Annotated in this window: 45 protein-coding genes, 1 tRNA gene and 1 pseudogene; 25 read left to right on the top strand and 22 right to left on the bottom strand. The window is 61.9% G+C overall.

Annotated elements, in window-relative coordinates; genetic code table 11:
- Positions 1-39: 39 nt before the first annotated feature.
- The 4 genes from KBY78_RS00475 to KBY78_RS00460 all read right to left on the bottom strand — a co-directional run bounded on the left by KBY78_RS00475 (position 40) and on the right by KBY78_RS00460 (position 2,083).
- A complete protein-coding gene (locus tag KBY78_RS00475; RefSeq protein ID WP_255141864.1) occupies positions 40-492 on the bottom strand; it encodes a hypothetical protein in 453 nt (150 codons plus the stop codon).
- Positions 493-504: 12 nt separating this feature from the next.
- Positions 505-747 (bottom strand): hypothetical protein, encoded by a 243-nt coding sequence (locus KBY78_RS00470; RefSeq protein WP_006170183.1) that lies wholly within the window; start codon positions 745-747, stop codon positions 505-507.
- Positions 748-866: 119 nt separating this feature from the next.
- Positions 867-1,505 carry a DUF4335 domain-containing protein gene (locus tag KBY78_RS00465; protein ID WP_255141863.1) on the bottom strand — a complete coding sequence of 213 codons (639 nt, stop codon included), beginning with the start codon at positions 1,503-1,505 and terminating at the stop codon, positions 867-869.
- Positions 1,502-2,083, bottom strand: coding sequence for a DUF3038 domain-containing protein (locus KBY78_RS00460; protein WP_006170181.1), 582 nt, complete (start codon positions 2,081-2,083; stop codon positions 1,502-1,504). The genes KBY78_RS00465 and KBY78_RS00460 overlap by 4 nt, the downstream gene beginning before the upstream one ends.
- Before the next feature lie 51 nt (positions 2,084-2,134).
- Between KBY78_RS00460 and KBY78_RS00455 the strand changes: the two genes are divergently transcribed.
- On the top strand, positions 2,135-2,692 hold the full coding sequence (locus tag KBY78_RS00455; RefSeq protein WP_255141862.1) for an adenine phosphoribosyltransferase: 558 nt from the start codon (positions 2,135-2,137) through the stop codon (positions 2,690-2,692).
- A gap of 2 nt (positions 2,693-2,694) precedes the next feature.
- Here the strand turns inward: KBY78_RS00455 and KBY78_RS00450 are convergent, their stop codons facing one another.
- The 5 genes from KBY78_RS00450 to dapB all read right to left on the bottom strand — a co-directional run bounded on the left by KBY78_RS00450 (position 2,695) and on the right by dapB (position 6,132).
- On the bottom strand, positions 2,695-2,907 hold the full coding sequence (locus tag KBY78_RS00450) for a DUF2949 domain-containing protein (RefSeq protein WP_006170179.1): 213 nt from the start codon (positions 2,905-2,907) through the stop codon (positions 2,695-2,697).
- Positions 2,908-2,955: 48 nt separating this feature from the next.
- Positions 2,956-4,188: an FAD-dependent monooxygenase gene (locus KBY78_RS00445; protein WP_255141861.1), complete on the bottom strand. Its 1,233-nt coding sequence runs from the start codon at positions 4,186-4,188 to the stop codon at positions 2,956-2,958.
- Positions 4,189-4,263: 75 nt separating this feature from the next.
- Entirely contained in the window at positions 4,264-4,548 is a 285-nt protein-coding gene (locus KBY78_RS00440; protein WP_197164511.1) for a high light inducible protein, read from the bottom strand.
- Positions 4,549-4,625: 77 nt separating this feature from the next.
- A complete protein-coding gene (locus tag KBY78_RS00435; protein WP_006170176.1) occupies positions 4,626-5,270 on the bottom strand; it encodes a hypothetical protein in 645 nt (214 codons plus the stop codon).
- Between the two features lie 4 nt (positions 5,271-5,274).
- Entirely contained in the window at positions 5,275-6,132 is an 858-nt protein-coding gene (dapB, locus tag KBY78_RS00430) for a 4-hydroxy-tetrahydrodipicolinate reductase (protein ID WP_255141860.1), read from the bottom strand.
- A 142-nt stretch (positions 6,133-6,274) separates the two neighbouring features.
- Between dapB and bchH the strand changes: the two genes are divergently transcribed.
- Positions 6,275-10,162, top strand: a complete 3,888-nt coding sequence (gene bchH, locus KBY78_RS00425; RefSeq protein ID WP_255141859.1) for a magnesium chelatase subunit H — start codon at positions 6,275-6,277, stop codon at positions 10,160-10,162.
- 4 nt (positions 10,163-10,166) lie between these two features.
- Here the strand turns inward: bchH and KBY78_RS00420 are convergent, their stop codons facing one another.
- A complete protein-coding gene (locus KBY78_RS00420; protein ID WP_255141858.1) occupies positions 10,167-11,120 on the bottom strand; it encodes a glutathione S-transferase family protein in 954 nt (317 codons plus the stop codon).
- A gap of 79 nt (positions 11,121-11,199) precedes the next feature.
- Between KBY78_RS00420 and KBY78_RS00415 the strand changes: the two genes are divergently transcribed.
- From KBY78_RS00415 to katG, 3 genes are all read left to right on the top strand, one after another.
- Entirely contained in the window at positions 11,200-11,805 is a 606-nt protein-coding gene (locus tag KBY78_RS00415) for a nitroreductase family protein (RefSeq protein WP_255141857.1), read from the top strand.
- A 39-nt stretch (positions 11,806-11,844) separates the two neighbouring features.
- Positions 11,845-12,675 (top strand): SDR family NAD(P)-dependent oxidoreductase, encoded by an 831-nt coding sequence (locus KBY78_RS00410; protein WP_255141856.1) that lies wholly within the window; start codon positions 11,845-11,847, stop codon positions 12,673-12,675.
- Positions 12,676-12,897: 222 nt separating this feature from the next.
- Complete coding sequence (gene katG, locus KBY78_RS00405) at positions 12,898-15,102, top strand: catalase/peroxidase HPI (protein WP_255141855.1); 2,205 nt, start codon at positions 12,898-12,900, stop codon at positions 15,100-15,102.
- Between the two features lie 309 nt (positions 15,103-15,411).
- Here katG and folP read toward each other — a convergent pair whose 3' ends face one another.
- Entirely contained in the window at positions 15,412-16,239 is an 828-nt protein-coding gene (folP, locus tag KBY78_RS00400) for a dihydropteroate synthase (RefSeq protein ID WP_006170168.1), read from the bottom strand.
- Position 16,240: 1 nt separating this feature from the next.
- Positions 16,241-16,513, bottom strand: coding sequence for a hypothetical protein (locus tag KBY78_RS00395; RefSeq protein WP_255141854.1), 273 nt, complete (start codon positions 16,511-16,513; stop codon positions 16,241-16,243).
- Between the two features lie 148 nt (positions 16,514-16,661).
- Here KBY78_RS00395 and KBY78_RS00390 point away from each other — a divergent pair.
- Together KBY78_RS00390 and KBY78_RS00385 are read left to right on the top strand one after the other, a co-directional pair.
- Positions 16,662-16,746 (top strand) — tRNA-Ser (locus KBY78_RS00390).
- Positions 16,747-16,932: 186 nt separating this feature from the next.
- Positions 16,933-18,171 carry a phage integrase central domain-containing protein gene (locus KBY78_RS00385; RefSeq protein ID WP_255141853.1) on the top strand — a complete coding sequence of 413 codons (1,239 nt, stop codon included), beginning with the start codon at positions 16,933-16,935 and terminating at the stop codon, positions 18,169-18,171.
- Positions 18,172-18,204: 33 nt separating this feature from the next.
- Here the strand turns inward: KBY78_RS00385 and KBY78_RS00380 are convergent, their stop codons facing one another.
- The 8 genes from KBY78_RS00380 to KBY78_RS00345 all read right to left on the bottom strand — a co-directional run bounded on the left by KBY78_RS00380 (position 18,205) and on the right by KBY78_RS00345 (position 21,609).
- A complete protein-coding gene (locus KBY78_RS00380; RefSeq protein WP_255141852.1) occupies positions 18,205-18,408 on the bottom strand; it encodes an AlpA family transcriptional regulator in 204 nt (67 codons plus the stop codon).
- Between the two features lie 32 nt (positions 18,409-18,440).
- The gene (locus KBY78_RS00375; protein ID WP_255141851.1) at positions 18,441-18,689 is read right to left on the bottom strand and encodes a hypothetical protein; all 249 of its coding nucleotides are present in this window, start codon (positions 18,687-18,689) and stop codon (positions 18,441-18,443) included.
- Entirely contained in the window at positions 18,689-19,345 is a 657-nt protein-coding gene (locus tag KBY78_RS00370) for a hypothetical protein (RefSeq protein WP_255141849.1), read from the bottom strand. The genes KBY78_RS00375 and KBY78_RS00370 overlap by 1 nt, the downstream gene beginning before the upstream one ends.
- The gene (locus tag KBY78_RS00365) at positions 19,335-19,580 is read right to left on the bottom strand and encodes a hypothetical protein (RefSeq protein ID WP_255141848.1); all 246 of its coding nucleotides are present in this window, start codon (positions 19,578-19,580) and stop codon (positions 19,335-19,337) included. Before KBY78_RS00365 ends, KBY78_RS00370 begins: the two co-directional genes overlap by 11 nt.
- A complete protein-coding gene (locus tag KBY78_RS00360; protein WP_255141847.1) occupies positions 19,573-19,752 on the bottom strand; it encodes a hypothetical protein in 180 nt (59 codons plus the stop codon). Before KBY78_RS00360 ends, KBY78_RS00365 begins: the two co-directional genes overlap by 8 nt.
- A complete protein-coding gene (locus tag KBY78_RS00355) occupies positions 19,727-19,954 on the bottom strand; it encodes a hypothetical protein (protein ID WP_255141846.1) in 228 nt (75 codons plus the stop codon). Before KBY78_RS00355 ends, KBY78_RS00360 begins: the two co-directional genes overlap by 26 nt.
- 43 nt (positions 19,955-19,997) lie before the next feature.
- Positions 19,998-20,744 carry a hypothetical protein gene (locus tag KBY78_RS00350; RefSeq protein WP_255141845.1) on the bottom strand — a complete coding sequence of 249 codons (747 nt, stop codon included), beginning with the start codon at positions 20,742-20,744 and terminating at the stop codon, positions 19,998-20,000.
- A gap of 73 nt (positions 20,745-20,817) precedes the next feature.
- The gene (locus tag KBY78_RS00345) at positions 20,818-21,609 is read right to left on the bottom strand and encodes a helix-turn-helix domain-containing protein (protein ID WP_255141844.1); all 792 of its coding nucleotides are present in this window, start codon (positions 21,607-21,609) and stop codon (positions 20,818-20,820) included.
- 170 nt (positions 21,610-21,779) lie between these two features.
- On the opposite strand from KBY78_RS00345, the gene KBY78_RS00340 reads away from it, so the two are divergent.
- The 11 genes and pseudogenes from KBY78_RS00340 (at position 21,780) to KBY78_RS00290 (ending at position 31,091) form a co-directional block, all read left to right on the top strand.
- Positions 21,780-21,989 carry a hypothetical protein gene (locus tag KBY78_RS00340; protein WP_255141843.1) on the top strand — a complete coding sequence of 70 codons (210 nt, stop codon included), beginning with the start codon at positions 21,780-21,782 and terminating at the stop codon, positions 21,987-21,989.
- A 27-nt stretch (positions 21,990-22,016) separates the two neighbouring features.
- Positions 22,017-24,167, top strand: coding sequence for a PriCT-2 domain-containing protein (locus tag KBY78_RS00335; RefSeq protein ID WP_255141842.1), 2,151 nt, complete (start codon positions 22,017-22,019; stop codon positions 24,165-24,167).
- A gap of 308 nt (positions 24,168-24,475) precedes the next feature.
- Positions 24,476-25,192 carry a hypothetical protein gene (locus tag KBY78_RS00330; protein ID WP_255141841.1) on the top strand — a complete coding sequence of 239 codons (717 nt, stop codon included), beginning with the start codon at positions 24,476-24,478 and terminating at the stop codon, positions 25,190-25,192.
- Between the two features lie 111 nt (positions 25,193-25,303).
- On the top strand, positions 25,304-25,681 hold the full coding sequence (locus tag KBY78_RS00325; RefSeq protein WP_255141840.1) for a hypothetical protein: 378 nt from the start codon (positions 25,304-25,306) through the stop codon (positions 25,679-25,681).
- Between the two features lie 10 nt (positions 25,682-25,691).
- Entirely contained in the window at positions 25,692-26,057 is a 366-nt protein-coding gene (locus KBY78_RS00320; RefSeq protein ID WP_255141839.1) for a hypothetical protein, read from the top strand.
- Positions 26,047-26,556, top strand: a complete 510-nt coding sequence (locus KBY78_RS00315; protein ID WP_255141838.1) for a hypothetical protein — start codon at positions 26,047-26,049, stop codon at positions 26,554-26,556. The genes KBY78_RS00320 and KBY78_RS00315 overlap by 11 nt, the downstream gene beginning before the upstream one ends.
- Before the next feature lie 3 nt (positions 26,557-26,559).
- On the top strand, positions 26,560-28,215 hold the full coding sequence (locus KBY78_RS00310) for a terminase (RefSeq protein ID WP_255141837.1): 1,656 nt from the start codon (positions 26,560-26,562) through the stop codon (positions 28,213-28,215).
- Between the two features lie 3 nt (positions 28,216-28,218).
- Positions 28,219-28,809: a sigma factor gene (locus KBY78_RS00305; protein ID WP_255141836.1), complete on the top strand. Its 591-nt coding sequence runs from the start codon at positions 28,219-28,221 to the stop codon at positions 28,807-28,809.
- A 69-nt stretch (positions 28,810-28,878) separates the two neighbouring features.
- Positions 28,879-29,600, top strand: a pseudogene (locus KBY78_RS00300) (transposase); the annotation flags it as partial.
- A 337-nt stretch (positions 29,601-29,937) separates the two neighbouring features.
- Entirely contained in the window at positions 29,938-30,738 is an 801-nt protein-coding gene (locus KBY78_RS00295) for a sulfite exporter TauE/SafE family protein (protein ID WP_255141835.1), read from the top strand.
- Positions 30,739-30,767: 29 nt separating this feature from the next.
- Complete coding sequence (locus KBY78_RS00290) at positions 30,768-31,091, top strand: hypothetical protein (RefSeq protein ID WP_255141834.1); 324 nt, start codon at positions 30,768-30,770, stop codon at positions 31,089-31,091.
- 133 nt (positions 31,092-31,224) lie between these two features.
- Here the strand turns inward: KBY78_RS00290 and KBY78_RS00285 are convergent, their stop codons facing one another.
- On the bottom strand, positions 31,225-32,034 hold the full coding sequence (locus KBY78_RS00285) for a DNA alkylation repair protein (protein WP_255141833.1): 810 nt from the start codon (positions 32,032-32,034) through the stop codon (positions 31,225-31,227).
- A gap of 221 nt (positions 32,035-32,255) precedes the next feature.
- Here KBY78_RS00285 and KBY78_RS00280 point away from each other — a divergent pair, with 221 nt between their 5' ends.
- The 7 genes from KBY78_RS00280 (at position 32,256) to KBY78_RS00250 (ending at position 45,205) form a co-directional block, all read left to right on the top strand.
- Positions 32,256-32,465, top strand: coding sequence for an MbtH family NRPS accessory protein (locus KBY78_RS00280; protein WP_255141832.1), 210 nt, complete (start codon positions 32,256-32,258; stop codon positions 32,463-32,465).
- 35 nt (positions 32,466-32,500) lie between these two features.
- On the top strand, positions 32,501-35,773 hold the full coding sequence (locus tag KBY78_RS00275) for an amino acid adenylation domain-containing protein (RefSeq protein ID WP_255141831.1): 3,273 nt from the start codon (positions 32,501-32,503) through the stop codon (positions 35,771-35,773).
- Position 35,774: 1 nt separating this feature from the next.
- Complete coding sequence (locus tag KBY78_RS00270; RefSeq protein ID WP_255141830.1) at positions 35,775-40,553, top strand: non-ribosomal peptide synthetase; 4,779 nt, start codon at positions 35,775-35,777, stop codon at positions 40,551-40,553.
- 95 nt (positions 40,554-40,648) lie between these two features.
- Entirely contained in the window at positions 40,649-41,947 is a 1,299-nt protein-coding gene (locus KBY78_RS00265; RefSeq protein WP_255141829.1) for a hypothetical protein, read from the top strand.
- Positions 41,948-42,343: 396 nt separating this feature from the next.
- Positions 42,344-43,768 carry a coproporphyrinogen-III oxidase family protein gene (locus KBY78_RS00260; protein ID WP_255141828.1) on the top strand — a complete coding sequence of 475 codons (1,425 nt, stop codon included), beginning with the start codon at positions 42,344-42,346 and terminating at the stop codon, positions 43,766-43,768.
- Positions 43,769-43,981: 213 nt separating this feature from the next.
- Positions 43,982-44,311, top strand: a complete 330-nt coding sequence (locus KBY78_RS00255; RefSeq protein ID WP_255141827.1) for a hypothetical protein — start codon at positions 43,982-43,984, stop codon at positions 44,309-44,311.
- 543 nt (positions 44,312-44,854) lie between these two features.
- Complete coding sequence (locus KBY78_RS00250; RefSeq protein WP_255141826.1) at positions 44,855-45,205, top strand: hypothetical protein; 351 nt, start codon at positions 44,855-44,857, stop codon at positions 45,203-45,205.
- A gap of 37 nt (positions 45,206-45,242) precedes the next feature.
- Here the strand turns inward: KBY78_RS00250 and KBY78_RS00245 are convergent.
- Positions 45,243-45,893: phytanoyl-CoA dioxygenase family protein (locus KBY78_RS00245; protein ID WP_255141825.1), on the bottom strand; the 651-nt coding region annotated here is incomplete at its 5' end.

Genomic DNA, 45,893 nt, shown 5'->3' with positions numbered 1-45,893 from the left:
GTCGCTGGCTCCCCGGCCCTGAGCACAGCGCCCCTGCGCTCAGCGCTCGGGACGATCCGGCGCACGGATACGCACCACCGACCACACCAGTCGGGCCAAACCCGCCGGCAGCGCCAGCACCCCGCCCAGCCCCGGCATCGCCAGGCCCAGCAGGCGGTACACCCCGTTGATCAGCAACAGCAGCGCCGCGATCGCCAGGCCCAGCAGCAGCAGCAGCCCAGAGGCCTGCAGCAGGCCCACCAGCAGACTGATCAGACCATTGCCGATCTGGCTGAGCCCGCGGATCAGAGCGCTGATCACCTTGCTGAGCACCAGCAGCGAATCCAACCGGCTGGGGAGCTGCATCAGCAGCAGCAGCACCCCGATTCCAGCCGCCCCGTTCAGCAGGGCCATCACGGCCTCCCGCCAGGGGGATCCACTCCGCCGCTGGCGCGAGAACACCTTGCGGGGCAACTGGCTCTTGCGGCCCGGATCCGGCAGGTGCGTCTTCATGGCGGCGGCCTCTCAATCGAGCGTGTAGCCCGCACCACGCATCCAGCGCTCGAATTCCAGCAGCACCAGTTCATTGGGGCAATCCACCAGGCTGAGGCCCGCCACAGTGCAATCCCCCTGGCCGCCGTGGTGAAGCGAAAGGTGAAAGTCCTTGCCACTGAGGCCACAGACCTCGGGATCACTGCGCACAACCACATCCAGGGAGGCCCCCAGCCGATTCACCCGTCGGCGCAGTTCAGACCAGCTGGTGGTCATGGCTTTGTCGTCATCGCAGCAGGACCATGGAGCGCAGACTCATCGGCAACCCAGGCAACGCCAGGGGGCTCTCCCTTTGAGTGTGGCCACAGGTTCCTGTTCGTCAATGGGGCAGGCACTTAGCGGGGAGGGGTGAGCGGGGAGGTGGGGGTGGCCGCGCGGCTGGCGGCCGGGGCGGCCGTGCGCCGCGGCAGGGGCACCATCAGGCCAAGGGCGGCGGTGATCGCCAGGGCGGCCAGACCGGCAGCGGGGGCGGCCAGGCGCTGACGCAGGGGCACGCGCTCAAGGATTTCGCGGCGGTGCAGGGGCCGATCGGGGGGCAGGCTGAACCCCAGCTGCACGCGGGGATCGAGGCGGAGCTGATCCAGGCAGCGCACCAGGTCAGCAAGCTCGGCGTCATCGAAGCTGAGCTCAAGGGGCTGGGTGTCGGGCTGGCTGCTGTGCAGGCGCAAGCGGTGGGCCAGGCGGTTGCGCAGGCCGGCCCTGGAGGAGGAGATGGGCTCCATCTGCACAGGATCCGTCGCCGCCCCCATCGGCTGCGGCACGGAACTCACGAGATGACGTGCGTAGGGCAGCACCACGGCCAGCAGGGACTGGAGGTGATCGCGTTTGCCCTCCAGGGTGGGATGACCGGCCAGATCCAGCTCCCAGGCCGAGAGGATACCGATCACCTCCGGTCCGTGGCCGGCGGAGAGGTCAGGGAGTCCATCGATGCGCAGGCGGCAGCTGGTCTGCTCGTAGCGGTAACTGAGTTTCATGCCGCAGCATCCATCAAGCTGGCTTTGAGACGGTCGAAACCGCCCCGGCCGGAGCCGAAGGCCAGTCCCTGCACCAGCTGACGCTGCAGCCGGGGACCCTCCTGGGGATCCAGCAACTTCTGCACGCCTCCGCGGCGGGGATTGAGACGTTCGCGCACCAGTTCATCGAGCCGGGTGCGGAACAGCTGCCAGCGCTGCTGGGTGACCGGTTCAGGTTCAGAGGCCGAGAGCAGCTGCCGCAGCATCGGGTAGAGCCGCTCGGCCATGGCACAGAGCAGGCTGATCAGGGCGTCGGTTTCAGGTTCGCTGAGTTCGCCCCGGCGGCAAGCCAGCCTCAACGGGTTGTAGCAGCGCCGCTTCCACAGCTCCACACGATTGGGGAAGAGGGAGCCGAAGCCGAGCTGGCTGGCCATCCAGACCATGGCTTCGCCACCGTTGAGATCGAGGGCCTCGACGCTGAGCAGCATCAGGTCGAGCCGCTCCAGCCCCCGGCGCGAGAGGCGGGCAGCAGGCCGTGGCGGTGGGGGCTGCTCCACGGCGGCTTCCGCGGTTGGAGCGGTGATTGTGACGTCGGCCATGGCTGCGATGATGCCAGCGCCCGCGCCGATCCGTCACCCGATCGCTTCTCCATGGCCCTGAGCACCACAGTCCCCGAGTTGGGCGAGCCCATTGATCTGCGGGGACTGGTCAGGGATGTGCCCGATTTCCCTAAGCCCGGCATCCTCTTCCGCGACCTCACTCCGCTGATGCGTGACCCCCGGGGCTGGAAGGAAGTGGTGCGCCTGTTGGCGGGGGTTTGCGCGCAGCTGCGCCCGGATCTGATCGTGGGCATCGAATCCCGGGGCTTCATCGTGGGCACGGCCCTGGCCACGGCCGTGGAGATCGGCTTCGTGCCGGTGCGCAAGCCCGGCAAGCTGCCCGGCCAGGTGCGCGCCGTGGACTACTCCCTGGAATACGGCCACGACCGCCTCGAGATCCAGCACGACGCTCTGGCGGGCGGGCCGCGGGTGTTGATCGTCGACGACCTGCTGGCCACGGGCGGCACCGCCGCGGCCTGTGCCCAGCTGGTGACCGAGGCCGGCGGCGACCTCTGCGGCTTTGGCTTCGTGGCGGAGCTGGCGGACCTCGGCGGGCGCTCGCGCCTGCCAGGAGACCATCCGGTGGAGTCCCTGATCGTCTACGCCTGAGATCAGGCCTGCTGGTCCTGCCAGGCCAGCACCTGATCGAACTGATCGAGGCTGATCAGCCCGAAGCGCCAGAGGATCACTGGCAGCGGAGCCTGCTCCTGATCGGCCTGGCGGATCCCCAGCGCCAGCGCGTTCTCGCTCAGGCCCTGCTCATGGCGCAGGTAACGCACCAGGGCGGAGGAGGGAATCGGCTGGGGGGAGGTGCTGATCACCATCGGATCATTGGAGCTCTCGGGCTCACGCGGGCCGGAGCCGTGCTGCCCTCACTCTGACCAGCGGGCGGCAAGGCGGCAAGGGCCCAGGGTCATCGCCTTGAGGCTGAGGTGCCTCAGGGCGCTGGAGCGGCGCATCAGGCCGAGAGCCAGCCGGCGACCCCTCAGCAGCAGCGGCTGCCGGTTGGAGAAGATCCGCACCAGCAGGTCGGTGCTGAGCAGGGTGATCAGCACATCGGCCCAGCGGCGGCGGCCATAGGCCCCGGCCACCGCGGCAGGCGACAGCCCTCCTGCCGCCGCCCGCAGGGCCTGCCGCTGCAGGTCCTCCACATCCCGCCAGCAGAGATTCATCCCCTGGCCGCCCACCGGATGGCAGCGATGGGCCGCCTCACCCACCAGGGCCAGCGAACCGCGGTGGAAGCGGCGGACGAGCTCGAGAGCCACCGGGAAGGCCCGGGGAGTGTCGAGCAGGGCCTCGGGCTGAAGGCTGTCCGGAAGCGCGGTGGCGAGGGCATCGAGAAAGGCCACGGGATCGAGCGCTTCCAGCCGTCGCAGGCGCTCAGCCGGAGCGCTCCAGACCAGCTGGGCGGTGCCGTCGCCAAGGGGCAGCACGGCGAATGGACCCTCGCGGCGAAAGAGTTCCCAGGCCTGATCGGGGGCCGAGCCGCGCAAGCGCACCTGGGCGGTGAGACAGCCCTGGCGGTAGGGGAGGCTCCAGCGCCTGATCCCCGCCGACTCCCGGGTGGGCGAGGCGCTGCCATCGGCGGCAACCAGAAGATCGGGCGGATCGAGGGAGTCGGCCACAGGGATTCCAGCCTCGCCAAGGCTCAGACTGATGCCGGGATGGGCTTCAAGCTGCTCCAGCAGCCGTTGCATCAGCGGATGATGCTGCAGGATCCAGCCCACAGCCGCTGCCTCGTCGGAGCGGCCCACACCGAACCCCACCTCGGCCGGGCCGAAGCCGATCGCTCGTCCTGCCTCCAGATCACAGAGCCGCAGCGAGCGAAAAGGAACCGCCACATCCGCCAGCTGCGGCCAGAGCCCCAGGCGCTGCAGAAAGAGGCGACTGGAGTGGCTGAGGGCATAGGCGCGGTGGCGTGCCTGAAGCTGAGCGCCGCTGAGCGGATCCATCAGCTGCACCCGCCAGCCCGCCTGCGCCAGAGCCAGGGCCGTCAAGGCACCGGTGGGCCCCCCACCGAGTACGCGGGCCCGGAGCAGGGTCGACCGCTCAGTGATCGGCGGACAAGCTGGGGCCAGCACAGGGGCCAGGGCAAAGGCGCTCATGGGCTTCAGTGGCGGCCACAACAAAGCCGCAACAGAAAGTCTGCTGCGGCCAGTGGTTGAGTGCGGTGGCAGGACTCAGCCGATGCCGAGCAGGCCGCGGGTGAAGGCCTCGCCGCCCAGGGCGAATTCAGTGGCCAGGAGGGCAATGAAGCCAAGCATGGCCATGCGGCCATTGAGCTTCTCGGCGCGCTCGTGGAACCCCCAGCCGCTCTCGGGGCTCACCACTTCCATGCGGGGCTCGGTGGCGAAGGCATTGAGTCGGCCGCCGTCTTCGGTGGTGACGGTGGCGCCGCGGATGGTGGCGCGCTCGCTGGCGGTCACAGGAGCCGAGCTGGGGGCGGTGGCGGTGGCTTGAGCCATGGGGATCTCCGTTTCGATGAACTCAATGTAACACATTGTTGCGGAACGTAAACACCTGTTGGTTGAAGCGGGCCGCTTCAGCGCAGGCGCCGCAGGCACAGCTCCTCGAAAGCCGGCCGCAGCAGGTAGGGATACTCGCCCACCCAGACCTTGAGCTGCGGGATCCAGGCGTCGCTCATGGCATCGATCCGGGAGAAATCAGGACGCTCGCTCAGCACCAGACCGCGGACGACCATGCCGCGGCGGATCGTCTGATGCTTCTTCTCCATCGGGAAGCGCACCGAGCCCAGGTAGCCGTCGTCGTCTTCCAGCTCCAGCGAGAGCCAGGTGCGCCGGTTCTCCACCAGCTCCAGCCGACCGCGCTGATCCGCCTGCTCCTTGCGCTGCTCCACCAGCTCCTTGGTGAACAGGTCCCCCACCCGCGCCTCGTAGAGCGCCGCCCGGGGGTAGCGGCGCAGGGTGGCGTTCTTGCGGCCGGCCTCGAGGATCGGGCCCCAGAGCACGTAGAGCAGCAGCACAAAGCCCGCCACCAGCCAGAGCGAACCGAAGCGGTAGGAGAACTGGCTCTGGGCGATCAGCAGCGAGATCACCCCGCCGATCACCGAGATCAGCACCCGCTGCAGGATCTTCTGGGGATTGCCGCTGCAGAAACTGAACTGGGGACCGCTGGCCACCGCCGGAATCAGTCGCTGCAGTTCACCGGGTTTGAGGGGAATCAGCATGGCGTCAGAGCAGGCGCTCGAGCCCGTAGACCAGGCCCTGCAGCTGGCACACCCGGCGCAGGGTGAGCAGCACGCCGGGCATGTAGGCGGAGCGCTCAATCGTGTCGTGACGCAGGGTGTAGGTCTCCCCCGGGGCGCCGAACATCACCTCCTGGTGGGCCACCAACCCGGGCAGCCGCAGCGAGTGCAGCCGCAGGCCGCTCTCCCGCTGACCGCCGCGGCAGCCCGCCAGCGTTTCGTGCTCCTCCACCTGGGGCGCATTGAAGGTTTTGCCCAGCTCCTCGATCAGCTCGGCGGTCTTGAGACAGGTGCCGCTGGGGGCATCCGCCTTGCGGTTGTGGTGGAGTTCGGTGAGCTCGGCGAAGTCGTAGAAACGGGCGGCGGCGGCGGCGGCCTGCTGCAGCAGCACCATGCCCACGGAGAAATTGGGAATCACGGCACCGCCGATGCCGGCCTTTTCGGCGAACACCGCCAGCTCACCCAGTTGCTCGGGGCTCAGGCCGGTGGTGCCGATCACCGGATGGACGCCATAGGCGATCGCGGCGCGGGTGTGCTCGTGGACCACCGAGGGGTGGGTGAAATCCACCAGCACAGCCCCGGCTCCGGGACCATCGCCCCGCACCGCCTGGCTGGCCTGGCAGAGGCAGCCTTCGAAATCGGCGGTGATCGCCACCTCCAGCTCCCCCAGGCCCAGCTCCAGACCCACGTCGGCCCCCTCCTTGCCAGGGGTGGTGTCGATCGCGCCGATCAGGCGGCAATCCCCCGCTGTGGTCACGGCTTTGACCACCTCGGCCCCCATGCGGCCCAAGGCACCGGCCACCACCACCGGGATCGAAGCAGGGAGCGCGTCGGTGGGGGTCATGGGCCGGGCGTGATCTCTGCGTGGGGGGAGCCTATGGCGTCGATTCCGGCCCCGGCGGCGCTCCTGTAACGCCTTGGGGCGCAAAGTCACGCGGCTTGAGGAGCTTTCGTAGGCTCCTTCACATTGCTCAACTCCAGCGCCGATGTTCACGCAGGTCCGCTCCGCCAACCGCCGGGTCAGCCCTGGCAACGGCGAGGCCCCAGCCGGCAGTGAAGGTCGGGCGGTGATGCGTGCGGTGTACGTGGTGCTCGAGCCCCAGTACCAGAACGCGCTCACCCAGGCGGCCACCAGCCTCAACGCCACCAACCCCGCCCTGGCTGTTGATCTGAGCGGCTACCTGATCGAGGAGCTGCGCGATCCGGAGAACTACGCCGCCTTCTGCGCCGATGTGGCCGAAGCCGATGTGTTCATCGCCTCGTTGATCTTCATTGAAGACCTGGCCCAGAAGGTGGTGGAGGCGGTGGCGCCCCACCGCGGCCGCCTCAAGGCCGCCGTGGTGTTCCCCTCCATGCCGGAGGTGATGCGGCTCAACAAGCTGGGCACGTTCTCGATGGCCCAGCTGGGCCAGAGCAAGAGCGCCATCGCCAGCTTCATGAAGAAGCGGAAGGAGGCCAATGGCGCCGGCTTCCAGGACGCGATGTTGAAACTGCTCAACACCCTGCCCACGGTTCTCAAATATCTGCCGGTGGAGAAGGCGCAGGACGCCCGCTCCTTCATGCTCAGCTTCCAGTACTGGCTGGGGGGAACGCCGGACAACCTGCGCAACTTCCTGTTGATGCTGGCCGACAAATACGTGTTCCCCCGGGGCGACACCGGCCGGCCCGAGCTCGAGGTGGCCGAACCGGTGGTGTTCCCGGATCTGGGCCTCTGGCATCCCCTGGCGCCGGGGATGTTCGAAGACCTCAAGGAATACCTGAACTGGAACGCCAGCCGCGCCGACCTGAGCGAGAAAGCCCGCAGTGGTCCGGTGATCGGCCTGGTGCTGCAGCGCAGCCACATCGTCACCGGCGACGAGGCCCACTACGTGGCTGTGATCCAGGAACTGGAATACCGGGGCGCCACGGTGATCCCGGTGTTCTGCGGCGGGCTGGATTTCTCCAGGCCCGTCAAGGCCTTCTTCTACGACCCACTCAATCCCGAGCAGCCGATCGTGGATGGGGTGGTGAGCCTCACCGGCTTCGCCTTGATCGGCGGCCCGGCCCGCCAGGACCACCCCCGCGCCATCGAGGCGCTCTCGAAGCTGAACCGGCCCTACATGGTGGCCCTGCCGCTGGTGTTCCAGACCACCCAGGAGTGGGAGGAGAGCGACCTGGGTCTGCACCCCGTGCAGGTGGCCCTGCAGATCGCCATCCCCGAACTCGATGGCGCCATCGAGCCGATCGTGCTCAGCGGGCGCGACGACGCCACCGGCAAGGCCCACACCCTCCAGGACCGGGTGGAAGCGATCGCCGAGCGGGTGATCCGCTGGGCCTCCCTGCGCACCAAGCCCCGCCTCGACAAGAAGCTGGCGATCACGGTGTTCAGCTTCCCGCCCGACAAGGGCAACGTGGGCACCGCCGCCTACCTCGATGTCTTCGGCTCCATCCACCGGGTGCTGGAGGAGATGAAGCGCAAGGGCTACGACGTGCAGAACCTGCCGCGTGATTCCAAAGCGCTGATGGAAGCGGTGATCAACGATCCCGAGGCCCTGCAGGGTGCACCGGAGCTGGCGATCGCCCACCGCATGAGCGTCGAGGAGTACGAGCGGCTCACCCCCTATTCCGAGCGGCTGGAGGAGAACTGGGGCAAGCCTCCCGGCAACCTCAACTCCGACGGCACCAACCTGCTGATCTACGGACGCCACTTCGGCAATGTGTTTGTTGGCGTGCAGCCCACCTTCGGCTACGAAGGCGATCCGATGCGGCTGCTGTATTCCCGCAGCGCCAGCCCCCACCACGGCTTCGCCGCCTATTACACCTATCTCGAGAAGGTCTGGGGAGCCGACGCGGTGCTGCACTTCGGCACCCACGGCTCGCTGGAATTCATGCCCGGCAAACAGATGGGCATGAGCGAAACCTGCTACCCGGATTCACTGATCGGCGCCCTGCCGAATCTTTACTACTACGCGGCCAACAACCCCTCAGAAGCCACGATCGCCAAGCGGCGGGGCTACGCCGCCACGATCAGCTACCTCACCCCACCGGCCGAGAATGCAGGGCTTTACCGGGGCCTGAAGGAGCTGGGCGAGCTGGTGGGCTCCTACCAGCAGCTGCGCGAGAGCAGCCGCGGCGTGCAGATCGTCAATGCGATCGTCGAAACGGCCCGCCAGCACACCATCGGCAAGCCGCCCACCGCCGAGGAGGCGATCGCCACCCTGGTGAACATCGCCGCTCTGGAGCGGGAGGAGGAGGGCTACCGCAGCCTGCCGGCCCTGCTCGCCGAGAGCCTGGGCCGCACGATCGATGAGGTGTATCGCGGCAACGACGCCGGGGTGCTGGCGGATGTGGAGCTGAACCAACGGATCACCGAGGCCTGCCGCGGGGCGGTGGCCTCGATGGTGCGTGCAGTCACCGGCAGAGATGGCCGGGTGGATCTCAAGGGCCGCTTTGGCTGGTTCTTCGCCCTGCTGGAGCGCTTCGGTTATGAGCGGCCCAGCCCCTGGCTGAGCGCCTGCCGCGCCTCAGGCTTTGCGGCAGTGGAGCCCACCGAACTCGACAAACTGTTCGGCTACCTGCGCTTCTGCCTCGAGCAGATCTGCGCCGACATGGAGATGGAGAGCCTGCTGAGGGCCCTCGACGGCGAATACGTGATCCCCGGCCCCGGTGGCGATCCGATCCGCAACCCGGGCGTGCTGCCCAGCGGCAAGAACATCCACGCCCTCGACCCCCAGGCGATCCCCACCCGCGCCGCCATCGCCGCCGCCAAGGTGGTGGTGGACCGGCTGATCGAGCGCCAGAAGGCCGAGCAGGGCACCTGGCCGGAAACGATCGCCTGCGTGCTCTGGGGCACCGACAACATCAAGACCTACGGCGAATCCCTCGCCCAGATTCTCTGGTTCATCGGTGTGCGCCCCGTGCCCGATTCGCTCGGCCGGGTGAACAAGCTGGAGCTGATCTCCCTGGAGGAGCTGGGCCGCCCCCGCATCGACGTGGTGGTGAACTGCAGCGGCGTGTTCCGCGATCTGTTCATCAACCAGATGGGCCTGATCGATCAGGGCGTGAAGATGGCCGCCGAGGCCGATGAACCCCTGGAGCTGAACTTCGTGCGCAAGCACTCCCAGGAGCAGGCGGCGGCGCAGGGCATCAGCCTGCGCGAGGCCGCCACGCGGGTGTTCTCCAATGCCAGCGGCAGCTATTCATCGAATGTGAACCTGGCGGTGGAGAACAGCACCTGGGAAGAGGAGGGCGAACTGCAGGAGATGTACCTGTCCCGCAAAACTTTCGCCTTCAACGCTGACAACCCGGGCGAGATGAACCAGAACCGCGACGTGTTCGAATCGGCAATGAAAACCGCCGACGTCACTTTCCAGAACCTGGAGTCGGCCGAGATCTACCGCACCGGTGTCAGCCACTACTTCGACTCCGACCCCACCAAGCTGATTGCAGGGCTTCGCGACGACGGCAAAGCCCCGACGAGCTACATCGCCGACACCACTACCGCCAATGCCCAGGTGCGCTCGCTGAGTGAAACGATCCGGCTGGATTCACGCACCAAGCTGCTCAACCCCAAGTGGTATGAGGGCATGCTCAATTCCGGCTACGAAGGGGTGCGCGAAGTGGCCAAGCGGCTCAACTTCACCCTCGGCTGGAGCGCCACCAGCGGTGCAGTAGACAACTTCGTGTATGAAGAGGCCAATGACACCTTCATCAACGACGCTGAGATGCGCAAACGACTGATGGAACTCAACCCCCACAGCTTCCGCCGCATCGTGGGCACTCTGCTGGAAGTGAATGGTCGTGGCTACTGGGAGACCAGCGAGGAAAACATCGCCCAGCTCCAGGAGATCTACCAAGAGATCGAAGACCGGATCGAGGGAGTCACAACTCCCTGAACGGCTACGGCCAGTCGATCAGCGGGCCAGCCGGGACCACACCGGAAGGGTTGATGGTGGGATGGCTTTGGTAGTAGTGGCCCTTGATGTGCTGCATGTTCACGGTCTCAGCCACTCCTGGGAAGAGATAGAGCTCACGCACATAGCGCCAGAGGTTGGGGTAATCGACGACGCGGCGCAGGTTGCACTTGAAATGGCCCACATAGACAGCATCGAAGCGCACCAGGGTGGTGAACAGCCGCCAGTCTGCTTCGGTGAGGCGCCTTCCGAACAGGTAGGGCTGATCCGCCAGGCGCTGCTCCAGCAGGTCGAGGGTGGCAAACAGTGGTTGGATGGCCTCGTCGTAGGCCTCCTGGCTGGTGGCGAAGCCGCAACGGTACACACCATTGTTCACCGTGTCATAGATCAGCTGATTGAGCCGATCAATCTCATCCCAGAGAGTCTCGGGATAATAGTCGCCGGGGGCGGCGCCAAGGCCATCGAAAGCGCTGTTGAACATGCGAATGATCTCCGAGGATTCGTTGTTCACGATCTGCCCCGTCGCTTTGTCCCAGAGCACTGGCACCGTGACTCGTCCGCTGTAGTTCGGGTCGGAGTTCGTGTAGATCGTATGCAGGGCCTCGGCGTGGTGGATCGGGTCAGGGATCACCCCTTCCCCCGGCTGAAACGTCCAACCCTCGTTCCCCATCAACCAGTGGACCACCGACACCGACACCATCGAGGCCAGACCCTTGATGCTGCGGAAGATGACCGTGCGATGGGCCCAGGGGCAGGCGTGGGAGATGTAGAGGTGGTAGCGATCCGCTTCGGCGCCAAAGCCCCCTTCGCCGCTGGGACCGGGGCGGCCGTCTGGCGTGACCCAGTGGCGGAACTGCGAGGCGGAGCGAATGAACCGTCCGCCGCTGCTGCTGGTGTCGTACCACCGGTCGTGCCAGACCCCGTCAACGAGCAGTCCCACGCCAGAGCCCCAGAGGCGCCCACCGTAACCAGCGTGAGCCGATAGGGTCGGCCCCAAGATCCCCTGCCGCTCCCTTGCCATGGACGTGATCGACGCCATCTACGCCCGGCGGGCGGTGAAGCACTTCGACCCCAGCCACCGCCTTACGGCAGAAGAGGAGCGGCGACTGCTGGAGGCCACCATTCAGGCGCCCACCAGCTTCAACATCCAGCACTGGCGGTTTGTGATCCTGCGCGATGCCGGCCTGCGGGCCACGATCCGCCAGGACTGCGGCAACGACCAGGCCCAGATCAACCACGCCTCCCTGCTGGTTCTCTTCACCGCCGACATGAAGGCCTGGAGCAAGCAGCCCGAGCGCTACTGGGTGAATGCTCCGCAGCCTGTCGCTGAACTGCTGGTGGGCTGGATGGGCCCCTTTCATGAGGGCAGGGAGTGGCTGCAGCGCGATGAGGCCCAGCGCTCAATCGGCCTGGCCATGCAGACCCTGATGCTGGCAGCCACCGGCATGGGCTACCAGAGCTGCCCGATGATCGGCTTCGAGATCGAGAAGCTCTCTGAGCTGATCCGTCTGCCGGCAGACCATGTGATGGGTCCGATGGTGGCGATCGGCAAAGGCACCCAGGACCCCTGGCCCAAACCGGGGCAGCTGGCGCTCGACGAGCTGGTGGTTGAGAACGGATTCTGACCCTGGGGGGGGTCAGAGCCTTGAGCCGAATCCGCTTCGATGGCCCAGAACCCAGTGGTGACAGGAGCTGAAGCCAAAGGTGATGTGGAGGCACTGGCAATGAAAGATTTTCGACTGGATGGCAAAAGGGCTTTGATTTCCGGAGGCTCAAAAGGCCTCGGTGCCGCAATCGCGGAAAGATTCTCCGAGGCTGGAGCAGACATCGGTGTGATCGGCAGGGACAGGGATGCACTGAGCAGGATCAAAAGCATTGTCGAGAACAACCATCGCAACTGCTGCGTGATCGAAGAAGACGTGTCTTCGATCGAGGGAGCCAGGCGAGCCGGCGACAAAGCACTGGCCATCCATCCAGAATGGGATGTCCTTGTCAACAATGCCGGCATTGCCAGAGTCCAGTCGATCCTTGAAACCACCCAGGGCAACTGGGATGATATATTTTCAGTCAATCTTCGCTCAGCCCTGCTTCTTTCTCAGGCCATTGTCCCCCAGATGATCAAGAGGGGGCATGGAAAGGTGGTCAACATCTCTTCGATTGGGGCCTTCATCGGCACCCCAGGATTAGGAGCCTATGCGGCATCAAAAGCAGCCCTCAACCAACTGACCAGGACCATGGCCGTTGAATGGGGTCCGCACAATATTCATGTCAACGCTCTCTGTCCAACGGTCATCCTGACCAAAATGGGCCATGACATCTGGGACAGTCCTTCCATGGAAAAACCCAGACGGGAGAAAGAACAAAGAATACCCCTGCATCGCTTTGGAGAACCGTCAGAAGTAGCCAATGTTGCCCTGTTTCTGGCCAGTGCCGCATCGGATTTTGTTCAGGGAGTCTCTCTTCCTCTGGATGGAGGCTTGACCATCGCTCCTTAGAGACCTGCAGGCCGACCTCGGTGATGACCATGACCGGGACTCGTCTTTGATCTGCAGTGAGTCGGAGAGCCGACTACGCAGGCAGCGAATCCCTGGGCGTCGAGCCACTCAGCCTGGCCCCTCAGCCGCTACGGATTGTGTTGGGCGCCTGCTCCCCCCGGCGGTGCTGCATACGGTCGAGAGGGATGACTCCAGCCCACGTCGCTTGCCAGGAGACAGTCGATGACCGCCATCAGCCAGTGCCCATTTGCGGGCCGCTCCGGGGCGCCCACCACAGCCGGGGATCAGTCGAACCGCCACTGGTGGCCCCACCAGCTCAACCTGGCCATCCTTCACCAGCATGCGCCGGCCTCCAACCCGCTCGGGGCAGCGTTCAACTACGCCGAGGCGTTCAACGAGCTGGATCTCGCCGCCGTGAAGCGGGATCTCCATGCCCTGATGACCGACTCCCAGGACTGGTGGCCGGCTGACTGGGGGCACTACGGCGGTCTGTTCATCCGCATGGCCTGGCACAGCGCCGGCACCTACCGCACCTCCGATGGCCGAGGGGGCGGCGGTACAGGCAACCAGCGCTTCGCTCCGATCAACAGCTGGCCCGATAACGGCAACCTCGACAAGGCCCGCCGCCTGCTCTGGCCCATCAAGCAGAAGTACGGCAACCGATTGTCCTGGGCCGATCTGATCATCCTGACCGGCAACTGCGCCCTGGAATCGATGGGCTTCCCCACCTTCGGCTTCGGTGGCGGCCGCGCCGACATCTGGCAGCCCGAGGAGGACATCTACTGGGGCAAGGAGACAACCTGGCTCGGCGATGAGCGCTACAGCGGTGATCGGGAACTGGAGCAGCCCCTGGGGGCCGTGCAGATGGGCCTGATCTACGTGAATCCCGAAGGCCCCAACGGTGAACCGGACCCTGTGGCCTCCGGGCGGGACGTCCGCGAAACATTCGCCCGCATGGCCATGAACGACGAGGAGACCGTCGCACTGGTGGCCGGTGGTCACACCTTCGGCAAGGCCCACGGCGCCGGATCCCCGGATCTGATGGGACCGGAACCGGAAGGGGCCCCGATCGAGGAGCAGGGGCTGGGCTGGCACAACCGGTTCGGCAGCGGCAAGGGGGCCGATGCCACCACCAGCGGCATCGAAGGAGCCTGGAAGCCCAACCCCACCACCTGGGACCGGGGCTATTTCGAGATGCTCTTCGGCTACGAGTGGGAACTGGAGAAAAGCCCCTACGGCGCCTGGCAGTGGCGGGCGAAGGATGTGCGCGAGGAGCACCTGATCCCGGACGCCCACGATCCATCGAAGCGGCACCGGCCGATGATGACCACGGCCGATCTGTCGCTGCGCTTCGATCTGATCTACGAACCGATTGCCCGCCGCTTCCACCAAGACCAGCAGGCCTTCGCCGACACCTTCGCCCGCGCCTGGTTCAAACTCACCCATCGCGACATGGGGCCCAAGGCGCTCTACCTCGGTCCTGAGGTGCCAGCCGAAGATCTGATCTGGCAGGACCCGCTCCCCGCCGTCGACCATCCGCTGATCGGCCCCGCCGCCGTTGCCGAGCTCAAGGCCCGGGTGCTGGCCTCCGGGCTCACCACGGCGGAGCTGGTGGCCACGGCCTGGGCCTCGGCCTCCACCTTCCGCGGCTCCGACAAGCGCGGCGGCGCCAACGGCGCCAGGATCCGCCTGGCGCCCCAGAACGGCTGGGAGGTGAACCAGCCCGAGCAGCTGGCCCGGGTGCTGGCGGTGCTCGAAGGGATCCAGAAGGCCTTCAACGCCGCCCAGGCTGATGGCACCCTGGTGTCCCTGGCGGATCTGATCGTGCTGGCGGGATGCGCCGCGGTGGAGGCAGCGGCACGAGCCGCAGGCCACGCGGTGGAGGTGCCCTTCAGCCCGGGCCGCACCGATGCCAGCCAGGAGCAGACCGATGCCGCCTCCTTCGCGGTGCTGGAGCCCCAGGCCGACGGCTTCCGCAACTACCAGAAGCAGGCCTTCAGGGTGCGGGCCGAGGAGCTGTTGATCGACCGGGCCCAGCTGCTCAGCCTGAGCGCGCCGGAGATGACGGTGCTGGTGGGTGGCCTGCGGGTTCTGGGGGCCAATGCCGGCGGCTCACCCCACGGCGTGTTCACCCAGCGCGTCGGCACCCTCAGCACCGACTTCTTCGTGAACCTGCTGGATATGGCCACGGTGTGGACGCCCAGTTCCGAAGCCGCGGACACCTTCGAGGGGCGCGATCGCCACAGCGGCGAACTGCGCTGGAGCGGCACCCGGGTGGATCTGGTGTTCGGCTCCAACTCCCAGCTGCGGGCCCTGGCGGAGGTCTATGCGCAGGACGACGCGCCAGCGAAGTTCGTGGCCGACTTCATCGCGGCCTGGTGCAAGGTGATGAACCTGGATCGCTTCGATCTCCGCGCCGGGGATTAACGCAGTCCAGCCAACAACAACGCCAGGCCCAGAACGAAAGGGAGCATAAGCAGACCAAACCCTGGCTTGAACGCTTCAGTCATTGGGATTGTTGCTACAGGAAAGATACAAGGAACCCGGCCCTCCGCCACCAGCCCAGAAGCAGGGATTGACGATCGTGGAGGTCAGTGTCTTCCATTTATCATTCCTACGCTTGTGGGCCTTCAATCTGAATTTATAGGTCGTGTTCGCCAGAATCGTTTGATTCTGCGCATCGAACTGCACCTCGGGCAATGTACTCACAACGCTGTCGTAGTCGCCAGCGTTCGTTCAGCTGCGCCGGATCGCGTCCACCATCCGGGCCGTCTGCACGATCGGGCCCACATCGTGAACCCGCAGCACATCGGCACCTGCCGCGATCGCTTCACTGCACACAGCCGCTGTTCCCCAGAGCCGCGCCCTTGGCCTGGGTTCGTTGAGCACCGCACCAATGAACCGCTTGCGCGAGGGACCCACCAACAGGGGAAAGCCCTCGCGCCGCAGCGCCGCCAACCCCCGGAGCAGAGCCAGGTTGTGTTCGGTGGTCTTGGCGAAGCCCAGGCCCGGATCCCAGATCAGCTGCCGGGCGCACACACCGGCCGCCAGGGCTGTTTCGGTGGAACGGAGCAACTCCTCACGCACCTCGGCCAACACATCGGTGTAAGTGGCCAGATCATCCATGCTGCCGCTGTCGCCGCGGCTGTGCATCAGCACATAGGGACAGCCGAAGTCGGCCACCACCGAGAGGATCTCGGGATCGCGGCGGCCCGCACTCACATCGTTGATCCAGTGGGCACCGGCCGCCAGGGCGGCTGCCGCCACCGGCGCGCGAAAGGTGTCGATCGAGAACAGGGGGCTGGCGACATCGGCGCAGGCGGAGCGGATCAGGGCCAGAGCCGGCAGCACCCGCGCCTGTTCTTCTTCAGCGTCGATCTCCACCGCCCCCGGCCGGGTGCTCTGGCCGCCGAGATCGAGCAGATCCGCCCCCTGGCGGAGCATCCGCCGGGCCTGGCGCAGCGCCGCCTCGGGCCGCTCAAAGCGACCGCCGTCGCTGAAGGAATCGGGCGTGACATTGATCACGCCCATCACATAGGTGCGCGCGCCCCAGCTCAGGGCCATCTCAGGCGGGGCCGGGCAGATCGGTGAGGTCAATCAGGATCTGCTGGAGGTCATGGTCAGCGCTGGGGCTGGGGCGGGTCAGGAGTGCAAGGTGAAGGAGTCGCATCCGGTGACGGATCTGCCCCACCTCGTGGCTCCCGAGCGCGCAGCCAAGATCATGGGCCGAGGCGATCAGGTCCTCATCGTTGCCGTCCTCGAGCCGTTGCCGCAACACAGGGTCCTGCTCCAGACGATGCATCAGAGCATCCACCGCTGAGTCGGGGGCTGATCCCATGGCATCCGGGCTGGCTGACAGGAACGTACTGCGATCCACTCCCGCCAGCGCCCGCCGATCCGAAATCGCCCTGGCCAGCGTGGGCGCGGCCGAGGTTCCATGGGAAACTGTCGATGCCAGCGGCCCTATGGGCTGATGGCAGGCCCCTGGAGGGGTGGTCGAGTGGTTGATGGCTCCGGTCTTGAAAACCGGCGAAGGGAAACCTTCCGCGGGTTCGAATCCCGCCCCCTCCGTTAACCGAGATTTTTAGGGTTTTCCTGGGGGTCTCTTGACGTCCCTGGATGTACCCATACTGATTGCAGTGCAGTGGTTCTGGGAGATTGCGGCGTCCCAGGGCATCCCTGGAAAAACCGTGGCAGCAAAAAATAGTGGTGGTGTAATAGGTGGTGTACGATTTGGAGTGGTGGTGTAAATGCGCCATGGCTCTAACCGACGCAGCTGTTCGCGGGCTGCCACTGCGGTCTCAGCGTTACCGGGTTTCTGACAGCGCTGGCCTGCTGCTCGAGGTGGATCCGGCTGGCGGCAAGTACTGGCTCTGGCGCCACCGTTTTCCGCCCACCAAGGACGGCCGCCGGCAAGATCTGCGCCTTGGTCCCTACCCAGCCGTCTCTCTGAAAAGAGCTCGCGAACTCAGAGATGAGCAGAAAAAGCTGATGCATGATCAGGGAATCAATCCCTGCGAGGCCAAGAAGCGGCAGAAAAGCGAGCGTTGGGGCCTTCATCAGAAGCTCTCGTTTGAGGCGGTGGCCCTCGATTGGCACCGCACCAAGAGCGCCGGCACCTGGAGCGCTCGCCATGGCGACGACGTGATCAAGAAGCTCAACAAGGACATCCTCCCGGCGATCGGCAGCTTGGCCATCGCCGAGATCTCCGCTTTGGATTGCCTGGGCGTGTTGCGCTCCATCGAGAAGCGGGGTTCTCACGAGACCGCCAAGCGCTCGCTTGGGATCATCAGCTTGGTGCTGGATTACGCCGTGGCCCTCGGCCATTGCACCAGCAACCCAGCCCACTCCCTCAAGCGCCACGCCCCGGTCAAGCAGACCACCACCCACTTCCCCTGCCTGCTTTGGAGCGAGCTGCCCGAGCTGTTGGGGGCGATGCGGACCAACACCGTCAAGGCAGATCCCACCACCCTCAACGCCATGTGGCTGTTGGCACTGACCTTCGTGCGCACCAGCGAGCTGATCGCTGCGCGATGGGAGGAGATCGATCCCAACTGGCGCGGACCAGATGGCGATCACCAGGCGGTCTGGACGGTGCCGGCCGAGCGGATGAAAGGCAAGCGCGGCAACCGGAAGGAGCATCTGGTGCCCCTGAGCCGTCAGGCCGCGGCGATCCTGCAGGCCCAGTCCCTCCTCACAGGCCCCAAGGGCTTCGTGTTCAAGAGCTTGCGCACCAGCAGTGGATACATCAGCAACAACACCGTCAACATGGCGCTCAAGCGCATGGGTTTCGATGGGCGCATGTGCGGCCATGGCTTCCGGGCTCTGGCGATGACCAACGTGCAGGAACAACTGGGGATTGACCTTCGCATCGTCGACCGACAGCTGGCTCACATCGAGAAGAACAAGGTGACTGCGGCCTACAACCGTGCTGAGTACTGGCCGCAACGGGTCGTGATGATGCAGCGCTGGGCTGACTTGCTCGATCAGGTGTGAGCCGGGGGCTGGTGCGCACCCCAAGCGGTCTGCTCACTCCGGCTCATGCCCATTCAGACGTTCTACGATCCAGGCTTCCAGATCGTCCTGTGACCAGGCCACGGTGCGGGGACCAATGCTGATCTGCCTGGGGAATGCCCCGGCGGCGATCAGTTTGTAGATCGCCGTCCGGGAGAGGCCGACCTTCGCCTTCACCTCTGGAAGGCGAAGCAGTCGACGGGTTGGAGCAGTGGTCATGGGTCCAGAAACCAATGGGTGCGTCGGGCCTCTCAATGGGCTCGCGTGATCGGGCCGGTGCTCTCAGCGCCACTGGGGAGGGATGGAATCCGCGGCTCAGTGGGCCTGGGCGGCACCGGCCCGGCGAGCACCAGCAGCACAGTGCTGATCTGAAACAGCAGCAGGAGCCAGATCAGCCGGTGCAGATAGCGGAGGTTGGTGATCGTTACGAGGGTGTGACGCGGCGCTCGCTGGCAGAAGCGCGGCAGCTGGGGCCGGCGTGGATCGGAGGTGCGGGCCATCAGAACGGCACCTCGTCGTCGTCGCCGAACTCATCGTCGAAGTCATCGCCCTCGCTGAGGGGAATGGCGCGCTGCTGGCGTTCGCTGGCCTGATCGTCGCGGTAGGCATGCTCGGCCGCCTCGATCCAGGCAGGATCGCTGCCCTCGCTCAAGCTGATCGGTCCGTAGAAACCGATGGTGACGTTGCGCGGCACCGCATCGGCTTCCGCCTGGGTCTCGATCTTGTTGCCCTTGGGGTTGCCGTCCTGGTCGTACTGCTGGGCCCAGCGGGTGGCCAGGGTGAGCAGATCGCCGACGTTAAGCTTGCCCTTGCGGTGCCCCTTGCGCGCCTCGATCCAGTCCCCGAAGCCCTTGGCCTTGAGGATCACCCGCACCCGATCGCCCGGTGCCGGCACCGCTGCCTCGTCGCCGAGCTTGGCCTCCATCGAGGTGCCGGGCAGGGCGACGCAGTGGATGACGATCTCCTGCTTGACCTTGGGGTTCCCTTGGCGGTCCTTGCCGTTGGGGATCGGCTCCATCTCGCCGCTGGCCAGGTTCTTGCGCAGCCGGTCGCGCTGCTCGGTGCGCACGATCGCCAGCGTCGCCACTTCCCCGAAGCGCTGCTGACGGATCACAGGGGCGCCGATGCGGGCGCCGTCGTTCAGTTCAATCGCCATGGCTCTGATGGGGGCTGGTGTTCAGGGGGGGTAGGGGTTCAAGGCCGGCGCCGAGCCGCATCAGGTGATGGGCGGCGCCGCTGATCGAGAGGCCGTGCTGCTGGCGCAGTTGCTGCAGGGCCTGCCAGACATCGCTGCGGACCTTGGACTGCAGGTAGTGGCCCCCGTCCGGGGCCCTGGGCTGCTCGTGCTGGCGGTGGCCGTAGGCGATGCGGCGCGCCCGTGGTTCAGCCATCACTGAATCCGCCGTAGGGATTGCACGCCTGGCAGCCGCAGCCGGGAACCCTCACCAGTTGCAGCTCGTCGATGGCGGCCTGCAGGGCCGAGCACGACTGGACGAGGGCGGCGGCGCGGGGAGGCCAGAGGCAGGACCAGGCCTGCTCAAGCACCGGAGTCCAGATCGGCACCTGGTGTCGGATGGTCTTCAGCAGCAGGCCACTGCCGCGGTGGCGGAGCCACCAGCGCGGGCTCGCAACAGCTCTCGACGGCCCGGGCCAGCCAGCGCAGCAGGTGAATCTCGCTGGCCCGGCGCATGAGCCCATGAATGCGGCCGTCCGGGACATCGCGGTAGTAGCGGGCGGCCAGCTCCCGCTGCCGCTGATCGGCCACGTCAGTAAGGAGGCGAGCGGCATGGAGCAGTTGCAGGGTCTGCTCATGACGGCACCCCCGCGAGCTCCCGCTCGAAGCGGTCGATGAAGTCGGCATGGCGGCGCTGGGTGACGCGATCGGTGATGGTGCGGGCGGTGCTGGGAACCTGGAACTGGGAGCGGAAGGCGATGGTGAAGCGCTTCCAGATCTCCTTGTCGCTGCGGGCCATGGCCTTGAGCATCGCGGTGAGGGTGGCGATCTCCTGGGGCTCCAGGGGCTCAAGGCCAAGCTGGTCGTGCTCCGGCTGGAGCGGGGCTGCCGGGGTCGGGGTCGCCACCGGCTCTGGCGACTCAGCAGCGGCGGTCTGCTGCTTTGCGTCAGTGCTGGGACTGGGCTGTTGCTCGCCTGCAGCGGCCGCCGCAGAAGACGGCTCTGCCGTCGTATCCCCGGCCTTGCTGGGCTGAGCCTTCGATTGCACAGGAATGCCGAGCAGGCCCGTCAGCAGGCGAGCGCTCAAGGCGAAGTCCGCGTCATAGGCGCTGGTTTCAGCACTGAGTTGGGCGCCGTCCTTGTGCATCAGCACGACCACGGTGCCCTCCCCGCTGCTCTGCACCGAGAAGCTGAAACCCATCGCGAAGGCCGGCTTGGCGGCGGTGACCACGGCCGCCAGGGTGAAGTCCGTTGCTGGTTTGAGATCGGCCTGGAAGGCGGAGAGCGCTTCTGCCAGCACACACTCGGCCTGCCACTGGCGCTCGTGGGGGCTGACGTGCTCACCGAGCGGCGGCGGGCCGGTGGAGGGGGTGGTGTCCATGGGGCGTGGGGCGGGACCGTCGCCCGCATGGCCCGGATCTTAGGGGCTCGCTAATGCGGGGCGCAAGCCTTCCTCAGGATTCCGAGGCTGCTTTGGGTTTGGCCTTGCTCCGGCCCCCCTTGCCCTTGGTCTTGGCCTTGGTCTTGATCGCTTCCGGCTGGCCGCTCACCGGTTCGGCGGCGCCGGCTGCTGACGGCAGGGTTTCGAGCCAGGTTTGGATCCAGCGCTCGGGCAGCCACTCGCCGTCCCATAGCTCCTTGAGCTGCTCGGGTTCGTAGTCGCCAAATGAGGTGAGCACCGTGCGTAGCTGCTTGCGCAGGGGCAGGGGGGCCTGGCGTGCGATCTCCTGCACCGCCTCGAAGGCATCGAGGTCCCGCTCGTCCACGGCGCCGCTGACCAGCTCGCGCCAGGTCTGGCTCAGGGCCCTGGCCTCCTGGAGCGCCACGGGCGGGGCCTCGGGCCTGGGCTTGGGCTGGAAGGCCGTCGGCACCGGCCGAAGGCCGACATAGCAACTCCACAGCTCGATCGGTCCCCACAGGGTGCCGTCGTCATCGACGATCGCCATGGCGCCCTTGAGCTTGTCCTTGAGGGACTGGCTCTTGACGCGGCCCCAGCCTTGATCAGCGATGCGGCGGTTGACCTCGGCGAGCTGGAAGAACGCAGGCCGGCGCAATTCACCTGCTTTGCCCTGCTCGATCGCGCTGAGGTTGCCGTAGCTGATCGCCGGGAAGCCGGCCTCCTTGCCCCAGTCGGCGACGGTGTACTGGGTCCAGCCGTTGCGCTCCCGCCACAAGCGGAGCATGCGCCCGAAGGCCAGGCGAGCCTCGGCCTGGCGCGCCTCGATCTGGGCGAAGGATTCGGCCATGCCTCACAAGGCTGAGGTTCGTTAGCGGCACGGTAAGGCATGGTGCTGCGGCTGCCCAGCGTTCACAAGCCTTCGTTGCGCAAGCACTCCTATGGCCGTTTCCGTATTTTCCTCAGCCTTGCGAGGACGGGTCAAACGGGATACGGTTCGACTCCCCGCGCTACCAAGCCGTGCGTCCTCTTGCCGTGCGTCTGCCCCCTGAGCTGATCCATTGGCTCGACGCGCATCGCGGCGGCGAGGCCCGCACCACCTTCCTGCGGGCGATCCTGCGCGATCACATTCGCCGCCAGAGCAGGAGCAGGTCCCGTAACCGCCCTGCGGTGAGGGACGCAACCAAGGACAGCGCCATCGCCCCACAGCGGCAGCCGCCGCTCCTCTGAGCCCTCCCACTTTCAGGCCCTGCGCTGATGCCCCTGCCTGCCCAGCTGATCGAAAGCCTGCAGGCGATCGATTCCGACTGGGCGCTGCTGCCGATTGATGGCCGCAAACGACCGGTCGATGCGCTCAGCGGTGAGCCGCTGCTGGCCTGGGGCAACAGCGGCCTCGACCTCGAAGCGATCACCGCCCTGGCCGACAACCCCCACGTCCATGCCGTTGGGGTGCTGCTTGGACCTGCCTCTGGTGTGCTGGCCCTCGATTTCGATGGACGCGGCGCCGCCGCCTGCTTCCGCCGCATCTACGGCCGCTCGCACCGTGACCTGCCGCCCACCGTCGGCTGGTCATCGGGTCTGCCCCATCGCGGCCAGCTCGCCTTCCGGGTGCCATTTGAGAGTTGGGATCTGCTGCGGGGCCGGCGCCGCTGGACCGGTGCCGCGGTAGAGGGCAAGACCAGAACGGTCTTTGAGCTGCGCTGGGCGGGCCACCAATCGGTGATCGCCGGCGTCCACCCCGAGACGGGTCACTACCGCTGGATGCAGGGCCGCTCTCCCGATCAGGTGTCGGTGGCCGATGCACCGGAATGGCTGCTGGAGCCGCTCTACAAGCAGCCCGATGAACCGGTCTGCGGCGACTACGCCCCCACGGCGGCGGATGTGCCCCGCGCCCTTGACCTGCTCCAGCACATCCCTGCGTTGGAGGACTACGAGGGCTGGCTCACGGTCGGCATGGCCCTCCACTCGGTCGATCCCGGCCTGCTGGCTGCCTGGGTGGAGTGGTCACGCGGCTGCGCCGGCTTCGATGAGGCCGAGTGCCTGGCCAAGTGGCGCTCCTTCAAGGGCCGTGGCGTCACGATCGGCAGCCTCCACCACCACGCCGCCGCCGCTGGCTACCAGTACCCGTGGCCGGCCGGCGACGATCAGGAGAGCGAAGCCCCTGCCTCTGGACCCCAGCCGCTTCCCGAACCCGCCCGCGATGCGGTGATCGCCGGGCTGCGGGAGCAGCCGCTGGATCTGCTGCTTGAAACCCGCGACACCTGGGCCCAGGAGCAGGCGATTCGCACCACCCTCTGGAGCGTCGGGGTGACGGGCCAGGCGATCGACGAGCGCATCTACTACGCCCTGGCCCACCGCTGGGAGCTGCCGCTGCAGAACTCCCACAACGGCGGCAGCCGCAACCGCCGCCTCAGCGATCCGATCACCTCGCCGGCGGAGGACCTGCTGCCGGGCTTTCTGCTCTGGCGCCGCGATCACCTGCTCTTTGGCGCCGGCGGCAGCGGCAAGACCATGGCCGCCGCCGCCATGGCGGTGTGCTGCATCAAGGGCCTCCCCTTCCTCGATCAGGAGATCCCGCCATCGCGCCGCGGGCGGGTGCTGTGGATCGGCACCGATGGCGGCGAGGGCGCCCGGGCGATGGTGCGCGAGTACCTGGAGGATCTCGGCTGTGCCGAGGACCCTTGCGTGGATGAGCAGCTGACGATCTGGGCCGCCGAGCCGGCCGATGGTCTGCCCTCCTGGTGCTGCAGCCCCTCCGGCCTGCAGGAGCTGCGCCTGGAGCTGGCCGGTGGTGGCTACGCCCTGGTGGTGATCGATTCGCTCAAGGCGGTGCTGGAGCTCGCCGGCATCAACTTCGGCATCGGCCCGGTCGGCACCCTGCTGCGTTTGCTGCAGGCGCTGGTGTGTCGCCACTGCTCCCTGCTCTGGCTGCACCATCCGGCTGGAGGCAAAAGTGCCGGCAAGGGCCTGCAGGCCGCCGCCGGCAGCCAGAACATCAATCAAATTCCCTCGGCGGTGCACCAGCTCACCCGCAAGCTCGAGGACCGGGGGCCCTGCAACGTCTGGAGCGTCCACAAGCTGCGCGGCAGTCCGCCACGGGAGTTCAGCTATCGCCTCACCGAAGACGGCTTTGCGATCACCGAAGGCCTGATCACGCGCAACTGCCGCGTTGCGGTGCTCGATGCCATCGAGCTGCGGCAGGCGGGCGGTCTGCCGACCAGCACCGCCTACCTGTGCACCGATCTCGGTGGCTTCCAGGAGGGCTCGGTGCGCAACAACCTCACCTGGCTGCGCAAGCGGGGGCTGGTGCGCAAGGCGGGGCTGGCCTGGCGGCTGAGCCCACAGGGGCAGAAGCTGCTGGAGCTGACGCGGCAGGGCGGAACTGAGCAGCAGGTCTGGATGACCTGAACCGCTCGCCAGGCCGCTGCACCAATTCGTTGGCTCGCCTCGCCCTGTGTGTGTCCCCCTTCCATAAAATGAAAAAGTGATTTTTTCCTCCTAAAGCACTGCAGTGCAATCGTTCTCAGCGATCAGAATGGATGAAAAGGCTGTGAAAAGCTGGGAGAACGACGTGAACCAGATCCGCAGCAGCGTTTCACGGCCATTACCGCGGTTTTCATCGATTTCATTCCGTGTCACCGCCTGCACGGCAATCGATCTACCGGAATTTTTCACGACTTCACTCCCTGACGTGTACCCCCCTCCCCCCAGCCGGCATGACGACCACTCGCTGGCTTGAACCGATCGCCGGCTTGCAACGCCTCGACCCGCAGCATCGCTACTGGCTGGACGATCACCTCTTCCCGGTCTCAATCACCGGTGTGCTGCAGGTGGCCAAGTCCAGCTACGCCCTCGGCCGCATCGAGGCCAGCCGTGCCGTGTGGGAGCCGCGCGGCAACACCTGCCACCAGGCCCTGGAGCTCTTCCTCAACGGCCGCTTCCGCTCCGGTGTGCTCCCATCCGATGGACACGGTCAGGGCAACACCCCGAGCGGGGCGGAGGTTGATTTCGAGGCCTACCGGGAGTGGATCGAACCGCTGATCGGCCACGAGCGCTGGCAGGCGGTGGAGGTGATCGCCTCGGAGCGCCCCACCTGCTGTCTGGTGCGCAATGTGGCCGGCACCTACGACACCGCCTACATCGACCCACACCTCCCCGCAGCAAGCGAGCGCCCAGCTGGGGTGAGCGGCCCGGCGCGGGTGCTGGCCGATCTCAAGAGCCTCACTGCCAGCGGCAGCACTTACTGCACCCGCGCCCAGATCGGCGGCTACCTGGCCCTGGAGTGGAGCCAGGGCAACTGGTTCGACTACGGCCAGACGATCTGGAGCCGGCCGGGCCGGACCCAGTTCTCGCCCCCATATCCCCGGCGGGAGTGCCTGGCGGCCTGGGCCGCGGTCTGGGCCCAGTACGTGGCGACCCACCGCCCCTTCTGAGCCCACAGGGCTCGCTATCGCGAGGTGCCTGCTTGCGGCTTGCATTATCGGGCCGTTACATTGGCTCGCAAACCAGGGCGCCCTGGATTCTCTGCTCGCCAGGCGAACGCCATGGTCTCCCGCCCCGCTCTGGTGCCAGTCTCCGCCGCCGCCGAGGTCGTCGCTCAGGCGGAGCCCCTTGATCTCGACGCCCTGCTCGATCGCATTACCCAGCTCAAGGCGGCGCAGAAGGCGATCGAGAGCGAACTGACCCCGCTGCTCGATCAACTCCATGCCGCCTTTGATGGCGGCGAGCTGGATGCCTCCTTCTCCCACAACGACTTCAGCTTCTGCTGGTCGCCTGGCCGCCTCTCCTACGCCTACCCCGAGCCGCTGCGGCTGCAGGAGCAGAGCCTCAAACAGGCCCAGAAGTCTGCTGTGGAATCCGGCACCGCCACCATCCAGCACGGCAACCCCTTCTGGACCATCAAGGCACCCAGGGCCGTCTGAGCCGGCCCCGATGGCGAACGCACAGAAGCGCAAGGGGGATGCAGCCGAGCGGGAGGCGGCCCAGCTGATCGCCGCCCTGCTGGAACTTCCTGCACGCCGCAAGCTCGGGGCCGGTCGCACCAACGGCGCCGGCGGCGACACCGGTGACATTGAGGGCGTTCCCGGCCATGTGATTCAGATCGCCAGCTGGGCGAACGTGGCCGCCGCCGCCCGGCTCAAGCCGGCTGAAGCGCAGCAGCAGGCCTGCAATGCGGCCCTGCCGTTCGCGGCGAGCTGGGTGCGCTTCCGTGGCGGCACCTGGCGGATCGTGCTCACCCCGGAGCAGTGGGCGGCCTATGTCCGCTGCGCCCTGCTGTGCGGCCACGATGACACCTGATTCGACCTGCGCCCGCCACGGGTTGTGCGCTGAGGGGGTTGAAGCCCTGCGCGACGCGGCACCCCACCAGGACGAGGACGGCAACCCCTGCTTCCTGTCAGACCGTCCCTCCAGGCGTGGTGTGGCCACCCGCTTTCCCCATCAGAAGCTGCCGCCGCGCGCCTCGGTGGCGGAGGTGGAGCGCCGCATCGCTGAGGCCCAGCTCTGGATCGCCCAGCGCTTGCCGCTGAGCCTGATGCGGGCAAATGCGGCCAACTCCTGGGGGGTGAGCAACACCCGCACGATCAACCGCTACCTCGATCTGGCCCGCAAGCGGATGGTGGCCGAGCTGATCAGCAACCGCCTGGAACACCAGGCGCAGCACATCTACGCCCTCTACGACTGTGCCCGCCGGGCGATGGATGCCGAGCAGTTCTCCGCTGCTGTCGGTGCCCTGCGGGTGATCGCCGAGATCGGCGGCCTGCTGCGGGCGCCGATCAAGCCGTCGGAGGCGAAGTAAGCCATGAGCCCGACCACCGATTTGCTGGCGACCAGGCCGTCCCGGCCTTGCAAAGCTGAGCTTGATGTAATTGGGCTGCCCACCGGCGGCCTGCTGCACTCGCCCCACCACGGCGACCCCTGGCGTGATCTCGGCCTGCTCGGTGTGCCTGACCCCGCCCTTGCCCTGGCCAGCTCGGCGCCGCTGACCTTCCGGGAGTTCATCACTGAGGCCTACCCCCGCTACGGCTTCCACCGCTGGGCGCTGGTGCTGATCGCCCTGCTGCAGGCCATCGCCGATGGCCAGCTCTCGCGTCTGATCGTCACCTGCCCGCCGCGGCTGGGCAAATCGCTGCTGGTGTCCAAGCTGTTCCCCGCCTACTTCATCTACCGCCACCCGCATCTGTTCGCCGCCATCGCCAGCTACTCCGGTGAGCTGGCCTATGCCCACTCCCGTGAGGCGCGGCACTTCTACCGCGTCACCGGCAATCTGCTCTCCAAGGATTCAGCGGCCGTTGGCAACTGGCTCACCACCCAGCGCGGTGGTTGCATCGCGGCTGGTGTGGATGGTCCGTTCACGGGCAAGGGCTACAGCCTCGGTGTGATCGATGACCCCTACAAGGGCCCTGCCGATGCCGGCTCCGCCCGGGTGCGCTCACGCATCGAGGACTGGCTCAAGGCCGTCTGGTTCACTCGCGCCGAGCCGCAGTTCACCGACGCGGGCGATGGCGCCCTGCAGCACAACCTCTCGGCCCAGGTGATCGTGCTCACTCGCTGGGACCACGAGGACGTGGTCGGGTGGCTGCTGGCCCAGGAAACCGGCGATGCCCCGCAGGAGTGGCACATCCTCAACCTGCCGGCGATCGCCGAACATCGAGGGGACCAGCTGAGCTTTCCGGCGTCCTGCACGGTGCAACCCGACTGGCGCCAGCCGGGCGAGGCCCTCTGCCCCGAGCGTTTCCCCTTGAGCGAGCTCCTCAAGATCCGCTCCCGCGTGGGCTCCTACTGGTGGAACGCCCTCTACCAGCAGCGGCCTTCGCCGGCTCAGGGCTCGATCTTCCAGCGGGCCTGGATCAAGCCGCCCTTCCCCCGCGAGCAGCCGCGGCGCTTTGCCCCGCTGGTGCTCTCCTGCGACCTGTCGTTCAAGGGGGAGGAGCAGAACGATCACTGCGGCTTCGTGCTGATGGGGCTGCTCCTGCCGGATTCAGCGCAGCCCACAGGCCGGCCGCGTTCGGCAGGCCCTCTGGCCCCGCAGCTGGAGCTGGAGGTGATCTGGGCGGCGCGGCACCACTTCGATCTACCCCAGACGATCCGCTTTCTGCTCTCCACCCTCGCGGCGCTGGACGCACAAGGCCTGCGACCCCAGGCGGTGCTGATCGAGGACGCCGCCAACGGCCCGGCCGTGCAGCAGACCCTCAAGCGCAAGGTGCCGGGCCTGCTGCCGATCCCCGCCCGGGGCAGCAAGGAGTCGCGGGCCCATGCCGCCGCTCCGCTGCTGGAGGCGGGCCAGGTGCGCTTCCACCACCGCGCCGCGCCGCTGGTGGAGGAGCTGCCGCGCTTCCCCAAGGGCACCAAGGATCTGGTGGATGCCTTTGGCCATGGGGCCCTGTGGCTGGAGACCCGCTACTGGCGCGGTCTGGGCATCAAGCGCGATCCGCTGCCGATGCTGCTGACGCGGTGAGCCGTGAGCCAGCTCTGCTTGCCGCTGCCGCTACAGGAGCCCCGCTCGGGGGTGGAGCGCTCCATACGAAGGCGTCCGCGCCCGGAGCCGCCCATCCAGGGGCACCAGCAGCTGGTCTTTGCCTTCCCCTACAGCACGGAGCCTCAGCAACCCCGGATGCGGCACCGCCGCCACCGGCCCGTGCATCCCCATGCCGCGGCACACGCCCTGGCGCTGGCGCACCTGGATCTGGCGGACAAGATCGCCGGTAACTTCGCCCGGCGCACCACCCATTCCTTCGATGATCTGCGCCAGCTTGCAGTGATCGGCCTGCTCAAGGCGGCGGCTCGCTTTGATGGGACGGGGGGGCGCTCGTTTCGGCCCTACGCCCGTACCTACGCCAACGGTGAGATCACCCACTACCTGCGGGACCACGGCTTTGCGATCAAGGTGCCGCCGTCCTGGCGCGATCTCTATGCCAGCGGCCAGAAGTTGTTGCGGGAGGGTCTGCCGCCCCATGTAGTTCCGGAGCGGCTAGGGATCACGGCCGAGCGCTGGCGGGAGATCCAGGAGGCCTGCTCGATCTCTGTGATTGCGCTGCTGCCGGACACCTGAGTTGTGGCGATTAGGAGTTCGCTGAACACCCTGCGTTACCTGCGAAAATGAGGCAACTACCCCACTGAAATTCGAGGTCAGAGGGACCGCAGCGGCTATTTGTTATCCTACGTCTTGATCGAGGAGCGGAACCCTGCAAGCCATCAGCTGCGGCGGATCAGAAAGCTGGCGGATCAGGCGCTCTATCGGCTCAATCCCACCTTCTGCAAGCTGTACGTGTCAGCACGCCGCTCATCGGTTCCACCGGAGCAGCAGCTTCTGGCCTCTCTGCTGCAAGCACTTTATGGCATCCGCTCCGAGAGGCTGATGCTGGAGCAGCTCCACCACAACCTGATGTTCCGCGGGTTAGTCGGCCTCAGCTCCGACGATGCGATCTGGCACCCGACCACGTTCACCAAAAAAACGTGACCGCCTGCTGAATGACCAGGTGATGGGGAAGTTCCTGGAGAAGCTGATGGGGGCAGGCACCGGAGGTGAAACCCCTTCACAGCAATGAGCACTTCTCGGTGGACGGCACGCTGCTCCAGACCTGGGCTTCTCACGCGTCTCTGGAGCGGATCGACGGTCAGGACGATCCACCGCCACCACCCTCAGGGCCTGGCGAAGGTCTTGGTGCTCCCAGGGAAGGCAAGAAACGGTCCAAAAGCGATTTCCGCAGCATCAAGCTCAGCAACGACACCCACCGCCCCAGCGGGATCCTGAAGCCCTGCTGGCACGAAAATCAATGCCCATCCAGTGCAGCTGAGTTACCGCGCCACGGGCTCATGGAGAACCGCCACGACCTGATTGTCAGTCAATCCAGATAGTCCAGGCAGGCCGCGTCGTCCAGGAACCACGAGCGCACAAACGCGAGATTGCCGGGGTAGTACACCCAAGCAACTGGCGAAGGCACTATCTGGAGATAAGTCCACTGCCGCCATCCGGAAACCCCATTTCTACAAAGCCACTAAGAAGTGTTTCAAGACAGAGGATGCGGAAAAGCAAAACCTACACTTATTAAAAATAGGACACCATCAAGATATTGGTCCCTTCGTTGCGAGGCAGGATGAAACCAATAGATGCAATGCCTCTATCGTTGCATGACTGTCGAGATTCAGGAATTTTCGAGGAGACGTAAAGAGAACTCTAATGTCTTGGGAATTTTGGTTTTTGTTTCCAATAGCAATTGTTGTCTGCATTCTTGCAACGGCCTCTGGATTTTCGGGGAGTGTTTTATTCCAACCAATTTTGTATTTCTTCCTGAAAGTGCCCCTTTCGCAATCGATCGCAACAGGAATCGCAACTGAAACCATAGGAATGACGAATGGAGCAATTACATATGCACGAATGTGCGACAAGACGACGAGCATTGACCGCAAAGCCCTACGATCAGTTGTCCCATATGTGATTTCTGGAGTTGCAGCAGGATTCATCTTTTTTGTTTACGCGCCGCGGTCGTTGCTGAGGATGACAGTGGGCCTGGTGATAACCTCAATAGCGATCTACCAAATCTACCTGGCAGGCGAGAATAGACTTGGCGGCAATGATTCGACGGATCTCAAAGTCCTTGCAAGGCCATTTAACACGATTTGTCAATTTTTAGCAGGTGCATTTTCTGCCTCTACAGGAACGGGTATGGCGGAGGTGCATCAACCACTTTTTGAGCAGAGAGGTGGTCTTTCAACGTTAAAAGCCAATGCAACGGCCATATGCATTGAGGCAATCGCAGATTGGAGCATCACGTTGACAAACATGAAAATGGGAAACTTGCGTTACGATATTCTCATTTTCACAGTTGCAGGAGTGCTTGTTGGAGGACAGATCGGACCACGGATAGCAAAGTATGTGCACCCAAGGCTTACCAAGATCATTTTTGGCATCAGCGTGACAAACATTGGAGCAATTTATGTCGTCACATCATGGACGGAGGTCGTGAAACTATATAGATAGAGGGCAAGACCGTCAAGTGTCGCGTCGCCATGTGCCCCGGCAAGCGACGGGCATTACCGGATAAGCCCGATGGCTGGGTGGAGAAGTTGGTGGAGGCTGCCAAGGCACACACCCGGTCCAAGGGTGAGAATCCCTTCCGAGTGATCAAGCAGCAGTTCGGCTTTCTGAATACCCGGCTGCGGGGCATGACCATTCCGCAGCAAGATCAATGTGCTGGCAGCACTGACCAATTTATTCTTGGCCCGCCGCCAACTGTTGCTGACAAGTTGCAGAAGGAATCAGTGTACCCATTGGGCAATGATCAGAACAAAAGACCTGGCAAGATCACGCTGAGATCAGAAACAGTTGATTGATCTCTGGGTTGGAATCCACAACTATGTTCTTTCCGGGGACTTTACCCCTATTAGTGATTAGGTGAAGGGCGTTGTCCAGAGCTTCCTTAATTGCCAAGCCTTACGATTCTAGAAACGAGCTTTAAAGTATCCATTATTCTATAGGAGGGAGGCAGCATGACGCAGCCAAAGCCCCCCGCCGTGGACGTGCCCGTGGCCAGTCGGACTTCATGGCCTGCTTTCTCCGCTCGCGCAGTGCCCGTCGCTCTACTTCATTCCAATGCTCGGTCGCTCGCGAAAGGGCCGTCGCTCCGATTCTCGTCAACGAACCATCGAGGAAGCCTCGGACTTCCACGGGGAACACGCGGTTCATCTCGCGCAGGACCCAGCCAATGGCTTTCTGCACCGCGTCGCGGTGGTCGTCGAGACAACCCGTCAGCATCGGAAAAACGGACTCCGGGAGCAGGAAGACCGCGTTCTGACCCCTGTTATGAACCAGACTGGTTATCGAAACGCGCCGGTACCAAAGTTCGTCGACTTGGTTCCAGGCCTTCAGGGCCGGAAGTACGGACTGCTGGTCGGCTTCGAGTAGGCGAGAGTAAATTCCGCTCAAGGCGTCCGCATGGCACCAGTTTTCGATACGACAGATCCAACACCGCAAAATGGGCCAAAGAGTGGGCTCGACGTGCCGCCGAACGATTGCCTGGACGTGGTCGAGAGCACAAAAGAGCACGTCGCCGTTGTCGCTGTGCATCCACAGCTCATCCCAGATGTTCAGCTCTTGTTCGTCAGGGATTGTGGAGAAGGAGAAACCTTGTCTGACCAGCTTGCGGCGTGCCGGGACGGAGATGCCCACATACTCCAGACGGGAGCGCCGGTCAGCAGCAATCCTGCGTCCGAGTGCAGGGTTACCGCCAGCAAGTAGCGCCGATAGAACCTCGGCGTGTAGGTCTGGGTACTGCATCAACCTTCCTCGTTGTTTAATCGTCGTGGCTTGAAAGCGAAGGCCCTTGCATGATTCTCCAGTCTTCCTACTCGAGCGTCAGCATTTGATTGTACATGGGCTCACTGAGCGTAGGCAACGCCAGACGCCAGGCAACCACCGCTGCTTGACAGACTCCGGAAAATCCGTCAAAATGAATTCGTAACTTGCGGAAAGCAAGACAAGAAGTGTACAAGGCAGAAATGAGCGATCGGTTGTCGGAATCCGACTGCAGGGAGTATCAAGTTGTGGTCAACCAAGAGGATCAACATTCAATCTGGCCAGTCGGCAAAGCAATACCACACGGCTGGAGGAGTACTGGCTTCTCTGGAGTTAGATCCGACTGTCTGGATTACATAGCTATATCTTGGACCGACATTACTCCGAAGAGCCTCCGGTCGAATTCTGATTAGTTGTCCAATGCTCGTCATTCACTCGGGGATCAACAATGTCGGAAACTCCAATCCGTCACCAACGCGATCAGCTGATCCGAGACATTTGGCTTGTATTCGGCGACATTCGCGGCTTCAATTCTATCGAAGAGGCGATCTTGAGCGGCAACGCCGACATAGTTCGGCTCAATGCGGCTGAAATTTCTAGTCTTCGTCTTTCTAGCAACAAGTCAGCTGCCATCCCTGCAGCTCTGTTCGACAAGAGCCACCTTCCATTTGCCGGCGCGGCGAGTTTCATCGATGATATACAGGAACTCGCCCACTGGGTAAACGAGCACATTGGGCGTGCGAACTCTGATTTACTCTGCTCGAGTCGCCTGATCTCCAACAAGGAAACGCTCTATCGTCTCCTAGAAGCCCAAGGCATCTTTTTGCCGGTACGCTTGCTCGGGCGAGACTTGCTCGACTTGGTGCAGGTGCTCCGGTGTGTTGACCTCACACTAGACAACTATGTCGTGAAGCCAGTTGTCGGTACTGAGTCTCGCGGGGTGTATAGGCCGAACCGGCAAGAGTCTCCGGAGGAAGTAGGCGACTTCTTAGGAGCGATTCCTGATGTCGATCCCGGCGAGCCCTTTCTCGCCATGCCATACATATCTCCCGGGGGCGGTGCTATCGGAGAATACTGCCTGGATGGCATCGTGGTGCGCGGCCGCGTCGAGTTCTGCGCTGTTCATGAAAAGACACGGGTCTACAACAAATATCCTATTCATGATCGGGCAATGCTGACTCCACCAGCCAATCCCATTGAAAAGGGCAGCCTTGAAGGCTTTCTGGCGAGCTTCGGCAATGCTTTTCCCGTGAAGTCATTCGTCTTTCATCTAGAAGTACGGCTCGACAAGAACGGAGAGATCGTCCCGATCGACTTATCTTTCAGACCCGGAGGCGGTCTAATCTTCAAGTCTATCGTCAGCTCCTATGGCGTCGATTTAAGGTTGGCTCACATATACTGCGTTCTCGGTATGCAATCAGAGCTCCATCGGATTGCGCACGCACATCATGTGCCTGACCGATTTACTGCAATTGCAGCAGTATTCTCTGCAGAGAAAGTAGCCGAAGATTCACACAAGAAGTTGAGTAGGCTGCTCGAAGATGGAGACAAGAGGGGGGGAGTGCTTAACTTTGACCTTTCCAACGTCAGTATTCTCTCTCCAGGCTCTCAGGAGCTTAAGCCGAATGTTGGACTGTCAATATTCTCACTTGACTCTGCCGGCGATTGCCTTGATCGCCTCAGCGCGATTGTAGAAGACATGGGCATGTCTTTCGTGTCACCCCGTGAGAAAGGCTTCGGAGACAGCATTCAGTTGGCTCAGGTGGCGGGGACCATCCAGGCTGTGTCCTGCACTGGCGATCCGATCGTCTCGCGCATCGCAAAGCTCGCTCGTGAGATTCCCGACACAATCGCAATTGTTGACCAAGAGCGTTTCATCAGCTACGCCAAGCTGGATGCTATGTCGTCAGTGTTGGGGCACCGCCTTCGCAGCGCGGGAGTGCAGCTCGAAACCCCTGTTGGGCTGCTGTTGGATCGAAGCGTCGAGTTCATAGTCGCGGCGCTGGCTGTCCTGAAAACCGGTGGCTGTTACGTTCCGCTCGACAGTAGCTTCCCGAGAGCACGTCTCGATCTGATGGTCGAAGACGCAGGCATTAGGCATCTCGTTACGAACCGCGCTACTCACTCGATCGCCTGCGGTTTTGATGCGAAGAAAATTCCAGTCGGCCTGGACTCGTGCGTGCTTCACGAGTCAGGAGAGTTCGTTCCGGAGGCCGCTTCACCTGAAAACCTTGCCTGCATACTTTATACGTCTGGGTCAACAGGTGTGCCGAAGGGGATAGCTGTGACACGGAGTGCGGTCGCGAACCTCGTAACTGATCAGGATTACTTTCGAGTGGGTTCTGCTCCATGTGTCTTGCACTCGTCATCCATCGCATTCGATGCCGCATCATTCGAGATTTGGGCACCACTACTTAACGGAGGTTGCTGTGTAGTAAACCCCGACAGTGAGGTCATGCCAGCAGTGATTTCCAATCGCATAAGAATAAACAAAGTCAATCTTATGTGGCTCAATGCTTCATTACTTAATACCATCGTGGAAGATGCACCAGAGATGCTTGAGGGCCTGGAGACGGTGATTGCTGGTGGAGAAGTTGTTTCAGCCAAACATTTCAGGCGAGCGCAGCAGCGTTATCCGGGCCTGCAGCTACTAAATGGGTATGGTCCGACCGAGGCTACGACATTCGCATGCACCTACCAATGCCCGGAGATCCCCGATGCTGCTTCTACTATCCCAATCGGACTGCCCATCGGGGGAGTGGAAGTGTATGTGCTGGACAAAGAGCTCAACGAGGTGCGTCATGGTTCCGAAGGTGAACTCTACATAGGAGGGAAGGGTCTCGCGCGAGGCTACATCGGCCGCCCGGCACTCACGGCGGAGAGTTTTGTTCCACACCCTTTCTCGGCTGAGCCTGGGACGCGTCTCTATAAGACTGGTGATCGCGTTCGGCGTAGTGCGGACGGCTGCTTGGAGTTTATCGGTCGCGCCGACAGGCAAGTGAAGATCCGTGGCTTTCGTGTCGAGTTAGACGAAGTCGAGCAAGCGATACGAAATCTACCTGGTGTACAGGATGTCGTCGTTGGGGCTGTTAGCCAAAATATGGGTGGCAACTTGGCGGCCAGCATAAAGCAGTCATCGTCTCACGAGAAATCGCTCGGGACGGGAGATGTCAAGTCCGCGCTCGAGTTGGTTCTTCCATCATTCATGATACCAGCTCGAATTGACTTTGTTGATTCACTTGGTCACACGATTACGGGGAAACGTGCGTCGCCTCCCGAGCCGGACGCTAGTTGCGGTATGCCGGGCCATGGCCAGGCTGAAGGGGTCATTCAAGACCTGGCAGGCATCTGGGCAGAAGTTCTCGACTACGAATGGCCATCGGCGGAGGACGACTTCTTCCTGCTCGGCGGGCACTCCCTGTCTGCAACTCGCGTCCTTATTCGCGTTAGGGATCGTCTAGGCGTGGAGTTACAGTTGCGTGAATTGTTTATGCACACGCGGCTGGTAGATCTAGCGAACCTGATTGCTAGCCGACTTGATCCTCTACTACGGCAGCTCAGTGAAGCGGCATGCGTCGCGAGCGCGCCAACGGACGATCGTACTGAGGCACTACGCAAGACAATCGCACAGCTGTCTGACCAGCAAGTCGCGGCCCTTCTTGGGGATAAGCAGCGACGGCGGGAATTGTTGGCAGCAGAAACGAGGCGGACGGAGGATTGAAATGAAATCCAGCTACGACAAGAGGGAGGCGCTCTTGAGGCTCCTTTTGGAGGAGAGTAGAGAGTCGCGCAGTGCCCCAGAAATTGGAGGGTCGCTCCCCAGCTCAACGCCTCAAACTAGCGACCTCTCATTCAGTCAGAAACGCCTTTGGTTCTTGCGCCAATTGTTGGGCGATGAAGACGCTAGTTATAACGTGCCATTTTCACTTCGATTGAGAGGTCAGCTCGACTATGCGACGCTTGAGTCGGCAGTCAATGAGGTCGTGGCTCGTCATGAAGTGCTGCGGGCGAGGTTCGGTCTCATTGATGGACGGCCCGTCCAATACGTCATCGACGACTTGCACATCCAGATCGCCCATATCTTACCTGAACCCGAGGGGGTCGCGTCAGTAATTTCGGATCACGCCCGGTATAGCTTCGATCTATCGTCAGGCCCTCTGATAAAAGTTTCACTGATTCGCCTAGCGGAACGCGACCACATTCTCCTCCTGAATATGCATCACATTGTTGCAGATGGATGGTCGCTTGGCGTATTTGTCAGCGAACTTTGCTTATTCTATCGCCGCTCAATGCTTTACGAGTCTTGCTGTCCGCCCATTCTGGCGACGCAATACCATGAATTTGCGAAGGCACAGGCGGCGAGAGTTGAATCCGGTGAATTCGCTGATCAGCTTTGTTATTGGCTTGAGCAGCTCAAGAATGCACCTTCAACGATCACTTGGCCGGCAGACTACCCAAGGCCAGAGATGATGTCTGGGCAGGGCGGCCAGGTGAGATTCGCGATCTCCAGTGAGCAGCGTGACGCATTAAAGGAGCTCGGCGCCAAGCATGGGGCTACGCTCTTTATGGTTCTAATGAGTGCTTATGCTGTCCTTCTTAATCGCCTCACAGGTGATGCCGACTTGTGTATCGGCACTCCGGTCGCAGGGCGTCCAAGTCCTGAGGTTGAGGCGCTGATCGGCTGCTTTGTCAATACAGTGGTTATTCGGTCGGAGGTAGAACCTATCGAGGCATTGGGCGACTTGCTTGAACGCATCAAGTTGACGTCCCTTGAAGCGTTGGAGAATCAGGATTTGCCATTCGAGGTGCTTGTGGAGCATCTGAAGCCGGTCCGGTCCCTGGGGCAAACGCCGGTCTTCCAGACCATGATGGCACTGCAGAACATCCCGATTAGTCAGTTTGACTTGCCTGGCCTCGTTGTAGAGCCTTTCACCCAGAGCCTCTCAATTGCGAAGTTCGACCTAAACTTAAACTTGTCGGAGAGGTTGACGGGACTCTCAGCGATACTTGAATTTAACACTGACATCTTTAGTCGCGAGAGTGCGGAGCAGATAGCGCTTGGCTATCAAGAAGTGCTCACGGGGATCATCCAGGCGCCTTGCACGAAGATCTGCGACTTTGATGTACCTTCGCTCGTCGCGATGCGCGCTCGGATTTCGCGGGGATCCGAGGCAAAGAAGAAGTCGGGGAAGAATCAGTCGATTTGGGAGCACTGCTTCGCTGATAGTCACTCCTACTTCCAGTTGCCACGCACGCTCCCACCCTTACCACTCGCTGGTATCCCGTATGGTAGAGGCGAGCTTGATGTCACGATCGGTCGAGAGAACAGTGAGGTGGCATACGCTCTCGCTGAGACGCTGGGTGGCACTGCTGTTGACGTAATAGTGGCGGCGATTCTCTCTTTAAGTCTCCGCTTCATCGTAGATGCTGAAGCTGTCATTGGGGTTTGTGATCCTCTTGGAGAGTCAGCGGACGGCTTGCCTGCCGACTGCGTCTGGTTGTGCCTGCGTTCTGGCACGGACGGCTCGCAGACGTTGCAGCAAGTCTTTAACCGAGTGACTAGGCAACGTGTCGAGTGGCGCCAGGTCCATCAAACTGGCATGGAGATACTGGAGTCTAGCGCTAAGGTTTGGTCGACGCCGGTTGTTCCCATCAGGATCTCACAGTCACTATTTCGGTCCAATCCACTAGATCAGTTTACATGCCTCAGCTCATTGCACTTCGCGGTCACATGCGAGGATAGATTCATCTCTGTAAAGATCCAGTACGATTTATCGCGCTTTTCACGCGATGACGCCGATGCGATCGGGCGAATGTTTAGTTGCTTGCTCAGGCAGGCTCTCCTCGAGCCGAGCAAACCGATTTCAAATATTCCGCTCCTGGGTCACCAAGAGCGTATTCACCTGCTTGGCAGCTTTCGGGGACAGCTAATGTCGCCAGACGATGCGATGAGTCTCGCCGCTCCCTTCGAGGACTACGCGCGGCAGCATCCCGAGGAGATTGCGCTACTCAGCGGTTCCCGATCATTCACCTATGGCGAGCTGAACGAGCGCTCGAGTCGGTTGGCCTGGTTCCTTCGTGCCATAGGTGTTAAGGAGGGCGATCGCGTCGCGGTGTGCATGCAAATGGGTGTCTCACTCGTTGAAGCACTTTACGCTGTTGTCAAGGTCGGCGCGGCGTATGCGCCAATGGATGGGAGTTATGCGCAGGCGAGGCTGTCGTCCATGCTAGAAACCATGGCTGTCACGCATGTAGTCACAGACCGAGCATCACGTCCGGCCGTCCAAGGCGGCGATTGGGAAGTTGTGACTCTGGAAGATTACGCTGAGGCGATTGGTGCGTCCGATACTCGTCCAATCGAACTGCATCGAAAGCCAAGTGCTGCCTGCTACATCATGCACACTTCTGGAACGTCAGGCGTGCCAAAAGCAGTGCAGTTTCCGACGGACTTGGCAATCATGTCGATGCGTTCTCTCCAGGCGCGTTATCCAGTGCAGACAGGCGATGTGCACATCTTTAAGACTCCTTTTACATTCGACGTCTCGATTTGGGAGATCTTCTGGCCGCTATACTATGGAGGCAAGCTGGTAGTTGCCGAGGTCGGAGCACACCGGAATCCGGACTGCTTGCTCGAACTGATCGAGAATCACGGTGTTACTCTTATCAACTTTGTTCCTTCCATGTTGGAGACTTTCCTTCTGTCGCTACCACTGGGTGCATGCACTTCCATCAAGTGGATCTTCAGTGGAGGCGAACGCCTTAGTTCGAGAATCCGGGAAAGCTGCTTTGAGAAACTGCCGAATGCTCGGCTTGTTAACCTTTACGGCCCGACAGAGACTCACGGTGTGGCCGACACAGAAATAATGAGGAGTAACAACCATGGATCTTATGTCCCAATTGGGACCCCATCCTCGGTTTTCCAACTATACTTGTTGGACGAAGAGCTCGAGCCTGTTCCATTTGGGGTCCCTGGCGAACTATATATCGGGAATCCATTCGGCCTGGCGCACGGATACTTGGGGCAACCAGCGCTTACGGCCGAGCGATTCATACCAGATCCGTTCGGTGTTCCAGGAAGCCGACTCTATCGAACTGGTGATCTCTGCCGGTACTACTCCAACGGCGAACTGGAGTTCGTGGGACGGAAGGATCGCCAGCTGAAAGTCGCCGGTATTCGAATTGAGCCCGACGAGATAGAGCAGGCCATTCTCTCTCATCCTTCCATATTCCAGTGCGTCGTCGCAGCCGCTGGCGAAGGGGCCGATTGCCGGTTAGTAGCCTATGTCGTCAATAGCAGTGATCTGGCCGCGGAAAGAGAGGAGATTTTTCGCCACCTCACCGGTGTACTCCCGCCATACCTGGTTCCATCGGAGATTGTCACGGTGGACGCGATCCCAACGACGCCCAGTGGAAAGACGGACCTCGAGGGCCTCAGCGAAGAACGCGCTCGTCAATTGCTAACTACGACATCTGCTGTCGAGCCTCTGGTAAGCGAGTCGGAGGGCCGGGTGAGATGTATCTTCCAGGAGGCGCTGAACCGGCCGATTGTCGACCTCACAGCAAGTTTCTTCGAGCTTGGCGGACACTCGCTGATGGCCATCCAGGTGGTCATACGATGTCAGGCTGAGTTCGGCGTCAAGCTCCCACTGCACATTTTATACACCTCTGGCTCGGTGAAGGCACTTGCGGAGGCGATAGAACTTGCCCGCCAGTCCCAGTGGCAGTGCTTGGTCCCACTGGCAACTTCTCCAGGGAGCAAGCCGGCACTTGTATTTGTGCATGGGGCCGAGGGTACCGTTTCGCCGTTTTACAACCTGGCTAATCTTCTCTCCGATCGATTTGACGTCTTTGCATTCCAGGCACCAGGTCTTGATGGCGACACTGAGCCTTGTTCAACGATAGCTGCGTATTGTGAGCAGTACGCCCCGATCATTCACTCCCTCTGTCAGGATAGACAGTTGATTCTTATTGGTTGGTCCTTCGGCGGAAATATCGCGCTCGAAGTCGCCAAGCAGCTATCGACACAGCGGGAAGGGCCAAGCGACCCGTTGTTCAAGGTAATTCTACTAGACTCGTTTGTTATGAGAGTGGGGAGGAATGGTGCAACATCTGACATGGAGGCTGCCTATCGGCTCCTAAGAGAATTCGACTATCCGGGCATGCGCGCCCTGCAGCAGCTTGAAGGTCCGACCGAGGTCTGGAGCAGGATTCACCGGGTTCTCGAGAACAATCTCCGAGCCTTTCTCGAGTACGAGCCCGCCGTCTGTACCACTCCAATCCATTTCCTTTACGCCGATGAGGGCTGGCCAGACCTTCAAGGGGCGCCTGCTGCGGCATACAACGACGAAGACAGGGGCTGGGGAGATCAGCTACCCCACATACGCCGGCATTCCGTCCCTGGCGATCACTTTTCGCTTTTGTCCAAACAGCACAGCGATGCCGTGGCAAAGACAATTTCCGCTATTGCCTGCACGCCGACAACTCCCGACAGTGGCCGATGAAGCCTATTCTGACAAACACATTGACTCTGAGGCGCATGGCAAGTATCGTATTTTTCACAAGCCGAATGTGGCAGCTATGAAGCAGGAGAACTAAAATGTCTAAGGACGGCGGCAATTACCTGGCCTACCAGCCAGATTCGTTCAATCCGATCGCGTTCAGCCTGCTGACCTACAGGCGACCTGGCACTGAAAATACACTACTCCTGTTCCCGTCGCCTCCGGATGTCGGTCTTAACACACTTGAGGAGTTGGTGGCAGCAACGGGCGCGAGTGAACCAAGAGAGAGTGAGATCGGCCGTGCATTTAGTTTACTCGCGGCGCAGTCCGCGCGAGTGTTTATTAACGATACCGAAGCAAGTCGGGGCATCGCCGTTCCGTTTGTCGAAGCTGCTTACCCCTCGGCAGCCATTTTTAACTCTGGAACGGGGGGCTGGACGTCCGCAAAGGTGCAAGCTGCCTTGGCGACAGTCGATCGATCCAACGTGTTTCGTGCCCTTGAGGATATTCCTGGGCAGGAAGCTGCCGGCATTGTAGTTGAGTCACCCAATGCGCTTGCAAGTGCAGCCCGAGTTGTCGAGGGTGTGACCGAAAGGGCGGTCCTGGCCTCAAGTATCTCTCCTGCTTGCATGGCTATCACGGAGGCTAAGGTTTCCGAGATCCTAGAGAGTCCTTCCGAGGTTTTCGAGGCGGCGGCAGTGACAACGCCTAATCGTCAATTCGTCCTGCGGCCCTACTCTGGCTTGAATGCGGGACAACGTGAAATCCTTATTGACGGGATTTTCGCTGACGGAAGAGTGCTATTCGCCTCATTTTCGGAGAAGCGTCGGGTAGATCCGGATCCTCCCTACATGGACCGGAGGATTACTACTCTAGCAGATATGCACAACGTTCCCGTTTCGCTGTTTACAGATGTAATAGTCCGAGTCTTTGATCGCATTGGCGTCCGGAATACTGTCTTCCACGCCGAATTCGCAATGACAACCGCCGGTCCACTCATGACTGACCTGTTGGCTCGGCCCGGCGGTGGTTTCATTCCTGAAATGGTGCGAGCTAGGTTTGGCGTAGATTTGCGCGCCGCGCATGTTTATGCTGCGTTTGAAATGGTAAGTGAACTCAGACGTATTGCTGGCCTTGGCTTAGACTCCGGCTTGCATGTAGCCATTGCCGCATGCTACATAGACGAAGGCAATCGGACAAAGTACGCTGCTGGCGCTGCTTTAACTGAGAGACTCTCAAGGAGTGAGGATGTGATTGCTTACAATATCGAGACTGTTGCTACAAACGTCGCAATTGGGCTGCCGGACGTGAGAGCATGCCTCGCGGTTCGTGGCGAGACACCGGACAGCGCCCTAGCGGAGCTTGACAGCATCGCTACGGAATTTGGTTTTAGTTAGGATTTCTCAGATCTTGACAGGAGAAAGTGATGTTTGTTAGAGTCGCATAAGTAATGCAAGTCATCCGAATGCTTGGATTCAATCCGCGGTTGGGTCAGACCTCAGAGTTTCTACAGGAGATTGAAATGGATTATTTGCTAACTGACGATAGTAAGATGGTTTCTCCGCCCTACAAGAGTTGGCTCCCCATCAAAGGTTGGCTCCCCATCAAGGGAGAGTCTCTGCGGATTTCTATCTGCGACGAAACAGGCAAGATCCTTGACGCGCGCCAAGGGTTAGCCACTTCTCCTTCTGCGGTACCCCAGGTGGGCCAGGCAGCAAGGGGATTTCCCGGCGATTAATAGTTGATTCCATTTATTAAGTGCACGCGAAGAGGTTTTTTTCGAGAGGTCTGTGGTGAGCCGATCTGACCTTGATTTGCCGAGCTTCATACCGCGAGACATTCTCCTGGAGTCATTCACTTATCCATTCTTTGACTCCAGTTTCAGTGTTGATCCGCTTGGTTTGGCGCGATTGTTTCTCGACAAGGAAGGCGCAGCCACTAAGAGAGGCCTTCGAGGTCTTTATGTCCACATCCCCTTTTGCGATAGCTTATGTGGGTTTTGTCCATTTGTGAAGTCTGTAGGGACCCAAGAGCGCATCGCAAGTTATCTAGACGCTTTGTGTTTGGAAATCTGTCTCTTGGCGGAGACACCACTTGCAAGATCGTGGGAGTTTGATGCCGTCTATATCGGTGGTGGAACACCCTCGGTCTTGACTCCAATTCAAATCGAGCGCTTGATTAACACGATCAAATCGACTCTTAGGCTCACAAGCGATGTTGAGTTTACCATAGAAGTTGAACCGAAGTCTGCTTCGGACCAGTTTTGTGACGCGGCAGCCTTGGCGGGCGCCAATCGTATTTCCTTTGGGGTTCAGACGCTCCATCCCGAGTTTAGGGAAATGATGAACCTTACGGCTAGCCTTGATCAGATCTACGAGTTGGCTCGAATCTCGCGGAAGTATTTCCAAGTGTCCAACTTGGATATGATTGTCGGGTATCCGGGGCAAACAGAAGAACAAGTCGTCACTGATATGGCTGGGGCGCTCGAACTTGATGTTGGCAACATATCAGTGTTTCCCCTTGATTATCTCGCTACGCTGCCGAAACTCCTCGATAAAATCCGACATGGAGAATTGCCACCACCACCGCCAAGCACTCAGCGTTGGGAAATGTTTCACCGAGCTCGCTCCAAACTTGGAGAGGTATACTCGGCCCAGAATATGTATTTCTTTGCGGAGCCTGGCATGCCTGGATGCAAGTACATGTTCAATATCGTTTACGGCGGCTACTTTGATGAGTATATTGGGCTTGGCGCTAGCGCCTATAGTTCGATACGAGGCCTTGCCTACTGCAACACGCAATCGGAAGTAGACTACATTCGCCGGGTCACTCAAGCACGAGAGCTGCCGATTTCTGATGCCTCACCAGGCCATGCATATGAGAAGTCTTACGTATATTTTGGCAAACGCATGAGGGCTGATCTTGGCGAGGCTATTGAACTCGGCATCAGTGACTTCATCGGCCCAAAATTCAATGCACTTGTTCAGGCGGGACTGGTCTCTCAGGACGGAGATGATTTCACTCTTACCCCCAGGGGGGCGAGATTCTACGCGCAGATTATGGTCGGGTTCTTGAGCGATGGGCAGAGGCGCATTTACGATCGGGTCTGCGCACGGATGCGTGATCAACTGAACTGGACATTCGATGGTGCCTCAGGCCCGGAGTGCGCATCGACGCGTATATTGGCTGCGAGGAACACCATGTTACACAATGTTTAACCTGCATTATTCTTGATGACCTTGGAGATACCTCAATGACCTTGCCTACAAGTCATTCTGGCGATCGGCCATACATACAGACTACTTTTAACATGCCCACACCATTAGCCTGTTGACAATTGATGAATAAGCCAGCCATAATGAAAAAGCCGGGTGCAGCTAAGAAGCGCCTTAGGGACACCTGAATCAACACAACCAGTAGATTTTCAGACCATGAGTGTAACAGTTGTTGCCATTTCAACTGAAAATAGGGCTCTCCTTGCTAAGGCGCCTGGCTGGCAGGAGACAAAAGTACCCTCTGGCAAGCGAGTGGCCAGTCACTACCACGAGTTTCAAGCCTACTACTTCACATTCGGCATATCCAAGCTAAGGACACGCGACGGAGAGCAGGATCTTCCAGAAGCAGCCATGATCGTTGTGCCGGAAGGAGTGGCCCACAGTTGGGTTGGTAGCCAAGAAGACTACCCTGCAATTGTCGGTCACTTTCATGATGGCCACGGTTATCACTTTCTTGAGGATCATGTGAGTGGGTTGGCGGTGTAAGAACTCTTCGAGGAAACAGCGCTATGGTGCGTGCTAGAGGCTGTGTTGCTGTTTCAGAGCCTTGGTTGAGCTTGGGTGTGTCCGGTGATTCTACAAAACCAAGTTAGCCTTATTGGCAGTGGCCGGCTTGGTCAAGCTATAGGCAGGTCTTACATGCATGTCTGGGGGGCTGAGTTGCCTGCATGGAGCCGACGTTTCGCGGAAGCCGAGTTGCCCGGAACCAAATACCCAGGGTTAAGAGGTGTCTCTCTCGAGGAGGTCGCTGTACATCCAATCCTCTTTTCCGCGATCCCTAACTCCGCTTTGACTACTCTAGTCCAAGCTCATCCGAGCCTATTTACGAGTTTTTCTGGTTTGGTGTTGCTAGCCGGAGCAGATACTCCTTCTTTTACCCTTGTTTCGCTCTTAGCAGGCGCCACCCTAGTGCGTGTCGTTCCAATTCTACTTGCTGGCACGGCCGAAATTTTCTTCTTCGCCCTGGAGCCTACTTGCAGCCCCGAAGTATGGTGCAGAACCCGTGAGTTTCTCGCGGGACTTGGCCCTGTGAGTACCGTGAAAGATAGCTACGTGTTTAATGAGTTGATGATTCTCACTTCTCCCTTTGCAACCGTCGTTCGGGAGGCGTTGAGAATTGCTATTGCTGAGTTCCTCAACGCCCGGCAAGTTAGTGATCAGTGGCATAGCCTTGCTGAGACTATCTTCGCCACTTCGCTATCTGGTCGAGACTTCCCGATTGGCAAACTTGGTGGTTGTGTTGAGAGCATTGCTACGCCTGGTGGAATCACGGAGGCAGGCCTCTCACAGAGCCCCCAATTAGTTCGCGGATTCCATGCCGTGGTTGAAGCGATGAGAGTTCGGGCTAATTCTCTCGATGACAAGGAAACTGAGGTGTAGCCGCCTAGCGGCTTCATCACGCTCCCACATCTTCAAGCTAATCTGTCATGCCCTTGCAGCTTAAGCGTTGGTTGTAGTTATAGAGATCAACTCCGCTCACTAACACTGGCGACCAACACTTCAGGTCTACCTCGCCGCCATATTCGGAAAGCTTGTCCTGGTGGGGGTAAATCCGGACGTTGGTGGGCACATAGCGAGAAACGAAGGAGACGCGAGACTCTGACTTACTTGTGTTTCCAAGGGAAGCGTGCATTGTCGCCTCCCAAAAGATCACCGCTTGGCCAGCTCGGACTTCCACGCTCACCACGTCTTGCCCCTTAGAACGCCAAGTAGTGTCGATTTCTATCTCGCTAGAGTCATACCCAAATAGACTTCTCTTTTCCCCATTCCACAGAAACTTGTTGACACGAGCTGAGTCCCAGCTCATGGGCTTCAGATCATCCATGTACAAGTCTCTGTGAGAGCCTCGCAGGAACTGAATACAACCAGACTGAATTGTCGCGTCAGTGAAGGCGGTCCAGACTGCCAGGGTAAGGAAGATTTCCGGGTATCTCTCGTGTGGCTCGGTCGCAATGACAGGAGGCAATCCGCTTCCAATTGCCATATGTCGGGAGTGTTGCCAATCGGTGCCTTCATCGCCAGGGTACTTAGCGAAGAACTCGGTGCGCCAGCAAAACAGGTCGTCACC

Source organism: Synechococcus sp. EJ6-Ellesmere, from assembly GCF_024345875.1.
Classification (GTDB): Bacteria; Cyanobacteriota; Cyanobacteriia; order PCC-6307; family Cyanobiaceae; genus Regnicoccus_A; species Regnicoccus_A antarcticus.
This window is presented reverse-complemented; position numbering and strand designations above follow the sequence as displayed.

What these genes read in the sequence shown, in the direction of transcription:
- KBY78_RS00380 (WP_255141852.1), bottom strand. Translation starts at nt 18,408, where the DNA reads ATGACCACTGCTCCAACCCGTCGACTGCTTCGCCTTCCAGAGGTGAAG.
- KBY78_RS00415 (WP_255141857.1), top strand. Translation starts at nt 11,200, where the DNA reads ATGGACGTGATCGACGCCATCTACGCCCGGCGGGCGGTGAAGCACTTC.
- KBY78_RS00335 (WP_255141842.1), top strand. Translation starts at nt 22,017, where the DNA reads ATGCCCCTGCCTGCCCAGCTGATCGAAAGCCTGCAGGCGATCGATTCC.
- KBY78_RS00290 (WP_255141834.1), top strand. Translation starts at nt 30,768, where the DNA reads ATGTGCCCCGGCAAGCGACGGGCATTACCGGATAAGCCCGATGGCTGG.
- KBY78_RS00455 (WP_255141862.1), top strand. Translation starts at nt 2,135, where the DNA reads ATGGCCCTGAGCACCACAGTCCCCGAGTTGGGCGAGCCCATTGATCTG.
- KBY78_RS00270 (WP_255141830.1), top strand. Translation starts at nt 35,775, where the DNA reads ATGAAATCCAGCTACGACAAGAGGGAGGCGCTCTTGAGGCTCCTTTTG.
- KBY78_RS00370 (WP_255141849.1), bottom strand. Translation starts at nt 19,345, where the DNA reads ATGGCGATTGAACTGAACGACGGCGCCCGCATCGGCGCCCCTGTGATC.
- KBY78_RS00375 (WP_255141851.1), bottom strand. Translation starts at nt 18,689, where the DNA reads ATGGCCCGCACCTCCGATCCACGCCGGCCCCAGCTGCCGCGCTTCTGC.
- KBY78_RS00325 (WP_255141840.1), top strand. Translation starts at nt 25,304, where the DNA reads ATGGTCTCCCGCCCCGCTCTGGTGCCAGTCTCCGCCGCCGCCGAGGTC.
- KBY78_RS00280 (WP_255141832.1), top strand. Translation starts at nt 32,256, where the DNA reads ATGAGCGATCGGTTGTCGGAATCCGACTGCAGGGAGTATCAAGTTGTG.
- KBY78_RS00435 (WP_006170176.1), bottom strand. Translation starts at nt 5,270, where the DNA reads ATGCTGATTCCCCTCAAACCCGGTGAACTGCAGCGACTGATTCCGGCG.
- KBY78_RS00315 (WP_255141838.1), top strand. Translation starts at nt 26,047, where the DNA reads ATGACACCTGATTCGACCTGCGCCCGCCACGGGTTGTGCGCTGAGGGG.
- KBY78_RS00275 (WP_255141831.1), top strand. Translation starts at nt 32,501, where the DNA reads ATGTCGGAAACTCCAATCCGTCACCAACGCGATCAGCTGATCCGAGAC.
- KBY78_RS00475 (WP_255141864.1), bottom strand. Translation starts at nt 492, where the DNA reads ATGAAGACGCACCTGCCGGATCCGGGCCGCAAGAGCCAGTTGCCCCGC.
- KBY78_RS00470 (WP_006170183.1), bottom strand. Translation starts at nt 747, where the DNA reads ATGACCACCAGCTGGTCTGAACTGCGCCGACGGGTGAATCGGCTGGGG.
- KBY78_RS00285 (WP_255141833.1), bottom strand. Translation starts at nt 32,034, where the DNA reads ATGCAGTACCCAGACCTACACGCCGAGGTTCTATCGGCGCTACTTGCT.
- KBY78_RS00330 (WP_255141841.1), top strand. Translation starts at nt 24,476, where the DNA reads ATGACGACCACTCGCTGGCTTGAACCGATCGCCGGCTTGCAACGCCTC.
- KBY78_RS00465 (WP_255141863.1), bottom strand. Translation starts at nt 1,505, where the DNA reads ATGAAACTCAGTTACCGCTACGAGCAGACCAGCTGCCGCCTGCGCATC.
- KBY78_RS00440 (WP_197164511.1), bottom strand. Translation starts at nt 4,548, where the DNA reads ATGGCTCAAGCCACCGCCACCGCCCCCAGCTCGGCTCCTGTGACCGCC.
- KBY78_RS00265 (WP_255141829.1), top strand. Translation starts at nt 40,649, where the DNA reads ATGTCTAAGGACGGCGGCAATTACCTGGCCTACCAGCCAGATTCGTTC.
- KBY78_RS00385 (WP_255141853.1), top strand. Translation starts at nt 16,933, where the DNA reads ATGGCTCTAACCGACGCAGCTGTTCGCGGGCTGCCACTGCGGTCTCAG.
- KBY78_RS00345 (WP_255141844.1), bottom strand. Translation starts at nt 21,609, where the DNA reads ATGGCCGAATCCTTCGCCCAGATCGAGGCGCGCCAGGCCGAGGCTCGC.
- KBY78_RS00365 (WP_255141848.1), bottom strand. Translation starts at nt 19,580, where the DNA reads ATGGCTGAACCACGGGCGCGCCGCATCGCCTACGGCCACCGCCAGCAC.
- KBY78_RS00295 (WP_255141835.1), top strand. Translation starts at nt 29,938, where the DNA reads ATGTCTTGGGAATTTTGGTTTTTGTTTCCAATAGCAATTGTTGTCTGC.
- KBY78_RS00410 (WP_255141856.1), top strand. Translation starts at nt 11,845, where the DNA reads ATGGCCCAGAACCCAGTGGTGACAGGAGCTGAAGCCAAAGGTGATGTG.
- dapB (WP_255141860.1), bottom strand. Translation starts at nt 6,132, where the DNA reads ATGACCCCCACCGACGCGCTCCCTGCTTCGATCCCGGTGGTGGTGGCC.
- KBY78_RS00460 (WP_006170181.1), bottom strand. Translation starts at nt 2,083, where the DNA reads ATGGCCGACGTCACAATCACCGCTCCAACCGCGGAAGCCGCCGTGGAG.
- katG (WP_255141855.1), top strand. Translation starts at nt 12,898, where the DNA reads ATGACCGCCATCAGCCAGTGCCCATTTGCGGGCCGCTCCGGGGCGCCC.
- KBY78_RS00320 (WP_255141839.1), top strand. Translation starts at nt 25,692, where the DNA reads ATGGCGAACGCACAGAAGCGCAAGGGGGATGCAGCCGAGCGGGAGGCG.
- KBY78_RS00395 (WP_255141854.1), bottom strand. Translation starts at nt 16,513, where the DNA reads ATGGGATCAGCCCCCGACTCAGCGGTGGATGCTCTGATGCATCGTCTG.
- KBY78_RS00350 (WP_255141845.1), bottom strand. Translation starts at nt 20,744, where the DNA reads ATGGACACCACCCCCTCCACCGGCCCGCCGCCGCTCGGTGAGCACGTC.
- KBY78_RS00310 (WP_255141837.1), top strand. Translation starts at nt 26,560, where the DNA reads ATGAGCCCGACCACCGATTTGCTGGCGACCAGGCCGTCCCGGCCTTGC.
- KBY78_RS00255 (WP_255141827.1), top strand. Translation starts at nt 43,982, where the DNA reads ATGAGTGTAACAGTTGTTGCCATTTCAACTGAAAATAGGGCTCTCCTT.
- folP (WP_006170168.1), bottom strand. Translation starts at nt 16,239, where the DNA reads ATGGCCCTGAGCTGGGGCGCGCGCACCTATGTGATGGGCGTGATCAAT.
- bchH (WP_255141859.1), top strand. Translation starts at nt 6,275, where the DNA reads ATGTTCACGCAGGTCCGCTCCGCCAACCGCCGGGTCAGCCCTGGCAAC.
- KBY78_RS00445 (WP_255141861.1), bottom strand. Translation starts at nt 4,188, where the DNA reads ATGAGCGCCTTTGCCCTGGCCCCTGTGCTGGCCCCAGCTTGTCCGCCG.
- KBY78_RS00450 (WP_006170179.1), bottom strand. Translation starts at nt 2,907, where the DNA reads ATGGTGATCAGCACCTCCCCCCAGCCGATTCCCTCCTCCGCCCTGGTG.